A 57,671-nucleotide genomic window follows, 5' to 3' on the forward strand; every position below is an offset into this window, starting at 1 on the left:
CGGGCGGACGCCGGCAGGGACGGGCCGCACCGGCGGGAGCGGGCGGACGCCGGCAGGGACGGGCCGCACCAGCGGGAGCGGGCGGACGCCGGCAGGGACGGGCCGCACCAGCGGGAGCGGGCGGACGCCGGCAGGGGGCGGGCGGACGCCGGCAGGGGGCGGGCGGACGCCGGCAGGGGGCGGGCGGACGCCGGCAGGGGCGGTGCCCGCGCGGAGCGCTACCGGGCCCGGGACCGGCAACCGGCCCGGGGGCCGGCCGCACGGCGGGACGGGAGAAGAAACCGCACCCAGAGCCGGGACGAGCCCGGGCCGCCGACCAGTACCCCTCAGGAACCGGCCGGCCCTGCCCGGGCCCGCACACGGCCACGGCCCCGCCCCCGACGCTCTCGCGGGGGGCGGGGAGAGCGTCGGGGGCGGGGCGGGACGGCACCGGCCACAAGGCAGCAGGCCCGGGCGGGGGCCCTGCGCGGACGGTGCGAGGCCGGGACCGTCCCCCGCCCCGGGGCCGGGGACGGGGGCCCGGGACCGGGCCGGGGACGGGGCCGGGGACGGTCGCGTGGCGCCGCGGAGACCAGGCCCCCGGCGGACCGGGCCCGGGGGGGACGGGACCCGTCCGCGCAGGGCCCGCCCCGCAGGGGGTGTCCAGGGGCCCTGCCCCGCAGCGCCGGGCAGGCGGCCTGCCCGGGGCCGGCCGGGGCTGCGGGGGGTCAGGTGATCGAGGCGCCCGAGTCGATGCTGATGACCTGACCGGTCATGCAGTCCTGGTCCAGGAACAGGTGGATCGCCCGCGCGACCTCCTGCGGAGTCACGAACCGCGGGATCGGCGCCTTGTCCCGCATCGCCTCGATCACCTTCTGCGGCAGCGTGTCCGTCATCCCCGTGATCATGAACCCGGGCGACAGCGCGTTGACCGTCACCCCCCGCCGCCCGCACTCCGCCGCCAGCGTCCGCGTCATCCCGACCAGCCCCGCCTTCGACGCCGAATACGCCGTCTGCCCGGCGGTCGCGATCAGCGCCGACGGCGACACGATGTTCACCACCCGCCCCCACCGCGCCCGCAGCATCCCCGGCACACACACCCGCGCCGTGTGGAACGAACCGACCAGATTCGTGTCGACCACCCGGCGCCAGTCCGCCGGCGACTGCATCGCCATCAGCGCGTCCCTGCGGATCCCGCCGTTGTTGACCAGCACGTCCACCGGACCCAGCACCGCCTCGATCTCCGCGGCCATCGCCAGCACCGCGCCGTGATCGGCCACGTCCCCGCCCACCACCACATGATCGTTCACCAGCTTGCCCGCCACCTCCTCGGCCGCCTGGCGCGAGGAGTTGAAATGCACCGCGACCCGGCACCCCGCCGCATCCAGCTCCAGCGCCAGCTCCCGCCCCAACCCGCCCGAGGCACCCGTCACCAGCGCCACCGGCGACACCGGCCGCCGGCCCACACCACCCCGGCCACCCGCATCCCGGCCCGCCTCATCCCGGGCACCCGCATCCCGGGCACTCACGTCCCGGCCGCCCGTGTCCCGGGTGCCCGTCTCCCGGGCACTCACGTCCCGGCCCGTGTCCCGGGCTCCCGTGTCCTGGCCGCTCACGCCGCACCTCCCCAGGTCAGCAGCATCGAACCCCACGTCATCCCCGCACCGAACCCGGCCAGCAACACCGTGTCACCATCCTTGATCCGCCCCGCGTCCAGCGCCTCCGCCAGCGCGATCGGCACCGAACCCGACGCCGTGTTGCCATACCGGTCCAGATTCGCCACCAGCCGGTCCGCGGGAATCCCCGTGTGATTCAGCACCGAATTGATGATCCGGATGTTCGCCTGATGCGGCACCACATGATCCACATCCAGCGCACTCACCTTCGCCTGCTCCAGCGTCTCGCGGATCGTGCGCACCGTGTACCGCACCGCGTTCAGATAGATCTCATTACCGTTGATCTGCGCATAATGCAGACCGGCACGCACCGTCTCCTCACTGACCGGCATCCGCGAACCACCCGCCAGGACCTTCAACGAGTCCTTGCACGAGCCGTCCGCACCCAGATTCCACGCCCGCACCCGGTCCACCGGCCCCGGCACCAGCACCACCGCCCCCGCACCATCCCCCACCAGGATCGACAGATCCCGGTCCGCCGGATTGGCCGTCAGCGTGTGCGTGTCCGAACCCACCACCAGCACCGGCCGCGGATCCATCCGCATCAGACCCGCCGCCGTCACCAGCGCATACACAAACCCCGCACACTCCGCGTTCACGTCATGCGCACTGCCCGCGATCCCCAGCGCCTCGTGCACGAACGCCGACGTCGCCGGCGACGGCTGCTCCGGCGTCGCCGTCGCCACGATCAGATGCGCCACATCCGACCCCGACAACCCCGCCCGCTCCAGCGCCCGCCGGCCCGCCTCCACCGCCATCGACGCCGTCGTCTCACCCGCCGACACCGCCCGCCGCTCACGGATCCCGCACCTGGAGACGATCCAGTGCTCATCCACACCGAACCGCTCCGCCAGCTGCGCACTGGTCACCACCCGGCCGGGAACCCACATCCCCCACCCGGCGACATCGAAACCGCTCACCACCCGCCCCCTCTCCCCTGCCTCCCCGCCCCCCTCAGGAACCCGAACCCGCGCCGCCGGCCAGCGCCACGATCCGCCCGTGCACCACCCGCAACGTCGTCGTGTCATCGATGTCCGCGAACAACGACTCATCCGCCCCGATATGCGGATACGCGTTCTGGAACCCGTACAGCCACTCCATCAGATCCAGCGAATCCACATCCGCGATGTGCTGCAACGCCGCATCCGCATCGATCTCCCGCGCACCCGACACCGCCTGCAACTGCGCCGCCAGATCCTCAACCGAAGGAATCCCCGACATCACACAACCATCCCTTCCACACACACGCGCCCCCCGACACACCACGCGCCGGAACAAAGGACGCCGAACCACAGCCCCTGACAGGGCCGCCCACACAGCACAGGCCCGAACCAGACCGAACACGGCCAGACCAGACCAGACCAGGCCGGGCCAGACCGAACCGGACCAGACCCGACCGGGCCAGACCGGGCCGGGCGGGCCAGGCCGGGCCGGGCGGCCGCGCCGCAGACGCGGACCACCGGCCACACCCACCCCCAGCCCCCCCGGGGAAGAAATCCCCCCGGGGAAGACAGAGCCGGGCACAACGGTGCCGGGCCGCCGGACCGGCCAACCAGCCGGTCCCGCCAGGCCGTTCACACGAACACGACCCGGACCCGACCGGACCGGCCGCCCACGCTGGAAACGCGGACCACCGGCCACACCCACCCCAACCAGCCCCCCAGGAAAACCCCCCGGGACGACGGAGCCGGGCAGACGCCGCAACCGTGTCGCTTTCGACAACCGCATGGAACCCGCCCCCACGCAAAAACCCCGCAACCACCCCCCACAACCACCCCTGTTGCGCACCACTTGCGAGGACCACGCTTACCTGACCCACGACCGCACCACCCAACACCCCCCACCCCCGCACACCCACCCACCCGCCAACAAACCGGCACCACACACCAGGCACCAAACACCAGGCAGCTGGCAGCCGGCACCGGGCACCAAGCACCGGGCACCAAACAGCCGGCACCGGGCACCGGGCACCGGGCACACCAGGAACAGCGCCACCCGCACCGAAGAACCACCACCCGACCCACCACCGGGCAACGGTGCCGAACGGCCAGGCGCCACCCGCCCCCAGGCCCCACCGCACCACCAGGCACCACAAGCACCACCGCCCGCCACCGCGCGGGCACCGCCCCACCGCCGACCCACCGGCGCCAGGCCCTGAACAGCCAAGCGCCACAACGTCCGAAGCACCACCAGCGACCAGCCTCGCACCACCAGGGCACCACCGCCCGGGCAAAGGACCCCGCACCACCGCCCAACGCCCCAACGCCCCACCGGGCAACCGGGCAACCGGGCAACCGTCAGAACGCGCTGAACGGCCACCGCACCACCAGGCACCATCGCTCGACCGGTTACCAGCACCACACGGAACACCGCCACCGGCCGGCACCCCGCACCCACGCCTCACACCCGGAGCAAAACCGGGCAACCGGCAACCACCCTCAACAGCCGGACACCACCCGCCCCCAGGCCCACCGCACCACCGGACGGGAACCGGCACCGGCCACCACCGGTACCGCACCACCAGGCACCACAAGCACCACCGCCCCACAGGCAAAGGACGAACCCCTCACCCCCGGCACGCCAACCGGGCCACGGGACCACCACCGATGCCGAACCACCGGGCACCACAAGCACCACCGCCCGCCCCGGCACCAGGCCGGCACCGCACCACCACCGAACAACGAACCCGCCCAACGCCCCACAGGCGACAGGCGACAGGCGACAGGCGACAGGCGACAGGCGACAGGCGACAGGCGACAGGCGACAGGCGACAGGCCTAACGTGCCGGACGCCCACCGCACCAGGCACCAACGCCGGGCCACCCGGCCAGCAACACCGCAGCGCCGGGCAGTACCCGCGCCAAGGAACCACCGGCCGGCCACCCGCACCACCGCCCCACGACCAGCGCACCGCCGGACAACGGGCAACCGGCAACCGGCAACCGGCAACCGGCACTGAACGGCCAGGCGCCACCCGGCTCCAGGCCTCACCGCACCACCGGACGGGAACCGGCACCAGCCATCACCGGGCCCGACCCGGAACCGGCCCGCCCGCCCGCCCGCCCGCCCCAGGAACCGAACAGAGCAATGTCACAAGTACCGAAGCGCCACCGGCCACCGGCGCCGGACCGCCGGGCACCACCGCCGCAAGGCCCACGCCTCACGACGCCCGCACCACCACGGCCACCGGCCCCCCAACGGCCGCACACCGCACGCCCGCCACAACACCGGGCCACCGGCACCCGCCACGGACAGACCGTCACCGCACGCCGGCCCCCACACCCACACCACGACCAGCGCACCGCCGACCAGCGCACCGCCGGACAACGGGCAACCGGCAACCGGCACTGAACGGCCAGGCGCCACCCGGCTCCAGGCCTCACCGCACCACCGGACGGGAACCGGCACCAGCCATCACCGGGCCCGACCCGGAACCGGCCCGCCCGCACCAGGAACCCAACAACCCGGCGTCACACGTACCGAAGCACCACCGACCACCGGCGCCGCACCACCCGGCACCACCGCACCCTGGTCCACGCACCGCCGCGGCCACCGGCCCCAACGGCCGCACACCGCACGCCTCACCCCGGAACAACACCCGGGCCACCGGCACCGGCCGCGGACAGACCGTCGCCGCACGCCGGCCCGGTCACCCGCACCACGACCAATGCACCGCCGGACAACGGCACCCGGCAACGGCACTCAACGGCCAGGCGCCACCCGGCTCCAGCCCTCACCGCACCACCGGACAAAAACCGGCACCAGCCACCACCGGGCCCGACCCGGAACCGGCCCGCCCGCACCAGGAACCGAACAACCCAGCGTCACAAGTACCGAAGCACCACCCGCGCCGGACCGCCAGGCACCACCGCACCCCGGTCCACGCACCACCGCGGCCACCGGCCCCCCACGGCCGCACACCGCACGCCCGGCACAACACCCGGGCCACCGGCACCCGCCACGGACAGACCGTCACCGCACGCCGGCCCCGACACCCCCACCACCGGGCCCCGACGACCGCCACCCGGCGGCCCCGGCCCGCAACCACACCACAACCCACCCCCGACAGAACAGGACACCCCCGATGACCACCATCGACGCCCGCTCCATCAACCCCGACGTCGAAGCCATCCGCCACCACTACGAAGTCGGCAACGACCTCTACCGCCTCATCCTGGGCCCCACCATGATGTACTCCGGCGGCTACTGGGAAGACGGCGAAGACCTCGTCGCCACCCTCGACGAAGCCCAGGAACGCAAGCTCGACGTCTTCACCGACCTCGCCCACGCCGCCCACACCGCCAAGGTCCTCGACATCGGCTGCGGCTGGGGCACCATGCTGAACCGCCTCACCACCGTCCACGGCGTCACCCGCGCCGTCGGCGTCACCCTCTCCCGCACCCAGGCCGACTTCATCACCGCCCTCGACAACCCCGCCATCGAAGCCCGCGTCGAATCCTGGGAAGACCACCAGCACGACGGCCAGCCCTACGACGCCGCGTTCTGCATCAACGCCCTCGAACACTTCGTCCTGTCCTCCCTCACCCCCAAAGAACGCACCCAGCGCTACCGCGTCTTCTTCAAGCAGGTCCACTCCCTCCTCAAGCCCGGCGCCCGCTTCGTCCTCCACACCATGACCGTCGAAAACCCGCCCCTGCGCCGCCAGCTCCTCGACGACCTCAAATTCCTCCAGCGCGAAGAATTCGAAGGCTGCCACATCCCCCGCCTGCCCGAACTCGCCACCGGCCTCGACGGACTCTTCGAAGTCACCGAAATCCGCAACGAACCCGAATCCTTCGCCCGCGCCTGCCGCGCCTGGCTCCACCACCTCGCCACCCACCGCACCGAAGCCCTCACCCACGCCGACGAAACCACCATCGCCCGCTTCGAACGCTACCTCGACATCTTCGCCTACACCCTCGAAGACCACATCTTCAACAACTTCCGCGTCACCCTCACCCGCCGCCCCTAAAACCCCCAACCCCCCAACCCCAACCACCGGCCCCGGCCCCGGCGTCCCCGGGGCGACCGCACCGGAACCCAGACACCACGCCGCCAGGCTCCCGCGGCACCCCGGCACCCCGGTACCGGGCCGCCGGAACAGCCCAAGTGCCATGGTGCCGGGCCGCCGCGGTACCCCGGTACCGGACTGCCGGGCCGCCAAGGTGCCGTGCTACCGGGCCGCCGGGCTGCCGGGCTGCCGGGCCGCCGGGCCGCCGGGCCGCCGCCGGAACATCCCAAGAGCCGTTCACCGGGGCCTCGTTGCGGCCGCACCGCACCCGCAGGACCGCAGCAGCCCACACCAACAACCCGAAACACACAGCCCGCCCGAGGAACACCTCAGGAACAGCACCAGCCGGCACGAGGCCCGCACGGGCACAACGCAACCGAGCCCGCCCACAACCGCCACACGACGGGCCGCACGACCCCACGGACAACACCGGCAACCACCCCACCAGAACCACCCCGGGAAACAGCACAGGAGCAACCCGTCGAGGCCGGCCCCGAGAACAACTCCACACGCCCAAGGAACAGATCAGGACCGGCCCAAGGAACGACCCACGGAACCGCTCCACACCGGCCCGAGGAACCACTCACGGACAACCCGAGGAACGACACCGGGAACAACCCGGACCGGCACGCAAACCCCCGCACGGAGCCCGCACAAACACAACAGAACCAAGCCGACACGGACACAACAGAACCGAGCCGGCGCGGACACAGCGGAACGGAGCCGGCGCGGACACAGCGGAACGGAGCCGGCCCAAAACGGCCACACGACACCACAGAAGGCCACCAGGGCACCGGCCCCAGGAACGACACCGGCAACCAGCCCACGAAACGGCCCCGGAACAACACAGGAGCCACCCCGGCAGCCGGCCCCGCCCCCGCCCCCCGAAGTCAACTCCCGCACCACACAACGCAACACCACCCGGAACCCGCCGCGACCCCGGCCCGCCACCAGGACCCACCACGAAAAAACAACACACCGAACACCCCGGCCCGCCACGGGAAACGGCCACCACAACACCCGGCAAAACACGCCACCACGCCCCCCGGGGTCGCACCCCGGGCCGCACCCCGGGAAACCCCGCCCCGCCCCGCCCCCACACCCAGAGCGCCACCGCCCGGCACCCGCCTCAACAAGCCCCAGCCACCACCCCCGCGGCCCGCACACCCACCCCCGGACAGCAGCCATAAGCCCGGGCCTCAGCCACAACCCCAGGAACACAAAGAAAGGAACACACCACCACCATGACCACCACCACCCCCCGCCCCACCACCACCAGCGACGACGGCCCGCCCCCCACCCCCACCCCCGCCCAGGCCACCACCGACCCCACCACCGACACCACCGCGGCCCCCGCCGCCGGCGCCGGCCCCGTCCTACGCCACCTCAAAGTCGCCGTCATCGGCACCGGCTTCTCCGGCCTCGGCACCGCCATCCGCCTCCTGCAGACCGGCACCGACGACTTCCTCGTCTTCGAACGCGCCGACGACCTCGGCGGCACCTGGCGCGACAACACCTACCCCGGCTGCGCCTGCGACGTCCAAGCCCACCTCTACTCCTTCTCCTTCGCCCGCAACCCCCACTGGAAATCCACCTTCGCCACCCAGACCGAAGTCCACGACTACCTCCGCGACTGCGCCCACAAACACGGCGTCCTGCCCTACCTGCGCTACAACCACGAACTCCTCACCGCCCACTGGAACGACACCCACCACCACTGGGACCTCAACACCACCGGCGGCCGCTACACCACCCAATTCCTCATCACCGGCACCGGCTACCTCTCCACCCCCGCCATCCCCGACATCCCCGGCATCCACACCTTCACCGGCACCCTCTTCCACTCCGCCCAATGGAACCACCACCACAACCTCACCGGCCGCACCATCGCCGTCATCGGCACCGGCGCCTCCGCCATCCAATTCCTCCCCCACATCCAACCCCAAGCCGCACGCCTCGACCTCTACCAGCGCACCCCACCCTGGATCGCCGCCAAACCCGACAAACCCAACACCCCCCGCCACACCTGGATGCTCCAACACCTCCCCGGCTACCAGCAATTCCGCCGCAACTTCAACAAACACGGCCGCGAAATCATCGCCTTCTTCATGTCCCGCCCCACCCGCACCACCGCCATGAAAAACATGGCCACCACCCACCTCAAAAAATCCGTCCCCGACCCCCACCTCCGAACCCTCCTCACCCCCGACTACACCATCGGCTGCAAACGCCTCCTCTTCTCCAACACCTGGTACCCCGCCATCCAACAACCCAACGTCAACATCATCACCACCCCCATCAAAAACATCGGCCCCACCCACATCACCACCACCGACGGCACCACCCGCCACATCGACACCATCATCCTCGCCACCGGCTTCACCCCCACCAACCAACCCATCACCCACCGCATCCACAACGCCAACGGCACCACCCTCAACCAAACCTGGACACAACACGGCATCCAAGCCCACCGCGGCACCACCATCCACGGCTACCCCAACCTCTTCATGCTCCTCGGCCCCAACACCACCCTCGGCCACTCCTCCCAAACCGTCATCATCGAAGCCCAAATCACCTACATCATCCAAGCCCTCAAAACCACCACCACCCACAACATCACCAGCCTCCACCCCCGCCACCAAGCCCAAACCCACTACAACACCAAACTCCAACACAAACTCAAAAACACCGTCTGGAACACCGGCAACTGCCACAGCTGGTACCACGACACCCACGGCAACAACCCCACCATCTGGCCCACCTACACCCACACCTACCGCAAACAAACCAACCACTTCGACCACACCAACTACCAAACCACCACCACCCAAAACACCACCCACAACACCCACAACACCCACAACTAACCAACACACAAAACCGAAGAGCACACCCACAAACCATCACCGGAATGAGACCACCGACATGCACACACCCGGCCTGTCCCGACGGACGCTGATCGCCGGCGCGGCCTCCGCCGTCATCGGTTGGAACACCGCCACGCGCGCCTGGGCCACCACATCGACGGACGCGGTCGCCGACGTCGTCCCCGTCCCGGCGCTCGACGGCACGCTCACCACCGATGCCACCACGCTTGCCGCCTTCTCGGACGACTTCGGGCGTCTGACGCACAACACCCCCCGCGCCGTGCTGCGGCCCCGCTCCACCCGCGACATCGCGGCCATCATCGACTACGCCAACAAGACCGGCCTCACCGTCGCCATGAACGGGCAGGGCGGCACCGACGGCGAGTACGAGTCCCACTCCAACTACGGCCAGGCGGCCGTCCCCGGCGGCATCGCGATCGACGCCCGCTCACTGGACACCATCCACGCGATCACCCCCACCCACGCCGTCGTCGACCCCGGCGTCACCTGGGCCCAGCTCACCAACGCCGCCCTCGCGCAGGGCCTCACCCCGCCGTGCCTCACCGACTACCTCCACCTCTCCATCGGCGGCACGATCAGCGTCGGCGGCATCGGCAACGCCGTCCAGAAGCACGGCCTGCAGGCCGACACGGTCAGCGAGATCGAGATCGTCACGGGCACCGGCCGCACCCTCACCGCCTCGGCCACCCGCAACCGCGGTCTGTTCGAGGCCGCCCTCGCCGGTGCCGGCCAGGTCGGCATCATCACCCGGGCCACCGTCGCCCTCACCAAGGCGCCGGAGAACGCGCGCGTGTTCCTGCTCTTCTACGACGACATCGCCGCCTACTGCGCCGACCAGGAGCGCATCATGGCCGACGGGCGTTTCGACGGCCAGGTCGGCGAGATCCTCCTGCCCCGATCCCCCGCCAACCCCACGCCCAACGCCCGTTACAAGATCGAGGCCGTCGCCCACTACAACGGCACCACACCCCCCGACGCCGCACCCCTGCTCGCCGGCCTCACACCCGTGCCCGGCGACACCCAGATCAGCGATACCACCTACCGCGATTACACGTTCCGCGTCGACGCCTTCGCCGCCAACCTCAAGAGCCTCGGCTACTGGAGCGCCCCCAAGCCCTGGCTGAGCATGTTCCTCCCCGCCGGCCGGGCCCAGGAGTTCGCCCGCTACGCCCTCACCAAGGTGACCCCCACCGACCTCGGCGCCGGGCTCCTCCTCTTCTACCCCTTCCCCACCGGCAAGATCACCCGGCCCCTCGCCATGACCCCCGATCACCCCACCACGTATCTCTTCGACTTCCTCACCTTCCCCGCCCCCGGCACCAACCCCACCGCCGCGCTCCGGCGCAACCGCGACCTCTACGACGCCGCCGTACGCCTGGGCGCCAAGCGCTACCTCGTCGGCGCCATCCCCAACATGACCACCACCGACTGGCAGCGCCACTATGGCGCCCGCTGGACCACCCTCACCACCGCCAAGCAGCGCCACGACCCCCGCCACACCCTCACCCCCGGCCAGCACATCCTCTGACCACACCGGAACGGCCAACCCCCGGAAGGCCGATGCCCGTACCCACCATCGACACCGGGCGAGGCACCGGGCGAGGCACCGGGCGAGGCACCGGGTGAGACACCCACCGAGACATCCACCGAGGCACCCACCGAGACACCGCCAAGGGCAAGGGGACGAAGGCATGATCACCACTGACCGCACCATCACCACCGACGACGGCGCCCGGCTCGCCGTCACGCTCCACCGGCCCGAAATCCCCGTCCCGGACAGCCCGTTGGTGGTGCTGGTGCACGGGTGGGCCGCCTCCCGGACGGTCTGGCACGCCGTCGCCCGGCAGCTCGCCGCCGCCGGGCACACCGTGGCCTCGTACGACCAGCGGGGGCACGCGGCGTCCACCGCCGGGGAGCAGCCGCTGAGCATCGCCCGGCTCGGGCAGGACCTCGCGACGGTCGTCGACACGCTGTCCCCCGACCGGCCCGTCGTCGTGGCCGGCCACTCCGGCGGCGGTTACGCGGCCCTCGCCTACGCGGCGCACCTCCATGCCACGACGCCGGACGCGGCTCCGCGGCGGCTGGCGGCCCTGCTCCTCGCGTCGACGGCCTCGCACGACCAGGTGACCCCGGCCGGGGAGATCCGGATGATGGGCAGTCAGCTGTTCACGCGGGCGCTGCGAGTGCCGTGGCTCGGGCGGCAGTTGCTCGGCAAGACGCTCGCGCCGACCGCGACCCTCGCGACGCGCGAGCAGAACCGGCAGCTGTTCGCGAACACCCCGCCCGCCGTCCGGGCCGCCTACTTCGGTGCCACGCACGACATGGACCTGCGGCCGCAGCTGGCCGCCATCACCGCGCCCACCACGGTCCTCACCGGCACCCAGGACAAGATCGTCAACCCGAACCACAGCCATCACCTCGCCCGCGCGCTGCCGGACACGCAGCTGGACACGATCCCGGGCAGCGGCCACAACCTGCCGCTGGAGAGCCCGGAGCGGCTCACTCACCACATCTCCGCCCTCATCGCCCGTGTCGGCGGGTACCCTCGGTCATAACGCAGTGGCCCGAGCGGGGAGACGTCATCGATGAGCAGAGCCGCCGGTAACGCGTCCCGTGTGCCGCTCGACGACCTCGTCCGGCTCCGCAGGGCCCGGGACATGATGGACCGCGACTACGCGCAGCCGCTGGACGTCACGGCGCTTGCGCGCACCGCCCTCATGTCTGCGGGCCACTTCTCGCGCAGCTTCCGCACCGCGTACGGGGAGACGCCGTACAGCTACCTCATGACCCGGCGGATCGAGCGGGCGAAGGCCCTGCTGCGGCGTGGCGACCTCACGGTGACGGAGGTCTGCATGGAGGTGGGCTGTACGTCGCTGGGGTCGTTCAGTTCGCGGTTCACCGAGCTGGTCGGCGAGACCCCGAGCGCGTACCGGGCGCGCGAGCACGAGGACGGTGCCGCGCTGCCGGCCTGCATCTCGAAGATCCACACGCGGCCGGTCAAGGGCGGCGGGGCGAAGCCGGCCGGCAACGGGTAGCCCTCGATGGCGGTCGAGCTCGTCTACGAGACCCACTCCACGACCACGGACAACGAGGCCGGGATCGCCACCGGCCACCTCCCGGGCCGCCTGTCGGAAGCAGGCCGGCGGCAGGCGGCGGAGCTGGGCGCGCGGCGGCGCGACGGCGGGTTCGCGGCCGTGTTCACCTCCGACCTGCACCGGGCCGTCGAGACCGGCCGGATCGCGTTCCCGGACGGCGTGCCGCCGCTGCACCAGGACGTGCGGCTCCGCGAGTGCGACTACGGCGAGCTCAACGGCGCGCCGGCCTCCCTCGTCGCCGTCCGGCGGCTCCGGCACGTCGACGAGCCGTTTCCCGGCGGGCAGAGCTACCGGCAGGTCGTCGCGGCCACCGACGCCCTGCTCCACGACCTCGCCGCCCGCTGGGACGGCCGCCGGGTGCTGCTCATCGCGCACTCGGCGAACCGGTGGGCCCTGGACCACCTCCTGACCGGAGTGCCGCTGGTGGAGGTCCTCGCCAACCCGCCCGCCTGGCGGGCGGGTTGGCACTACTCACTGCCGGCGACCTGGCCCGCACCGGCCCACTGATCGCGCCCCGCCCGCAGGTCAGAACCAGTGCAGGCAGTGCGGCTGGCGCTCGGCGCGGAAGAGGGCGTCGGCGAGGGCGGCCGCGCCCGGGTGGTGGGCCCGGACGTGTCCGGCGCGCACGAGCGTGCTCGGGGCGGTGCCGCCGAGGTAGACGGCGCCCAGGTCGCGGATGTCCAGGGACAGGTCGGGTTCGCGGTCCGTCGGGACGCAGTCGGCCTTGCCGTCGCGGACGGTGAGCAGGTGGCGGGCGCGCTCGCCGAGGAACGGGTCGTCGACGTCGAGGACGAGCTCGCCGTCGGCGAACCAGCCGCGCGAGGTGAGCGCGCGCGGGACGTCGAGCAGCCGCACCCACAGCCACTCGGAGTGGTTGGCCACCTGGCCGGCGTTGAAGTCCGCGAGCTGCCAGCGCAGCGGGTGGTCCGGCGGGACGTGCTTGAACACGACCTGGCTGACGAGGTCGTGGCCGAGCAGGTAGCGGGCGAGGGCGGTGAAGGCCGCGTCGTCGGTGGCGATGATCTCGTCGACCGTGAGGATGTCGGGGTCGCCCATCGAGTAGCTGGCGTACCCGTCCGGCACGCCGTCGGCGCCGCGGTGGACGGCGACGTAGCGCGGCGTCCGGGCGGTCGGCGCGTGACCGGCGCCCCGGGCCCACCAGTGGGGCGGCCGGGACACGGCGCCGGGCTGGGCGCGGCGGTACCGGTCGTAGACGTCCTCCATGATGGCGCCGCACTCGGCGCGCCGCAGGAGTTCGACCGAACCGGCCTCGGCAGCACCACCCGCCCGGGGCGCGGCGAACGCGCCCCGGTGGCGCGGCACCGTCAGGCGGCCCGTGTACGTCGCCGGGCCGTAGCCGAACCGGCCGTAGATCCCCGCCTCGGAGGCGAGCAGGACGGAGAGGAACTCGCCCCGGGCCCGGAAGTCGTCGAGTTGGTGCCGCATCATCGCGGTGAGCACGCCCTGGCGGCGGTGCGAGGGCAGGACGCCGACGCCCGACACCCCGGGGGCCGGGACGACGATCCCACCGGGCAGGGTGAGTTCGAAGGAGTACGCGATGGCGGTGCCGACGGGACGGCCGTCCGACGTCTCGGCGAGCACGCCGCGGTCCAGTTCCAGGGCCGACCACCAGACCCCGCTGCCGTCCTCGGCCGGGGTCTCCGGGAAGCGTCCGAACGCGGCGAAGAGCGTGTCGAGGAAGACGCCGTGGTCTTCCTTGCTCGTGGAACGGATCTCCATCGGTGCTGCTGCCTCCCCTGGGTGCCGGACTCACGACGCGTGATGTCCCGTGCCACAGTGGATCGTTCCCGCACCACGAGGTCAACCGAATTACCGACGGAGGCTCGATCGTGCGGCCGGGGGCGGCTCACCCCCGCAGGCGGGCGTTGAGCCGCGCCGCCTGCCGCGTCAGGTAGTCGCGCTCCGCCAGGTTGGGCGCCTTGTGCGCGGCCTCGGCGTACAGCCGGGCCGCCGTCGCCAGGTCGCCGTCGCGCTCGTGGAGGTACGCGGACGCCGCCGTGTGCCGGGGCAGGGAGTCGTCCAGCGCCGCGAGGGCCGCCAGCCCGGCGCGGGCGCCGTCGGCCTCGCCCACGGCGACCGCGCGGTTGAGGCGGACGACCGGGCTGTCGGTCAGGTGCGCCAACTCGTCGTACCACTCGACGATCTGCACCCAGTCGGTCTCCTCGACGGTCCGCGCGTCCGCGTGGAGCGCCGCGATGGCGGCCTGGGCCTGGAACTCCCCCAGCCGGTCGCGGGCGAGCGCCGCCTGGAGGATCCCGACGCCCTCGGCGATCAGGCCGGTGTCCCACCGGGTGCGGTCCTGCTCGGCGAGCGGTACGAGGCCGCCGTCGGGCGCCGTCCGGGAGGCGCGGCGGGCGTGGTGGAGCAGCATGAGGGCGAGCAGTCCGGCCACCTCGGGGTGGTCGATCACGGCGGCGAGCTGCCGGGTGAGCCGGACGGCCTCGGCGGCGAGGTCGACGTCGCCGGAGTAGCCCTCGTTGAAGACCAGGTAGAGGACGCGCAGCACGGTGGCGACGTCGCCGGGCCGGTCGAGGCGCACGCCGGAGACGGTGCGCTTGGCGCGGCTGATCCGCTGGGCCATGGTCGCCTCGGGGACGAGGTAGGCCTGGGCGATCTGGCGGGTGGTGAGGCCGCCGACGGCGCGCAGGGTGAGGGCGGCCGCGGAGGCGGGCGTCAACGACGGGTGGGCGCACAGGAAGTAGAGCTGGAGCGTGTCGTCCGCCGCGGGCGCGGGCCCGGGCGGCGGCTCCTCGTCGACGCGGTCCTCGCGGCGGCGGCGGGCGGAGTCCGCCCGGGTCGCGTCGAGGAACTTGCGCCAGGCGGCGGTGACCAGCCAGCCCTTCGGGTCGCGCGGGGGGTCGGCCGGCCAGACCCGGAGGGCCTCGACGAGGGCGTCCTGGACGGCGTCCTCGGCCGCCGCGAAGTCGGCTCCGCGGCGGACGAGGGCGCCGAGCACGCCCGGGGTGAGGCTCCTGAGCAGTGCTTCGTCCATGGGGGTGGTCACGTCCCGGCAGGCTACTCGGTGATGGTGGGCGGCGCGGCCATGACCTCGCGGACCTCCAGCCACTCGTGGATCGGCCTGCCGCCGGCGCCGGGGGCGGCGGACAGCTCGCCGGCGAGTTCGACGGCGCGCTCGCGGCTGTCGACGTCGATGATCATCCAGCCGGCGATGAGGTCCTTGGTCTCGGGGAACGGGCCGTCGGTGACCGCCGGGCGCCCCTCTCCGTCGTAGCGGACCCACATGCCCTCGGGGGCGAGGCCCTGGGCGTCGACGAACTCGCCGGTCTTCTCCAGCCGGGCGGCGAAGTCGTGCATGAAGCGGATGTGGTCCGAGATCTCCTCCGGCGTCCACTGGTCCATCGGGACGCAGTTGACCGGAGCCGGGGCGCCTCGGTAGTGCTTCAGCAGCAGGTACTTGGCCATGGTGTCTCTCCTCGGTGCGGTGCGACCCATTGTGGTCGCTTCCACCCCGGGGACGGAGCCGGGCGCGCGTTCTCGACATCCCTCGCCAGGAATTTTCGAGGACGCGCGAAGATCTCTTTCGGCGATCGTACGGTCACCAGGAGTGACGACGCCGTCAGCCGGCCAGGACGACCGTCTCGGCGGGGCCGGAGAAGCCCGGCGTGGGGTTCGGGGTGCTCGTGGAGGCGAGGCGCCGGTGTTCCTGGGGGCTGACGCCGCGCACGCGCTTGAAGGCCGCGGAGAGGGCGAAGGCGTTGCTGTAGCCGACCTTGCGGGCCGCGAAGGCGACGGTGCACTCGGGCTCGCGCAGGAGGTCGGCGGCGACGGCGAGGCGCCAGCCGGCCAGGTAGGCCATCGGGGGCTCGCCGACCAGGGCGGTGAAGCGGCGGGCGAGGCCGGCCCGGGAGACGCCGACCTGCTGGGCGAGGTCGGCGACGGTCCAGGGGGTGGCCGGGTCGTCGTGCATGAGGCGCAGCACGGGCCCGACGACGGGGTCGTGCTGGGCGCGGTACCAGGCGGGGGCGCCGGAGTCGGGCGCGGCGAGCCAGGCGCGCAGGACGGAGACGACGAGGAGGTCGAGGATGCGGTCCAGGACGAGTTCCTGGCCGGGCTCGTTGCGCCCTATCTCGGCGGCGAGGAGGTGGATCAGCGTGTCGTCGGCGGCGGTGCCGGCCGGGCGGACGAGCAGGGCGGGCAGGCAGGCGAGGAGGCGCTGGCCGATCTCGTGCTCGGCCTGGTAGGTGCCGGAGAGGACGACGGAGGACGCGTCGTCGCGCTCGTTGCCGTGGCCCCAGGTGCGGACGCCGAGGGCCATGGTCTCCGAGACGTCGACGCCGCCGCGCGAGCACTGCTGGCCGGGGCCGACGATCACGTCGACGGGCGTGTCGGGGTCGTCGGCGACGGTGTAGGGCTCGGGGCCGCGCACGATGGCGACGTCGCCGGGGTGCAGGAGCAGCGGGGTGCCGCGTTCGGGCAGGATCCACGCGTCGCCGCGGACCATGGTGACCACGGAGAGCGGCGCGCGGTCCTCGATGCGCAGCGACCACGGCGGGGTGAGGATCGAGCGCAGCAGGAACGCCCCGCGCGCCTTGGGGCCGTCCAGGAGTCCGGTCAGCGTGTCCATGGCCGCCAAGTGTAGATGCGGGAGCATGATTTGACGGATTGTCATTTGAGGGCGTCTTGAGCGGCCGGGGTGGCCCCGGCACCCGTTCGTGCCCGATGATCGACGCGCACGGGGACGGACCGAGTCAGCGGGGACCGAGGGATCGGGACGCCGGGACTCCGAGACACACAGTGAGGGGCCCTTCGAGATGGAACTGTCGCGCACACTCGTGCTCGTGGCGGCGACGATCACCTGCGGGCTGACCGCGGGCCTGTTCTACGCCTACGCGTGCTCCGTGATGCCCGCGCTGCGGCGGGTCGACGACCGCACGTTCATCGACGTGATGCAGAAGGTCAACGTCGCGATCCTGAACGGCTGGTTCGTGCTCGGCTACGTCGGCGCGCTGCTGTTCGGCGCGGCCGCCGTCGCGCTGCACCTGCCCGAGGAGGGGCACGACGCGCTGCCCGCCACGATCGCGGCGCTGGTGCTGTACGTGGGGAACATCGGCGTGACCCGGGCGGTGAACATCCCTCTCAACGACCAGCTGGAGAAGGCCGGTTTGCCGGCACGGATCGCGGACCCGGCGGCCGTGCGACGCGTGTTCGAGGAGCGCTGGGCCCGGTTCAACGTGCTGCGGGCGGTGCTGTGCACGGCGTCGCTGGGCTGCCTGGCGTGGGCGCTCGTGCTGGACGGGAACGCGTAAGTCCGCTCACTGGAGCGGATGTTCGGAGCTCCGGCCCGCAACCGGGTGGTGCACCGGTACCGTCTGGCGTGACGTGACGGTGGGCGGGGGCGGCGAGGGGAGCGACGGCGTGGAGGCACTGGGGCCCGGGGATCCGCGGCAGGTGGGCGAGTACCGGCTGTTGCGCCGCCTGGGTGCGGGTGGGATGGGCCTGGTCTACCTGGGCCGGACGGCCGGCGGGCGGACGGTGGCCGTCAAGACGGTGCACGCGCAGTTCGCGGCGGACCCGGAGTTCCGGGTGCGGTTCCGGCAGGAGGTGGCCGCGGCCCGCCTGGTGGGCGGGAGCTGGACGGCGCCGGTGCTGGACGCGGACACCGAGGGCGAGCGGCCGTGGGTGGCCACCGGGTACGTGGCCGGGCCCGCGCTGAGCGCGGCGGTGCGGGACTTCGGGCCGCTGCCCGCCCCGGCCGTCCGCTCGCTCGGGGCCGGGCTGGCCGAGGCGCTGGCGGCCGTGCACGGGCGCGGGCTCGTGCACCGGGACGTCAAGCCGTCGAACGTGCTGCTGGCGCTGGACGGGCCGCGGCTGATCGACTTCGGGATCGCCCGGGCCCTGGACGCGACGGCGCTCACGCAGTCCGGGTTCGTCGTCGGCTCCCCCGGCTTCCTCTCGCCCGAGCAGGCCGGGGGCGCCAAGGCCGGGCCCGCGTCGGACGTGTTCTCGCTCGGCGCGGTGCTCGCGTACGCGGCCACGGGCGAGGCGCCGTTCGGCTCGGGGGTGAGCGCGCACGTCATGATCTACCGGGTGCTGCACGAGGACCCCGACCTCGGGCCGCTGGACGCGGTGGACCCGCAGCTGTGCGCGATCGTGGCGGCCTGCCTCGCGAAGGACCCCGCGGACCGGCCGTCCCCGGAGCGGCTGGGGGCGTGGCTGGCCGCCGACGACCCCGGGGCGGCCGAGCGCCTGAAGCGGAGAGCGTGGCTGCCGCCGGCGGTCGCCGGGTCGCTCGCGGGGCTGGCGGTCGAGCTGCTGGACCTGGACGGAGCCGCCGCGGCCCCCGCTCCGCCGCCCCCGACCGTGGCGCCCGCCCCGCCGGCCTTCGCACCCCTGACCGGGCAGTTCGGCCCGCCTCTGCCCCAGGCCCCGCCCCTGACCCTGGCCGCCACCCCTCCCTCGCCCTACCCGCCGCCGTACCGGCAACCCGCCGGCCGGGGCCTCGGGCGCATCGGCGTGGCCGTCGCCGCCGTCCTGACGACCGCGCTGCTGGGCACCGGCGTGTACCTCTGGAACCGACCCGACGGCACCACGGCGAGCGGCAGCAGCACCTCCTCGGCCGGTCAGGCCACGACGGCCGCCACGGCGACCACCACAGCCCCGGCACCGAGCCCGACGCCGACACCGGCCCCGACGCCTGCGGGCGCGATACCCGCGGACTTCCTGGGCACCTGGGCGGGCCGGCTCGGCAGCCCCGCGATCCGCGCGGAGGCGGACTTCAAGATCACCATCCGGCAGGGCCAGAAGGGCGAGCCCGTCGCCGAGATCACCAACAACACCGGCGCCGGCACACCGTCCTGCGACGCCACCGCGAGCCTCACGTCGGCCGCCGCCGACCGCGTCGTCCTGCGCACAGCGCCGATAAGCCCGGGCAGCGGGTGCGTCGCCTGGCCCTACGACCAGGTGTACACCCGCAACGCGGACGGCAGCCTGCACCTGGTCGTCGCGGGCTTCTCCGGCGACCTGCGGAGGCAGTGAGGGCCGACACCGGTTACCGTGAGTACATGATCAACGGTGCCCACCTGATCATCCACAGCCGTGACGCGGAGGCCGACCGCGTCTTCCTGCGCGACGTGCTGGGCTGGCCGCACGTCGACGCGGGCGGCGGGTGGCTGGTCTTCAAGCTGCCCCCGGCCGAGATCGCCGTCCACCCGGGCGGCTCGCCCTGGCACGAGCTGTTCCTGATGTGCGACGACGTCGACGCCACCGTCCGCGAACTCACCGCCCGCGGGGTGGAGTTCACCGAGCCCGTCACCTCCGTCGGCTGGGGGCTGAAGACCGCCCTGCGCCTGCCCGGCGGCGGGGAGGTCGGCCTCTACCAGCCCCGCCACCCGGTGGCCCACTCGCTCTGACCCCGGCCGGTCGGGCGCCGAAGGTCAGGGCGCCGAAGGTCAGGGCGCGGTCGCCCGTCGGCCCGCGTTGGTGGCGACCAGCCGGTAGTCGGTGAACACCACGGGCCCCTCGGAGAGTTCCGGCGCGTAGGCCGCCTGGAACCGGCGCACCGCCTCCGATTCGCCGTGCGCCCGGTGGGCGGCCTCGTCGGCGAAGGTGAAGAGGTGGACGAAGCGCGTCGGGTCGTCCTTCTGCTGCCAGGCCGTGTACATCCACGTGTCGGGCTCGTGCGCCGCGACGTAGCCGACGAACTCCTCGATCGCCGCCAGGACCCGGTCGACGGCCTCGGCGTTCACTCGGTAGCGCGCGGTCTGGTAGATCGGCATGGCTCTCCGCCTGTCGCTCCTCGGGGACGGTCTTCCTGCCTCCACCTTGCGGGCGCCCACCGGGAGGGCAAAAGCCGTGACCACCGAACGAGTGCCTCCACGCGGAGCGGCGCGGCCCCGTCGGCCCCGGGCGAGGCCGGCCTCGCAGCCGTCGGGGACGGCCCGGAGCCCGAGGCCGAAGCCGCCGTCGGGGCACAGGCACGGCCCGCGGCGAAGGGGGCGCTCCGGAGGGCCCGGCGGAGCCCAGGAGTACTTCGGCCCGGGCTGGGAAGGTAACGGCCCGCCACCACGCGCCACCCCACCCGACAGGAGTCCGCATGACGATCGCCCACCGCGCCCTCGGCACCGGCGAGCACAAGGTCCTGGTCCTGCACGACTGGTTCGGCACCAGCGCCGCCTGGGGCCCGTTCCTCGACTACCTCGACCCGGAGGCGTTCGGCTACGCCTTCCTCGACTACCGGGGCTACGGCGAACGACTGGATGTGGAGGGCGAGTTCACGCTCGCCGAGATCGCCTCGGACGCACTCGCGCTGGCCGACCGGCTCGGCTGGGACACCTTCTCCGTCGTCGGCCACTCGATGGGCGGCAAGGCCGCGCAGCGCATCCTCGCCGAGGCGCCCGGCCGGGTGCGCAAGCTGGTCGGCGTGACGCCCGTGCCCGCGAGCGCCTACCCGCTGGAGGGCGACGCGTACGACCTCTTCCACGGCGCCGCGCAGAACCCGGCCAACCGGCGGGCGATCCTCGACCTCGTCACCGGGCAGCGGGCCAACCCCCGCTGGCTCGACGCGATGACGGCCCGCTCGGTGGCCGGCTCCCGGCCGGAGGCCTTCGCCGCCTACCTCGCCGACTGGACCACCCAGGACTTCGCGGCCAAGGTCGCGGGCAGCCCGCTGCCGGTCAAGGTGTTCGTCGGCGAGCACGACCTCGCCCTCACCGCCGAGGCGATGCGCGGCACCTGGCTCACCCACTACCCGCAGGCCGAGCTGGAGGTCCTGCCCAACTCCGGCCACTACCCGATGTACGAGATCCCGGTGGCCTTCGCGAGCGCTCTGGAGGCGTTCCTGCGCGCCTGAGCGCCGCGCACGGCATCATCGGAGGGATCGAACGGACCGGGAGCGACAACCACCGAGCGGGGAGCGAGCGATGGCGGACGGGCACTTCGAGGTACGGGCGATCGGCCGGGTGGAATCACCGCTGCTGGACCGCTCCGGCGCGCCCCGGCAGGGCGACGAGGGTGGGCCGGAGGCCTGGCTGGCGTTCGACCCCGCGGTGGAACGCGCCCTCGCCGACCTGGCGGTCGGGCAGGAGGTCCTGCTGCTCACCTGGCTCGACCGGGCGGACCGCGAGGTGCTCGCCGTCCGCCCGCGCGGGGAGCGCTCCCGGCCGGAGACCGGCGTCTTCGCCACCCGCTCCCCCGACCGGCCCAACCCGATCGGCCTCCACCGCGTCACCATCCTCGCCGTCGACGGCCTGCGGATCCGCGTGAGCGGTCTCGAAGCCGTCGACGGCACGCCGGTCCTGGACGTCAAGCCCGTCCTGGCCCGGCGGGACGAACGCTAAGTAGGGCTTGGTCAGAGCGGCACCACGAGTCCGACGCCCTCGGCCGCGACGGCGACGGCGTAGTCGAAGAACGCGGCCTCGTCCCGGACGCTGTCGTGGGTGCGGCTGAACACCTGGAACACCAGCAGGCCGATCAGGCCGCTCCACAGGACGATGCCGCGCTCGACGACGTCGGAGAACGGCTCCCCCGGCGCGCCGCCGAAGAGCTCCAGCGCCTCCGGGCGCAGCAGCGGCGGGCCGGGGACCTTCCGTGCGGGCGGGGTCAGTTCGCCGGCCTCCAGGGCCTCGCGCACGATCGCCGCCAGTACGGCGGGGGTGCGCGACGCGGCCGGGACGGTCTCCTGCGGGGCGTGGTAGCCGGGGACGGGCGAGCCGTAGACGAGGGTGAACTCCTCGGGGTGGGCGAAGGACCAGCCGCGCAGTGCGCGCGTCACGGCGAGGAGCCTCGCGCCCGCGGATTCCCCGGCGTCCCGGGCGGCGCGGTCGGCGTCCTCCATCACGGCGCCGGAGGCGTTGTAGGCGTCGAGGATCAGCGCGGTGAGCAGGTCGTCCCGGTGCGGGTACACCGCCTGGACGTCCGCGAGGGCCGGCCCGGCTGCGGCGACAGCCTCCAGGGTCAGCCCTGCGGCGCCGAGTTCCCCGAGGAGGCGGCGCGCGACGGCCTTGGCAGTGACGGCGTGTGATGCGGAATCAACCATGGCCGCACCCTACCCGGCGGTCATCCGGGGAACGGCGGTCGGGTCACGGACGGGGCGAGGACTCCGGGAGGAGCGCCCTCCAGTCACTAACCGGCCTGCCGGGCCTGCTTGCGGTAGTGGTCGAGGATGTCCTGGCGTAGCAGGTGGCCGAAGCCCGCGCCTTCGAGGCGCAGGGCGAGTTGGGGTGTGGTGAGGCCCAGGGCGGCGGCGGTGTTCGCGAGGTGCCAGTCGTGGGCGGCCAGGCGGGTCAGGAGGTGGCCCCGGCGGACCTGGGCCTCGGAGAGGCGGAAGGTCTTGAGGTAGGCGAGGCGGCCGGTGTCGTCGGTGACGGCCTCGCCGATGTGGTTCTCCTGCTTGGGGCGGAAGTCGGGGAGGAAGCGGGAGAGGGTGAAGCGGGACATCCGGTAGACGGTCTGCGCCCGGTAGTCGGCGTCCAGGAGGCCGTCGGCCATGGTCGTGGTGTGGAAGCGGGACCAGGCGCGCTCCTGCTCGTCGACGGCGGTGCGCAGGTCGGCGAGGGAGCGGACGGAGGTCGTGCTCAGGTCGGCCCGGAAGTCCGGGACGGGAGCGGCGTAGGTGGCGTAGTGGTGGACGAGTTCGCCGTACAGGTCGAGGAGGAGGCTGCGGTGCAGGGCGCGGTAGTCGTCCGGGTGCGGCAGCACGAACGCGGCGGCGAGGGCGTCGGCGACGTACACGGCGACGCCGCACTGGCCGGGGTGGATCTCGAACACCCGCAGGGCGTCGGCGAGTCCGCGCACCTGGTCGCCGCTGTAGGCCTCCTCGGCGCGCGGTGACAGGCCGCGCCGCAGGGCCTGCTGGGACCACTGCTCCCACGCGATGGTGGGCCCGCCGAAGTGCAGGGCCAGGTAGCCCTCCAGGGCGAGGTGCAGGGGCAGGAAGCGCAGCCGGGTGCGGCTCTCGCGCTTGGCCATGCGGCGGGGCGGCTGCAGCCGGAGGCGTTCGGGGGCGGTGTCGCCGCCGGGGCCGGTGAGCTGGGTGCCGTACGCGGCCGCGGGCGTGCCGTCGCGGGTCCAGTCGGCGACGAAGCCGTGGGGGATGTAGGAGGTGTAGGCGGTGCGCCGGCCGACGGCGATGGAGGCGTACTCGCGGTCGTACAGCTCCTGGTGCAGGCGCAGGTCGGCGATCGGCTCGTCGCGCACGAGCGGGACGAGCCGCACGCCGCCCCACACCTGGGCGGGCCGGGTGTCGAGGCCGGCCGGGTCGATCCGGAAGGCGGTGGTCGTCATCGGGCCTCCCCGGCCGCGAGGAAGCGGGCGGTGCACGCCGCGAGGTGGGCGGTGAGTTCGGCGAGGTCGGTGCGGCCCTCCGCGAAGCGCGCGAACTCGACGAGGGCGGGCAGGTCCTCGGCATCGCGCAGTCCGGCGGTGGGGACGGTCGGGGCGAGGCGGCGCACGTCGAAGCCGTCGGCGTCGAAGACGGGGTTGAGGTGGACGATGCCGGTGCGCCGCTCGGGGTCGAGGCGGGTGCGCCAGACGCGCAGGACCTCGGCGGCCAGGCCGGGCGGGGCGTTGTCCCAGCCGTCGGAGACGATCACGAGGCGCTGCGGGGGTTCGGGGGCGGCGTCGAGGGCGTCGAGGATGCGGCGGCCGAGCGGGGTGGGTCCGTGCGGGTGGGCGAGGAGGGCGTCGGTGCGGCCGCTGGTCCAGTGGGCGGTGTAGTCGGCGGCGAGGGCGTCCAGGAGGAAGTGGCAGGCGAGGGCGACGGCCAGCGGGCGGCGGCGCTTGACGCCCGAGCCGTACGCCGAGAAGGAGTCGTCCAGGACGGCCGCGACCCGCCCCCACCTGCCGGCCTGCGCTCCGGCGGCGCGGCGGGCCGCGGTCCGCAGGGCGGCGGTGAGTTCGGCGCGGCGGGCGGTGCGGTCCTCGGCCGGCAGGGCGAGGACGTACGTCGCGAGACGGGTGAGCGGCATGCGGGCGAGGTCGGTGCCGACGGTGGCGCCGCGGCCGCGGGCGGACTCCTGGAGGCGCAGCCGTTCGAGGGCGGTCATGCGGGGGGCGATGCGGTCGAGGAACGCGCCGCGCGGGATGCCGTGGCGGTGGGCGAAGCCCTCGGCGACGGTGTAGGGCAGTTCGTAGAGGGCGCCCTGCTCGTAGTGGGCGCGGCGCCAGGCGTCGAGGAGCGGCGTGCGGTAGGGGGCCCGGGCGGTGGCGGGGGCGAAGAGGAAGGCGCCGACCTCGTCGTGGCCGGGGCGCAGGTGGGTGTGGCGCAGGGCGCGCTTGAGGCCGGCGCGGTACTTGACGGCGTCGAGGGCCTGGTCGGGGCGGGCGGCGAGCCAGTCGCGGAGGATGGCGCGGGTGCGGCGGTTGTTGACCTTGCGGCGGCGCAGTTCGGCGATGAGCCGGTAGACGCGCTGCGGGGGCAGGAGGGCGAGGCGGCGGGCGATGAGCCGGCCTTCGGCGCGGCGCTGCTCGGGGGTGGCGTCGCGGGTGGTCTCCAGCAGGTGGCGGATGATGAGCGCGGCGTTGTGGTCGTTGATGTCGAGGGCGAGCGCGGCGGCGTAGGGCTCGCGGTAGTTGACGCGCACGTACTCGTGGAGGAAGCCGAGCGAGAGCTGCTGCTGGTCGGCGGTGGCGTGGAACTCGCGCTGGCCGGTGGCGGTGATGGCGGCGTTGACGAACAGCAGCACGTCGTCTGCGGCGATCAGGTCGGCGTACGCGTCCATGGCCTTCCGGGCCTTCCGGCGGTGGGGGCGGGGAGGTGCCGGCCGGGGAATGGGGGCGCGAACTGCGAATCATTGCGGTAGAGGCACGTTCCGGAAGTCGCACCGGAGTCCCGCGGCCGGCCCGTCGACGCTACCAGGGCGCGCCGGGGGCCCCGGTGCCGGGGCGGGTCCCCCGGCGGGGACGGCGGGCAGGGATAATCGGGCCCGAAACGCGCGTATGTGGAGGAACAGCGGTGAACGGTGTGCCTGTCGGGGAGAGCCTGGACTATCGGGGGCTGCTGGAGGCGGCGGAGATCGCCGCGCGGGCGACGACGGGTCAGGGGCAGGTCGCGGACTACATCCCGGCGCTGGCGGCGGCCGATCCGGAGGCGTTCGGGATGGCCGTCGCGACGGTGGACGGGGAGCTGTTCGGCGTCGGGGACTGGGAGAGCCCGTTCTCGATCCAGAGCGTCTCGAAGCTGTTCAGCCTGCTGCTGGCCCTGTCGTACGGCGGGGACGGGCTGTGGCGCGGGGTGGGGCGCGAGCCGTCCGGCAACCCGTTCAACTCGCTGGTGCAGCTGGAGACGGAGCACGGGATCCCGCGCAACCCGTTCATCAACGCGGGCGCGCTCGTGGTCACCGACCGGCTGCAGAGCCTGACCGGCGACGCGTCCGGGGCGGTGCGGGAGTTCCTGCGCCGCGAGGCGGGCAACCCGCTGCTGGACACCGACCCGGTGGTGGCGGAGTCGGAGGCCGAGCACGGCCACCGCAACGCCGCGCTGGCGCACTTCATCGCGAGCCACGGCAACCTGGAGAACCCGGTCGAGGACGTCCTGCGCCACTATTACGCGCACTGCGCGATCGCGGCCAGCTGCCGGGACCTCGTGCTCGCGGGGTCCGTCCTGGCCCGGTACGGCGTGCGGGCGGACGGCTCGCGGATGATGTCGCGCAGCGAGGCGAAGCGCGTCAACGCGGTGCTGGTGACGTGCGGGACGTACGACGCGGCGGGCGAGTTCGCGTTCCGGGTCGGCCTGCCGGGCAAGAGCGGCGTGGGCGGGGGCATCCTGGCGATACTGCCGGGGCGGGCGGCGGTCTGCGCGTGGGGCCCCCGGCTGGACCAGGCGGGCAACTCGGTGGCGGCGGTGGCCGCGCTGGACGCGATGACGACGCTGTCGGGCTGCTCGATCTTCTGACGGTTCTTCGGACAGCGCGCCGACGGCCGTCGTAAGGTCGGCCCATGGTCCTTGACGCTTACCCTGCCTCCCTCGCCACCGGTCAGCGCTCCCTGGGCGATCCGGCGGTCGGCTACCCGCTGCTGCCGCCGCTCACGGAGGGCTGTCCGGAGACGAGCACGCCGGAGGTCTCGTACCCGGCCGAGGTCGACTACGCCTACGACAAGGTGGACGTCGAGGCGCTGTTCGGCCCCTCGGCGCGGTACGGGGGGCCGGCCGGGCGGGCGGGGCTGGACCGCTGGGCGCCGCTGCTGCCGCCGCTGCTCGCACCGGGCCTCGGCGAGGGCGGCACGCCGCTGGTGGAGCTGGAGCCGGGGGTGTACGTCAAGGACGAGTCGCGCAACCCCACCTGGAGCCACAAGGACCGGCTGAACCGCTGCACGACGAGCGCCGCGGTGGCCGCCGGAGCGCCCGGGATCGTCGTCGCGTCCTCCGGCAACCACGGCGCCTCCGCGGCCGCGTACGCCGCGCGGGCGGGGCTGCCGTGCGTGGTGTTCACGGGCCCGAGCCTGCCGCCCGCGGTCGACTCGTTCCTCAACGCGTACGGCGCGGTGGTGCTGCCGGTGCCGTGGGAGGCGCGGTGGCCGCTGATGCGGCGGGTCGTCGAGCGGCTGGGCCTGCACCCCGTCAGCAACCTCACCACGACGCACACCGGGCACGCGTACGGGCCCGAGGGGTACAAGACCATCGCGTACGAGATCCACCGGGACCTCGGCGTGCCGGGCGCGGTCTTCGTGCCGACGGGGTACGCCGAGCTGCTGTACGGCGTGTGGAAGGGCTTCGTCGAGCTGGAGCGGCTCGGTGTGACGGACCGGGTGCCGCGGATCTTCGCCTGCGAGCCGGCCGCCGCCGCGCCGCTCGCGCAGGCCGTGCGTGAGGGCCTGCCGGTGGCGCACGCCGACCGGAGGCCGACGGACGCGTACTCGATCGTCAGCACGGTCAGCGGCTACCGCGGGGTGCTCGCGGTGCGCGGCAGCGGCGGGCGGGCACTCGCCCTGGAGGACGCCCGACTGGCCGCCGCCCAGCGGGAGCTGGCCCGCGCCGGGCTGTGGACGGAACTGTCCTCCGCCGCCGGTCTGGCCGGGCTGCGCGCCGTGGGGGACGTCGAGGGCCCGGTGGTCTGCGTGTCGACGTCCAGCGGCTTCAAGGACCTCGGCGTCGGATCCCGGCCGACCGCGCTCGTCGCGCCCGAGTGGGGCGAGGTGGAGCGCAGGCTCGCGGCGGCCGGGATCCGCGGCTGACCGGCGTTACGAGGTCGCGGACGGCAGGCGGGCCGCCTCGGGGAAGGTGGCCTGCCGGTAGTGGGCGTGCTCCCGGCGGAACGTGTGGCCGAGGTGGTACTGCAGCCGCAGGTGGCGGAACTGGTAGACGGCGCCGCTCTGGCGCAGCACGCCGCGCCGGTAGGCGTCGTCCAGGAAGGCCGCGACGTTCCACGGCAGGCGTCCGGTCAGCGGGAGCCAGACGCGGGTCAGGATGATCCACTGCCCCCAGGCGGTGAAGCCGAGCGCGTAGGCGAGGGTGCCGCCGATGCCGCCGATCGCCCCGATGTAGAGCCCGTCCGCGAGCGGCCAGTTCAGCACGCCGAGCGGGCCGCTCAGCGCGACCACGATCACCCGCCCGCCGAGCGCGATCGCGAGCGTGAACGCCGGGACGAGGACCAGCACCTGCCGGCTGACGGTGGTCCGGTTCGAGGACAGCAGGGCGACCGGGGTGGCCGCCGAGGCGGTGTCCAGCGGCGCTTCGAGCATGCTCGTGAGCCCGAAGACCGTGCCGGCCGCCGAGCCGAAGATCAGCCCGTAGACCAGCATGTTGATGAGCATGCCCACGAACACGTCGTGGTCGATCAGCGGGGCGCCGAAGTACAGCGTGCGCTGGAGCATCTGGGCGGGCGCGACGCCGAGGCCGAGCACCGTGCCGCCGAACATGATGGCCGCGAACCGGCCGGTGAACACCCGGACCGTGCGCGGCCCGCCGCCGTGGTGGCGGGCGAACAGCCGCAGCCGGACGTACGTCGGTTCCAGGGCGAGGCCGCCGAAGACCGTCATGATCGCGTAGACCGCCCCCACGGCGAGGCCGGCGATCGGCCCGACGAGGGTGCCCTCCAGGAGGAACCGCTCCCACCTGACCTGCGGGTTGCTCCGGTAGAACACGACGACGACCACGCCGACCAGCCACTCCGCCACGGTGACGGACAGCGCGGCGGCCAGGGCGGTCGCCAGGATCCGGAGCGGGCGGCGCACCGAGCCGCCGATCTGCCACCACGCCAGGTCGGGCCGGTCGTGGCGAACGAGGTGGTCGGCGAGGTAGCCGAGCCAGCGCTCGGCGCGCTGCACGTCCCACGTGCGCGGCGGGCGCCCGGCGACGGGTTCGCGTTCGGGGGCCCGGCGGCGGTACAGGGCGGGGACGAAGCCGGCGAGGAGGTGCTCCTCCAGGGCGTGCTCGGTGGGGAAGCGCTCGCCGTCGAGGAGTTCGGCGGGTCTGCGGTCGGGGGCGTCGCTGTACATCGTCCGGGCCAGGATGACCATCAGCGGGGTGCTCAGGACGCGGGCGAGGCGCACGCCGCCGTCCGTGCGGCCGGTGCGCAGCTCCGCGAGGACGGCGTCCCAGAGGGGCTCGGGCCCGCCGGGGCCCGCGGTCACCGGGCGGGCCGTGCGGGGCAGGTAGTCGGTGAGGTCCGCGGGGGTGAGGTCGGTGAGCTCGATCCCGGCGGCCCACACGAGGGGCGTGCTCGCCGCCTCGACCGCCTCCGCGAACTCGGCGCGGCGGCTGGTGAGGACGAGCGGCTGGGAGGTGTCGTTGAGCGCGTCGAGGGCGTCGCGGCGCAGGCCCTCGGCGATCTCGTCGAAGCCGTCGAGGACGGGCAGGACGAGGTCGGCGTCGATCAGCGCCGCGGCGAGCGTGCCGCCGCCGGGGCCCCGGCCGACGAGGTGCGGGTGGTCGCGCAGGAGCAGGTCGATCTGCCAGTCGCGCAGCGTGGTGGTGGTCGGGTCCCAGGAGCCGAGGCTGAAGACCACCGGCACGCGGGACGGGACGGCCCGGTCCCGCAGCCGGTCCAGGACGAAGCGGATCGTCAGGATCGACTTGCCGGAGCCGGCCCGGCCGAGGACCACGAGCCGGCCCGAGGGGATCTGCCCGTAGACCTCGGCCACCGAGCGGAGGTCGCCGTCGAGGTCCAGGCGGGCCGCCCGCTCGCCGGGCGCGAGGCGCTGGACGTTCTCCGGGCTGTCCATCAGGTCCTCGGGCGCGGGCCGCCAGCGCACCGGCAACGGGAACGGGTCGTGGACACGGCGCTGCTCCTCCTCGCGGCGCCAGCGGCGGCGGACCTCGCGGGCGAGCTCGTCGACGGCGTCGGCGAGGGCGGCGGGGACCGGGCGCGCGGGGGGCGCCGGGGGCGCCGGGGGTGCGGGCGGTGGCGGGGCTTCCGGCGGTGTCTCGGGGCCGGGACCGGGACCGGGGCCGGGGCCGGGACCGGGGCCGGGGCCGGGACCGGGGCCGGGGCCCTCGGTGATGATCGCCGCCAGCCGCTGCCGGTCCTCGGGCGAGGCGTCCAGCGCGTCCGCGATCAGGAGGACCGTCCCGAGCCGGTGGTCGGTGGAGCCGCCGCGCTCCAGCCGGCGGATCGTTCGTACGCTCACCTCGGCCTTCTCCGCGAGCTGCTCCTGCGTCAGCCCCGCCTCCTTCCGCAGTCGCCGCAACAGCGTGCCGAGTTCGTCCGTCACTCCGGCAAACCCCCATGGTCTTGCATGCTCATGTCCATCCGTGAGCCTACCGTGACGGCCGGTCACATATGGCCGGTGCCTTGTCCTGTCCCCCGACCTGCGCGGACGCCACGCTCGAAGGGTCCGCGCACAGAACGGCGACGGACGACGACCACGGCGAACGACACCTCGGAGGAAACGACATGGCGTACCGCTACTGGTGCGGCGAGTGCGGCTACCGCACGCCCTGGCTCCCGGAGTCACGGGCCGAGGAGCTGCAGATCGACCACTACGCGAGACGGCACCCGGGCGTGCCGCCCGGCGGCACCGTGGAGGCCGACCGCAAGAACCCGCAGGGCGCGTCGGGCTGCGCGGCCGCCCTCGGCGTCCTGGTCCTGCTCCTCGTGCTGGCCGCGTCGTGCCGCCGCTGAGCGCGGGCCGCGCCGAGGTGTCGGTCTCGGATCCGGGCGAGCTGCGCCCGTTGCGCAAGCACCTGCGCAGGGTCCCGGGGCTGGAGGTCGAGGAGACCGGCACGGCCGGGGAGACCGGCGCCGGCGCGGACCGGCCCGCCGACGCGCTCCGGGTGCTGGCCGTCGGCCGCGGCGCCCTCGGACGGGCGGTGCGGACGCTGCCCGCCTTCCTCCGCACCCGCCGCGGCGCCGTCACCGTCACCGTCCGGGCCCGGGACTGGACGGTCACCCTGCACCCCGACGACCCCACCGCCGACGACCCCACCACCGCCGGGCCCACCACCGCCGGGCCCACCGTCACGGAACTGGCCGCCGCCCTGCGCGCCCTGAGGGACGCGCGGGCGTGAACGCGGCAGTACCCGCCCGGTACGTGCGACCCGGGCGGGCAGTGACGTCAGGCGGTGACGTCAGACGGTGGGGAGCCGGTGGGGGCCGCTCAGCGGGAGCCGCGCCCGTGGAGGACGAGCGCCCGGGTGAGGGCGGCCAGGCCCGCCGTGCACAGCAGGGTGCGGAGCATGTTCGTGGCCACCCAGGTGCCCTCGAACTTCTCCCGCACGCCGTGGAAGTCGGTGATCGCGGACGGGTCGCCGGCGGCCGCCAGCTGGTTGTTGAGCGGGATGTTGACACCCATCGTGACCATCAGCGCGGCCACGTACAGGACGGTCGCGGCGGCCGCCCAGAACGCGGCGCTGCGCCGGCCGGCCCGGTGCTGGAGGTAGGCGGCGACGCCCGTCGCCACGAAGGCCCCGACGAAGACCAGGCCGAACAGCCCGTTCTCGATCGCCTTGTTGATGTTCTGCATCGCCGTCACGTAGGTGCGGTCGTCGCCCTTCGCGAGGCCCGGCATCACCGAGACGTCGAAGGCGAAGAACAGGCCCGCCATCAGGCCCATCGCGATGGTCGCCGCCACCAGCACGGGCCCGGCGGCCTTGCCCCGGGCGGCGACGGGGGCGGCGGGGGCGCCGTAGGCGGCGTGGAAGGTGGAGGGTGGTGCGGTCTGGTCGGAGCGCATCAGGGGCTTCCTTCGGGTTCACCCGGTCCCCGCGGGCGCGGGGACTCTCACGGGCGGTGCTACGGAAAGCAGTTCGAGGGGCGGCGGGAGGAGCGGCGGGCCGCCGGCACTCCGGTACGCGGGCTCGGGGCTCCCATTCAGACCTCCCACACGCCGGCCGCCGCCGCCTCGCGGGCGAAGTCGGCGAAGTCCCTCGGCTCCCGGCCCAGCGCCCGGCGCACCCCGTCCGCGGTGTGGGCGTTGCGGCCGTCCAGGATCATCGAGAACAGCTCCGCGAAGTCCCCCGGCAGGCCCTCCCGCGCCAGGACCGCCCGGTACTCCTCGACCGACACCGGCACGAACCGCACCTCCCGGCCCGTCGCCCGCGACAACTCCGCCGCCACGTCCGCGTACGAGAGCAGCCGGGGGCCCGTCAGCTCGTACACCTCGCCGTCGTGCCCGTCCTCGGTGAGCGCCGCGACCACCACGTCCGCGATGTCGTCCGCGTCCACGAACGGCTCGACCGCGTCGCCCACCGGCAGCGCCAGCTCACCGGCGCGCACCGGGTCGAGGAAGAAGCTCTCGCTGAAGTTCTGGTCGAACCACGCGCAGCGCACCACCGTCCAACGGGCGCCGGCCTCCATCACGGCCTTCTCCCCTGCCTCGGCCGCCTCCTCGCCGCGGCCCGACAGGAGCACCAGCTTCGCCACGCCCCGGCGGGCCGCAAGCCGGGCGAAGGCGCCCACCGACTCGACCGCGCCCGGGAAGGCGAGGTCCGGGTAGTAGGTGAGGTAGGCCGCGCCGACGCCCTCCAGCGCCGCTTCCCACGTCGTCTCGTCGTTCCAGTCGAACGGCACGTCGGCGGCGCGCGAGCCGATCCGGACGGTCCGGCCGCGGGCGGCCAGCCGGTCCGCGACGCGCCGGCCGGTCTTCCCGGTGCCGCCGACCACCAGGACCGTCGAGCGGTCGTCCTGGGCGGCCCGGGCGGTCTGCGCGCCCTCGGCGGTCTGGATGCTGTTGCGGTTGCCTGCGTTCTGCGAGTTCGTCGTCATGGCACCCAGTCAAATCCACTCCGGGACGACGAACCATGGCCACCAGGCTCAGGTGCATGTCCACGCGTCTAGACCCGTCTCCGGGGCCCGCACTCCGGGCTCCCGGGGCCCGTACCCGATCAGAACACGGTGCGTAGCGGCGCGACTACTACTCTCCACCCGGCTTCGAGCGGGCCTTGAGCGGCCGTCGAGGCGCGCGGTGACAGGACGGCAGGACGGGAGGACGGGAGGACGGCAGGACGGGAGGACGGCAGGACGGGAGGGCACGCGAACGGCGGGGCGCGGCCGGCGCTGCCCGGCTGCGCCCCGCCGTTGACGGGGGGTGCTCCTGCGGTGCCGCTACTTCACGAAGCTCTCCACGACCTTCGGCGGCCAGACACCGACCTTGAGGGCGCCCATCGAGTAGGCGCGCGAGACGAGCGCCGCGCGGTTCGGCACGCGCAACTTCCGCAGCAGGCAGGTGACGTGGTACTCGACGCCCTGGCGGCTGAGGTAGAGCCGGGCGGCGAGCGGGACGGTGGAGACGCCGGCCGCGATGCCCTCCAGGATCCGGGCGTCGATCTCGCTGAGCAGCTTCTTGCGGCCGGCGACGACCTCGGACTCGGCCGCCTCGCCGTCGCGGTTGGGCATCATCACCATGATCGACGACTCGTCGGGCAGGCCGCCGCGGACCATGACGGCGGTGAGCGGGACGGTGAACGTCTCCTCGTCCGGGCCTATCGCTATGACGTCGGTGGCGAAGCGGTCCCGGCGGCCCTCGATGAGTCCGGAGAACTGGCGCAGCAGCGGCTGCTGGACGCTCGGGTGGACGAGCTCGCTGAACGTCCGGCCGCAGAGCTCGGACGAGGAGCGTCCGAACTGCCAGAAGAAGGCCTCGTTGGCCTGCCGGATGGTGAGGGTGCGGTCGAGCTGGGCCATGTTGAGGCCGGCCTGATCGGTGACGGTGCGGGTTTGCGGCGCCGCGTCGTGACCTGGCTCTCGATCGCACACGATGGTCCGAGCGGTATCGGCCAGGGCGGAAGAGGAGATGACCACGGCAGTCGGATCCCTTCGGGGCGCGTGTGCGGTGCTGATTTCCGCGGGAAATCCCGGCCATTTCTTTCGGGCCGGGTCGGCTCGAACGGCCTGATTCGCGGTGAACTCTGCTTCGACTCTAGGGACCGCCGATCCGGCAGGTCAACGGCGCCCGGGCTGGTCCGGTCCAATTCTGTGGGCGTACGGCCGGTGGTTCGGTGTGGGGTCGGGGGGTTCGGCCGGTCGTTCGGTACGGTGCACATCCTTGCAGGTCAGGGCAGGTTCGGTAGGGTTCGGTCACGGTTCGGCGAGCATGAGTTCGATTCCGTGGCGGCAGGTCGGACGGGTTTTCCGGCGCGGTCGCCGGGATCAAACACGAACAACGGGTTCGGCCTCGCACAGAACCGTCACAAGTTCCCGGCGGCCGGAAATACCGAGCTTGCGATAGGAATTCGTCAAATGTTTCTCCACGGCCCGCGCGCTCACCCGCAATTCGGCCGCGATCTCCTGGTTCGTCAGACCGTGCCCGACGAGGTCCGCGACCCGGCGCTCGGACGGCGTCAGCACGACGTCCACCGGCACCCCGGCCTCCCGGCCCGGCGCGGTTCCGGCCCACTCCTCGGACCAGCCGGCGCCGCACGCGGCGGCCAGCCGGGCGGCCTCCCTGCGCACCGCCGCCGCCTCGGCCCCGCCGCCGAGCCGCCGGCCCAGATCGCGCAGCGCGCGGGCGCGTTCGAGCTCGTCGGCCGAGCGCCGCAGCACCTCGACCGACTCCCGCAACAGGTCGACGGCCCGCGCGCCGCCGGCCAGGGCGGCCTGGAGCCGCAGCGCGCGGCCCAGCGCCGCCGGGGCTCCCCACGCCTCCGCGCGGGCCAGCTCCTCGGTGATCAGCGCGCGGGCGGCGAAGGCGTCGCCGAGCTGGCGGGCCAGGCCGACCGCCCACGGGCGCCACGGGAAGAGCACCGGGTTGCGCCAGCCGGCGGACTCCAGTTCGCGGCCGCAGGCGAGGACGGTGTCCAGGGCGGCGGAAGGGTCGCCGCGGTGCGCCTGCTGACGGGCGCGCAGCAGTCCGAGCATCGCCGCGGGGGCCGCGCCCGTGGGCCAGCGCCGGTCCGCGTCGGCCAGGACCTTGGCGCCGAGCGGCAGGTCACGGGCTGCGAGCGCGACCGCGGCGAGGGCCGCCGTGGCGAGGCCGTCGCCCTCGGGCCCGCCGGCCTCGGCGCGCAGGCGGGCGCGTTCGGCCTGCTCCCGCGCAAGACCGAGCCGGCCGCGGGCCAGGTGGACGAGGGCCTGCTCGGCGTGGCCCGGCGCGGAGTCATCGGCCGGGCCGCCCGGGTGCCGCCCCCGTTCGCCCGCCGAGAGCCAGGACTCCAGCGCCCCCGGGGCGTCCGCGCCGACCAGCGTGGTCACCAGCAGCGGCACGACGGAGTGCGGGCTGCGGACGGTGGCCGGCTCCCGTTCGAGGATCCGCTCGGCCAGCCCGGCCAGTTCGGCGGCCGGGCGGCCAGCGCCGAGCGTGGCCGCGTGCAGCAGGACGGCCAGCAGCTCGCGCTCGCCGCGCGAGCACACCGCCGGTTCCATGACGCCGAGCCGGCCGATGGAGTCGGCGAGCCGGGCGGGGTCGCGGCAGTCCGCGTGGCGCAGCCGGGCCTCCAGGCGCAGCGCGGCCTCGCGGGCGGCGCCGTCGAGGGTGTCCGGGTCGCCGAGTTCGCACGCGACCCGGCGCAGCAGGGCGGCGGAGGTCGGGCTCGCGGCGCGCAGGAAGTTGGCCGGCAGTTGGAGCGCGGCGGCGGCACGCTCGCGGGCGGTGGCGAGCAGCGGGATCGCCTGGGCGATGTGCCGCTCGCACGCCGCCCGGTCGAACGACCGCTCGGCGACGGCCAGTTCGACCAGCAGGCGGGCGCGCTCGGGATCGCCGTCGGGGACGTCCAGCAGGGCGCGGCGCAGGTAGCGGGCGGCCGGCGCGGGTTCGCCGCGGCGCAGCGCGGTGTCGGCGGCGCCGCGCAGGACGGCGCCCGACCACGGGTGCCGGGAGGCCGCGACGGCCATCAGCTGGGCCGCGACCTCCTCGGCCGGGCGCCCCGCGTCGTACAGCACGGCGGCGGCGCCCTCGTGGCGGCGCTGGCGCTCGCCGGCACTCATCGAGGCCTCGACGGCGTCCCGGACGACGGGGTGGACGAAGGCGGCACGGTGCGGGTCGGGCAGCAGGCCGAGGTGGTGCAGGGCGTGCAGGGCGGCGGCGCAGCCGACGGGGTCCAGGCCGGCGAGGCGCCCGGCGGGCGCGGTGTCGCCCGGCTCGCCGAGGGTGGCGATCGCGGCGGCGAGGTCGCGCACGGGCGCGCTCTGGGTGCGCAGGCACGTCACGATCCGGTCGCGCAGGCGCCCGGGGCGCAGGGTGCGGGCGGTCTCGGCATGGGCGGCGGTCGGGCGGGCCGCGGTGGCGGCGATGACGTCGAGCAGGGAGACCAGGAAGAGCGGGTTGCCGACGGCGGCCCGGTGGCAGGCGTCGGCGAACTCGGCGTCGATGCCGGAGGATTCCGATCTGCCGGGGTCCGCGGTCTCCGGATCGGCGGTCTGCGGACGCGCGGCCTGCGGGTGGCCCGGGTCGGTGAAGCGGTCGCGGATCAGGGACCGGGTGGCGGTGGGCGACAGCGCCGTCAGTCGCAGCTCGCGGGCGGTGTCGGCGACCTCGCGGACCAGCGGGTGCCACGAGCCCTGGTCGCCGTCGCGCAGTGTGCACACCACGACCACGCGCAGGCCGTCGAGGCGGGCGGTGAGGTGGGCGAGCCAGCGCAGCGACGGGCCGTCGGCCCACTGGAGGTCGTCGACGAGCAGCAACAGGGGTGCGTCGGCGCTCAGTTCGGCGAGCAGGCGGCGCAGGTCGGCGAGGACGGCGCCGGTCGGCTCGGCGTCGGCGGGATCCGTCGCGGTGTCCGTCGCGTCCGGGGTGTCCGGGGTGGCCGGGGTGGCCGGCATGTCCGAGATGTCCAGGATGTCCGGGACGAAGTCGCCGAGGACGGCACGCGCCGCTCCGGCGCGCGCGAGCCACCGCTCCCGGGTGTCGGCGGGCAGGACGGTGAGGAGGCTGTCGAACAACTGGCGCACGACACCGAACGCGAAGTCCTGCTCCATCGGGGCGGCGTCGGCCCGCAGGACCCGCACGCGCAGACCGTCGGCCAGCCCGGGCAGGGCGCGCAGTAAGGCCGAGCGTCCGATGCCGAACGGACCGGTGAGCAGCAGGTGCGACGAGCGGCCCCCGTCGGCGTCGCACAGGGCCCGGCGTACCGCGGCGAGTTCGGTGTCCCGGTCGTGGAGCATCGTTCAGTGTCCTTCCATGGCACGGACCAGCGCCCGCAGTTCGGGGCGGCCGTGGATGCCGAGCTTGAGGTAGGCCCGTTTGAGCCGGAGTTCGACGGCGCGGCTGGAGACGGCCAGCAGCGCGGCGATGTCCCGGTTGCTGCGGCCCCGGCCCGCCAGTTCGGCGGTGTGCCGCTCGGTGGGCGTGAGGCTCTCCCAGCGCGGGTCCGCGGGGTGGACGACGCGGTGGTCCAGGGTCCCGGCCAGGTCGCGGGCGCGAGCGGCCATCGGGCCGGCCGGATGCCGGGCCGTCAGCACGCACAGCTCGGCGAGGGAGCGCTCGGCGGCGTGCCGGTCGCCGCCCTCGGCGAGCTCGACGGCGGCGAGTTCGGCGAGCGCCCGCACGTAGCCGGGGCCGGCCGGGCCGCTGCGCAGCGCGTCCGTGGCGGCCGAGCGGATCCCGGCGAGCCGGCCGGGCCGGTCCGCCACCCGGTGGGCGCTGAGCTCGGCCCAGCCGATCGCGATCGGCGCGCCCCAGCGGCGGGCGAGCCGCAGCTCCTGCTCGCTCAGGCGGACGGCCTCGTCCGGATCGCCCAGGGCGTGGTGGGCCAGCGCCGCGACCGAACGCCACGGGAGTAGCGCCGGGTTGAGCCGGTGCCGGCTGAGCAGACGCCGGCCGCACTCCCGCAGGAGCTCGGCCGCCTCCGCCGGGCGGCCCGAACCGAGCGCGACGGTGGCCCGTGCGAACAGCAGGTGCGCCCAGTGCTCGCTCGCCTCGGCGCCCGCGGGCAGCGGGGCCACGGCCCGTTCGCGGGCACGCTCGCAACGGCCGCTCTCAAGGTCGACGAGGATCCCGACGGCACGCAGGTACGGCGCGACGGCGTCGGGCCGGCCGAGCAGGCGCAGCGCCCGCTCGCCCTCGGCGACGTCACGGTCCGCGGGCTCCAACCGGCCACGCCGCAGGTTGAGTTCGGCGCGCAGCGCGAGCACGTGCGGGGCGGCCAGCCGCAGCCGGTTCCCGGACAGGCCGCGCAGCAGACGGTCCAGACCCGCCTGCGCCTCGTCGTTGGCATCGGCGAGGCACAGCGTCCGGCAGGCGGCGAGCCACGGCTGGACGAGCGGACCGTCGAAGGCGTCGTCCCCCGGGGAGCCGGCCGCGGCGAGGGCCGTCCGGGCCAGCGCACCGGCCAGGTCGAGCCGACGGCCGCCGACGGCGAGCTGCCAGGCCCGGACCGCCGCCTGCGCGGGGACCGTCGGGCACGGCGGCAGCTGCGGCAACTCGGGCAGCGGCAGGGCGGACTCGCCGTCATCGGCCGGGTCGGCGCACCAGAAGAGCGCGAGCAGCTCGTCGTGGTACGGCTCCTCCGGCCGGGGCAGCGTCTCGGCGACGGCCCGCCGCACGACGGTGACCGCACCCCCGGTGAGCCCGAGGTCGGCGGCGCGGACGCGCAGGGCGGAGGCGGGGGCGGTCGGGGTGGTGAGCGCCGAATGCGGGTTCGCCTCGGCGGCAGCCGCGTACGAACCCGCGGCGGCATCGGCGGCAGCCGCGTACGAACCCGCGGCCGAGCCGGCGGTGGCGGGGCGGCGGAGGATCGCGTCGAGGGTGTGGTCGCCGGCTTCCGGTTCGGCGATCAGGTGGGTGGCGGCCAGTTCGAGGGTGAGGCGGGCGTGTTCGGCGGGTGCGGGGCGTTCGGCGAGGGCGCGGCCGAGCAGGGCGGCGGCGTGCCGCTGGTTCTGCCGCTGGGCGGCGGCCTCGGCGGCGGTCTGCAGGGCCCGGACGGCCCAGGGGCGGCCGGCGGGGGCCGCGCCGAGCAGCAGGGCGGCCACCGCGAGGTCGTCGGCGGCGGCCCGGTGGGCCAGTTCCGCGGCCCGGGTGTGCAGGTCGGCGCGCTCGGCCGCGGTGGCGGCGGCCAGGACGCGGGAGCGCAGCGCCGGGACGAGCAGCGGTTCGACGCCGGGGCCGGCGATGACGCCGGGCAGTTCGGCGAGGACGGCGCGCAGCCGGGCCTCGTTCAGGGTGTCGAGGCCCGCGAGGAGGCAGGTGAGCGGGAAGTCGAGCAGGTCACCGCACACGGCCAGCGCCCGCACCACGGCCACTACCTCGTCGCTGTGCCCGCGAAGCGCCCGCATCAGGTGGTCGCCGGTCACGGTGCCGCCGAGGGCGGCGAGTTCGGGCACGCGGGCGAGGACGGGACGGTGGCCGTCGCCGGCGAACCGCCGCAGGATGTCGTCGAGGACCTCGGGGTGTCCGGCGGAGATCCGGCCCGCCGCCGTGGCGAACCCCTCCTCCCCCGGGCCGCCGCAGGCCCGCAGCACGGCGCCCGCGACGTCGGTGCCGTCCAGGGGCCCGAGGGCGAGCCGGTGGACGGCGGCCGCGCCGGAGGTCCCGGCCAGCAGGTCGTACCAGTCGGGGTCGGGCGTTCCGAGGCGGCTGCCGCCGCACAGCAGCACGAGCGGGACGCCGGCCCAGCGCCGGGAGAGCGCACCCAGCCAGTGCAGGGACCGCGCGTCGAGCCACTGGGCGTCTTCCAGTGCGAGGACGGCCGGCCGGCTCCTGGCGGCGCGCAGTAACTCGGCGAGGCCGGAGAGGGGACGGTCGAGGCGGTGGTCGAGCGGCCCGTCGAGGGAGCCGAGCCACTGGGCGACGGCCCCGAGGGCCGGCCCCGACTCGGCATGGGCGGCGCGGGCCCGCAGGACCCGCAGCCCGGCCCGCTCGGCTCGGGTGGCGCCCCACCTGACCAGCGCGTTCTGTCCGTAGCCGAGCGCACCGGTGACGGCCACGACGACCGGGCGGGCGCCGGCAGTGGCGGGGGCGACGGCAGTGGCCGAGGCAGCGGCAGTGGCCGGGGCGAAGGCACCGTCGAGGACGGAGGCGAGTGTGGCACGCTCGCGCTGCCGCGCGCGTGGCGGGCTCGCGTCCGGCGGAACCATGGGCGCTGATCGGGCACCGGGGTGCGCCGGGTCGAGCGCGCGCTGCCCTCCCGGCGCCGGGAGAGCGGCCCCGGTTCTCGCCGACCCCTCGTCGACGTGCATGCCTTCAGTGGCATCGGTCTCGATCGGGGGCGCGCCGTGGGTGGGCGGCAGCCCGGGACCGGCCGGGGCCTCGGGCCCGGTCGGCCGGGCCGTCGACGGGGTCTCCGTGGGGTCGCGAGTCTCGCCCCACGGGCTCACAGGAACGTCGTTCATCCAGTTCACCCGGGTCTCGGGCTCCCTTGCCGTGTGAGGTGCGCCGGATCGGCGCGGGGTGGAGGTGGTGGTCGTCAGCCGGTCGGCCCGCCGGCCGGGGGCGGTTCCTCGGCGGCCCGGACGGCGCCGCGGCGGGCACCGTCGAGGGCGGGTGCGAGGCCGTCCCGGCGGGTGACGCCGAGTTTGCGGTAGACGCTGGTCAGGTGGGACTCGACGGTGCGCACGGTGACGAAGAGGGTGCGCGCGATCTGCCGGTTGCTCGCGCCGTCGACGGCGAGGCCGGCGACCCTGAGTTCGGCGCCGGTGAGCAGGTCGGCGGCGGAGGTGGCGACCTCGGGCATCCGGCCGCCGGCGGTGATCAGCAGGCGGCGGGCGGCCCTGGCGAGGGCGAGGGCGCCGCAGCCGCCGGCGAGGGCGGTGGCGGTCCGCAGGTGTTCGCGGGCGCCGGCCGGGTCGCCGGCGAGGAGGAGCGCGCGGCCGAGGCCGAACTCGGCGCGGGCGTGTTCGGCCCGGGCCGGTGAGGCGGCGAGCAGGTGGACGGCCTCGGCGAGGCGGTCGAGGCCGGCCCGGCCGGGGGTCACGGCGCCGGAGGCGAGGGCGGCGAGGCCGAGGGCGCGGGCGGTGCCCCAGCGGGCGGCCAGGTCGGCGCCGTACTCGGCGAGGACCCGGCCCTCGGTCGGGCGCCGGACGGCGGCGAGGACCAGGCAGGAGTCCGCCCACCAGGGGGCGAAGACGGGGTTCGCGACGCCCGCGTCGTACTGGACGCGGCCGCAGGCGCGCAGCAGGTGGAGGGCCGCGTCGGCGTCGCCGTGGGCCCAGCGGGCGCGGCCGCGGGCGAGCAGGAAGAGCTGTTCCTCCAGGCCGGTGCCGCCGGCTTCGGAGCGGTCGGCGTCGGCGAGGAGCGCTTCCGCGCGGTGGGCTTCGCCGCGGTCGACGAGGACGGCGGCGAGGACGGCCCGGGGGGCCGTCAGACAGGCGTCGGAGCCGGCCGCACCGAAGTCCTCGATGGCGGCGCGGACGGTCGCCTCGGCTTCGGCGACGGCGCCGGCGCGGTGCAGGACGAGGGCACGGCCGGTGCGGGCGAGGGTGCGGGACCACGGGCCGGCGCCGCGCACGGCGCGGTCGAGGGCGGTGGTCGCGGCGTCCGTCTCGTCGGCGAGGGCGAGGGCGGCCGCGGCGGTGATCAGCGGCCAGCCGGGGCAGGACGGACCGGCGGCGGCGACGGCGCGGCGGGCGGCCGCGACGGCGAGTTCGCGCGAGTGCCCGGCGAGGGCGGCGCGCAGGGCGGCGAGGGCCTGCTCCTGGACGTTGGCGGTGTCGTCGCGGGCCACGGTGAACGCGGTGGCGCGGGGCACGGGGACGGTGGCGACGGCCGACGCCCGGCCGCGGCCGGTGACGAGCAGGGCGGTGCGGACCTGCCAGCGCAGGCGGGGGCCCCAGTCGCCGTCCGGTCCGTCGAGGGCGCGTTCGAGGGCCTCGGCGAGTTCGGCGCGGTGGGTCGGCGCGAGCGGCACGGCGAGGCAGGCCATGGCGCACTCGACGGCGATCCGGGCCCGGTCGGCGGGGTCGGCGGCGAGGGCGAGGGCGGCGCGGAACATCGGGACGGCGGCGAGCGGGTCGGTCTGGGCGAGGGCGACGGCCAAGCGCAGGCGCAGCCGGTCGTCCTCGGGGGTGGTGTCCAGGGCGCGGTGCAGGTAGCCGGCGGCGAGGGCGAAGGCGCCGCGCTGCTCGGCGGCGGTGGCGGCGTCGCACAGGACGGCGGCCATCCACGGCTGCGGGATGCCGGGGACCTCCATCAGGTGCCGGGCGACCTGTTCGGCCGGGCGGCCCGCGTCGCTGAGCAACAGGGCGGCCCTGGCGTGCAGTTCGGCGGTCCGGCGGCCGTCGCCGGGGGCGAGGAGGGCGGTGCGCGCGGCCGGGTGGACGTCGCCGCCCGCGGTGAGCGCGCCGCATTCCCCGAGCATCGCGACGGTCTCGTCGGCGCGGGGGCCGGGGACGCCGGCGAGGGCGGCGACGAGGTCGGTGCGGGCGGTGCCGAGCACCGCGACGGCGGCCGCGGCGGCGCGGACGGTCGCGGGTGCGGCGTCGAGTGCGGCGCGCACGGCGCGGGCGAGGGTGCGGGCGCCGAGTTCGGCGACGCGGTCGGCGCCGGCGCCGTCCGGTCCGTGGCCGAGGGCGCCCAGTTCGTCGAGGACGTGGAGCGTGGTGCGCGGGTTGCCGCCGCACACCTCGGCGAGGCGGTCGACGAAGGCGGGTTCGACCGGGGCGGGCGACCACCGGCCGACGAGCCCGGCGACGGCGGCGCGGTCGAGCGGGGCGAGCGGCAGTGGGCTGACGAACGGGTCCGCGGTGAGGTCGAGCCAGGCCGCGGGGGCGGCCGGGCGGGCGCCGTCGCGGCGGGAGAGGGCGACGAGCAGCGGGAGTCCTGCCGAGCGCCGGAGCAGGAAGTCCAGCCAGCGCAGGGTGTGTTCGTCGCAGGCCTCGGCGTCGTCGAGGGCGAGGACGAGCGGACGGTCCGTCATGAGGCGGGCCGCGGCGCGGTAGAGGGCGTGGAAGACGGGGCAGGCCTCCGCGGGGTCGAAGGAGCGCGTGTGCCGCGGCCGGGGCAGGTGTGCGGCCAGTGCCGCGCCGCCCGATGCCTCGTCACCTGATGTCGCGTCCGGTGAGGTCGCGTCCGGTGTCACGCCGCTCTCGGCGAAGAGGGCGCGCAGGCCCGAGTAGCCCGTGCCGTCCGGCCGTTCGCCGTGCAGGACGAGCGCGCCGTGCCGGGTGGATTCCGCCCGCAGCTCCGCGAGCAGCCGGGTTTTCCCGATTCCGGCCGGGCCGGTGAGGACGACGCAGCCGGCGTTCCCGCGGCGGCCGGCCCCTGCGTGTCCGGAAAGCGTCGCCAGTTCACCTGCGCGACCGAGAATGTTCCCCTGGTCGGGAATTCCTGCCGTAGGCAGCACGGAACCTTCACCCCCCAAGCGCGGACGATTCCGCTATTCCGACACCACGCCCGGACCGCAGGACAATTGCGGTTGACAGGTGCAACAGTACCCCGGGTCATACGATCAAATATGTATGGGACCCGTCAAGAACAGCACGGGTGCCCGAACGATTTCCGGCCGTCGCGACCCCGCCGCGAGGCCGTCGCGCCGTCCGGGCCGGTGGCCGCCCTCCCCGTCGCGGCGCGCGGCCGGATCCCCCAAGGAATGTTGAACCTCCCGTTGGTTTGTCTTTACCGCCGGGCCGCGGTCCAAACCCGCGCACACCAGGACGATCGGCCCCGGCCCCGGGCCGGCCCCGTCCAGGACTAAGGAATTCCCGGCGCGGGGCGTGAGACCAAGGTGGGGTGCACCCCCAGCCGTCCCGCCCCGAGGGAGTCCGATGACCGCCCCGCAGCGTCCGATCCTGTTCGTCAGCCTGCCGGAGAGCGGACTGCTCAACCCGCTGCTGGTGCTGGCCGGTGAGCTGGCCCGCCGGGGCGTGCCGGACCTCTGGTTCGCCACCGACGAGCCCCGGCGCGCCGACGTGCTGGCCCTCGCCGACGGGTCGGCGGTGGAGTTCGCCTCGCTCGGCGAGGTCTTCTCCGAGCTGTCGGCCGTCAGCTGGAGCGACGAGGTCTACCGCGAGGTGACCCAGCCGGACCGCTTCCGCGCCCACCGGGCCGTCATCCACCAGTCCTACCGGCCCGATCTGCAGGCCGAGAAATACCGCCGGCTCGCGGCCGTGGTGGACAAGTGCAATCCGGCCCTGATGGTCATCGACTGCGTCAGCTCCTTCGCCGTCGACCTCGCCCTGACCCGGGGCATTCCGTTCGTGCTCAGCGTGCCGTTCCTGCCGAGCAATGTACTCACCTCGCACAGCCCATTCGGCAGCTCGTACACGCCCAAGGATTTCCCCGTCCCGCATTCCGGCCTGCCGTACCCGATGGGTTTCGGCCAGCGCCTGGCCAACCGGCTGTTCAAGCTGCGCACGCTCGCGCTCTTCTTCAACCCGGCCATGGGGAAGGTGCTTTCCGAGGACGCCCGGCTGCGCAAGGAACTCGGGCTTCCCAAGCCCAGCCCGATGACCCGGATCGACCGGGCCGAAATGGTGCTGTGCAATTCCGTGCGGGAGCTCGACTACCCGTTCGAGATGCCGGGGAAGGTCAAGCTGGTCGGGGCGATGGTGCCGCCGCTGCCGGAGTCCACGCGGGCCGCGGACGACACCGGAGTCATGGACTGGCTCGACGCGCAGTCCTCGGTGGTCTACATGGGCTTCGGCACCATCACCCGGCTGACCCGGCCCCAGGTGGCCGCGCTCGTCGAGGTGGCGCGCCGCCTGGACGGGCGCCACCAGGTGCTGTGGCGGCTGCCCGCCGAGCAGCAGCACCTGCTGCCGCCGAAGGAGCAACTCCCGGACAACCTGCGGATCGAGAGCTGGCTGCCGTCGCAGCTGGACGTGCTGGCCCACCCCAAGGTCGGGGTGTTCTTCACCCACGGCGGCGGCAACGGCTTCCACGAGGGCGTGTACTTCGGCAAGCCGCTGGTGGTGCGCCCGCTGTGGGTGGACTGCTACGACCAGGCCGTGCGCGGCCGGGACTTCGGGATCAGCCTGACCCTGGACCGGCCGCAGGACATCGACCCGGCCGACGTCGTCGACAAGCTCACCCGCGTCCTCGGCGACGGCTCCTTCCGCGAGCGCGCCGAGCGCATCGGCGCCCTGCAGCGCGCCGCCGGCGGCCGCACCACCGCGGCCGACCTGCTGCTCGCCCTGCCCGCCCTCGCCTGACCCTTCCCCCCCGGCGACACCCCCTTCGACCAACGCACCGAGCGAGGACCCTTTCATGCCCTTCACCATCCCCGTGTCCCGGCCCAGTCTGGACGGGCGCGAGCTGGAGTACGTCACGAGCACGATCGGCGACGGCTGGATCTCCTCCCAGGGCCCGTACGTCCGGCGCTTCGAGCGGGCCTTCGCCGACTACAACGGCTCCGCCCACGGCGTGGCCTGTTCCTCCGGCACCGCGGCGCTCACCCTGGCGCTGCGCGCCCTCGGCGTGGGCCCCGGCGACGAGGTGATCGTCCCCGAGTTCACGATGATCGCCACCGCCTGGGCCGTCACCTACACCGGCGCGACGCCGGTGTTCGTCGACTGCGCGGACGACCTGAACATCGACGTCGCGCGGATCGAGGAGAAGATCACCCCGCGCACCAAGGCGATCATGCCGGTGCACGTCTACGGCCGGCGCTGCGACATGGCGGCCGTCATGGACATCGCGCACCAGTACAACCTGCGCGTCGTCGAGGACTCGGCCGAGGCCCACGGCATCCGCCCCACCGGCGACATCGCGTGCTTCTCGCTGTTCGCCAACAAGATCATCACGGCCGGCGAGGGCGGCATCTGCCTCACCGACGACCCCCGCCTGGCCGCCCAGCTGGACCACCTGCGCGCCATGGCCTTCACCACCGACCACAGCTTCGTCCACAAGAAGCTCGCCTACAACTTCCGCATGACGGCCATGCAGGCCGCCGTCGCCCTCGCCCAGACCGAGCGCCTCGACGCGATCCTCGCCACCCGCCGCGAGATCGAGCAGCGCTACGACCAGGGCCTCAAGGACGTCCCCGGGATCACCCTCATGCCGCCCCGCGACGTGCTGTGGATGTACGACGTGCGGGCCGAACGCCGCGCCGAGCTGCGCGAGTTCCTCGCCGCCGAGGGGATCGAGACCCGGCTGTTCTTCCAGCCGATGAGCCGTCAGCCCGGCTACCTCGACCCGGCCTGGCCCGGCCTCAACGCGGCCCGCTTCGCCGCCGACGGCCTCTACCTGCCCACCTACACCGACCTGATCCCCGCCGACCAGGACCGCGTGATCGGCGCGGTCCGCGCGTTCTACGGCGCGTCCTGAACCGGCCCGCCGGAGGAGACCCGAACCCATGACGCCCGACACTGCGACACCCGGCACCGTGCCTCCCGACACCGTGCCCACCGACAACGTGACGTCCGGCGGCACGACGGGCGCCGAACCGCCGGTGGTCGACTTCCCGCTGCGCGTGCCCGGCGAGTCCTTCCCCCCGCCGCGCTACCAGGGCTACCGGGACCGCCAGGGCCTGGTGGTCTCCTACCTGCCGAACGGCCGCAAGGTCTGGCTGGTCACCCGGCACGAGGACGTGCGCTCCGTCCTCACCAACAAGAAGATCAGCTCCAACCCGGACCACCCCGGCTTCCCCAACGTCAGCGAGACGATGGGCGTGCCCCGCCAGGAGCAGATCCCGGGCTGGTTCGTCGGCCTCGACTCGCCCGAGCACGACCGCTTCCGCAAGGCGCTCATCCCGGAGTTCACCGTCCGGCGGGTACGGGAGCTGCGGCCGGCGGTCGAGCAGACCGTCGACCGGTGCATCGACGCGATGCTGGCGGCCGGCGGCGAGGCCGACCTGGTGGCCGACTTCGCGCTGCCCGTCCCCTCGCTCGTCATCTCCTCGCTGCTCGGCGTGCCGCCGGTGGACCGGGACTTCTTCGAGTCCCGCACCCGCACCCTGGTCGCGATCCAGGCCTCCACCGACCAGCAGCGCGACACCGCGTCGCGCGAACTGCTGCGCTACATCAACCGGTTGGTGGCGATCAAGCAGAAGTGGCCCGGCGACGACCTGATCAGCCGGCTGCTGGCCACCGGCGCGATCGAGCCCCACGAGATGTCCGGCGTGCTGATGCTCCTGCTCATCGCCGGGCACGAGACGACGGCCAACAACATCGCGCTCGGCGTGGTGACGCTCCTCCAGCATCCCGAGTGGATCGGCGACGACCGGGTGGTCGAGGAGACGCTGCGCTTCCACTCGGTGGCCGACCTGGTCTCGCTGCGGGTCGCGGTCGAGGACGTCGAGATCTCCGGGCAGCTGGTGCGGGCCGGCGAGGGAATCGTGCCGCTGGTGGCCGCCGCCAACCACGACGAGAAGGCCTTCTCCTGCCCGCACGCGTTCGACCCGGCCCGCACCGAGCGCCACCACGTCGCGTTCGGCTACGGCGTCCACCAGTGCCTGGGCCAGAACCTGGTCCGGATCGAGATGGAGATCGCCTACCGCCGGCTCTTCGAGCGCATCCCCGGCCTGCGCCTCGCGGTGCCCGTCGAGGACCTGCCGCTCAAGTACGACGGCGTGCTGTGCGGCCTGCACGCACTGCCCGTCCGCTGGTAGCACCCGTCCCGCCCGACCGTTTCAGGAGAAAACGTTCATGCGCATCACCGTCGACACCGACCGCTGCGTCGGCGCGGGCCAGTGCGTGCTCAACGCCCCGGCCGTGTTCGACCAGGACGACGACGGCGTGGTCGAGCTCCACGACCCCGCCGTGGCCCCCGAGGACCGCGACGCGGTCGACACCGCCGCCACGCTCTGCCCGTCCGGCGCCATCACCGTCCACCGGGGCTGATCCCCGCGAGGCCGGGCCCGTCCAGGGCCCGAAAAGAGAGGACCGACCCCCATGACCAGTCCCGGCACCGCGAGCACGCTGTGGCTGCGCCGCTTCCACCCGGGCGAGGGCCGCGCCGTGCGCCTGGTGTGCTTCCCGCACGCCGGCGGCTCCGCGAGCTTCTTCCACCCCGTCTCCGCGGCCCTGTCCGCCGAGGCCGAGGTGATCGCCCTGCAGTACCCCGGCCGGCAGGACCGCCGCCTGGAGCCCTGCATCGAGGACATCGCGACCCTCGCCGACCGGATCACCGAGGAACTGCTCACCCTGGACGACCGGCCCACCGTGTACTTCGGCCACAGCATGGGCGCCGTCCTCGCGTTCGAGACCGCGTGGCGCCTGGAGCACAAGGGCACCCACGCGCCCGGGGCGGTCATCGCCTCCGGCCGCCGCGCGCCGTCCACCACCCGCACCGAGACGGTGCACCGGCGGGACGACGACGGCGTCATCGCCGAGCTCAAACTGCTCAACGGCACCAACGCCCAACTGCTCGGGGACGAGGAGATCCTGCGGATGGCGATGCCGGCGATCCGCGCCGACTACCGCGCCATCGAGCGCTACACGTGCGGGACCGACCGCGTGCTCGGCTGCCCGGTCGTCGCCCTCACCGGCGACGCCGACCCGCGCACCACCATCGCCGAGGCCCGCGCCTGGCAGGCCCACACCGCCGGTGACTTCCGCCTCCAGGTCCTGCCCGGCGGCCACTTCTTCCTCGCCGACCAGCAGGCGGCGGTGCTCCGGGAGATCTCCGCCGAACTCGCCGCGCTCCGCTGACGGACCGCCGGCCCGGACAAGGACCCCTGATGCGCACACTCCTGGTCGACAACTACGACTCCTTCACCTACAACCTCTTCCACTACCTCGCCGAGGCCAACGGCCGCGATCCTGAGGTCATCAGCAACGACGACCCGGCGTTCCGGCCCGAACTGCTCGACGCGTTCGACAACGTCGTGCTCTCCCCGGGGCCCGGCACCCCGCACAACCCCGCGGACTTCGGCCACTGCGCCGGCATAGCCCGCGAGGGCCGGCTGCCCGTCCTCGGCGTCTGCCTCGGCCACCAGGGCCTCGCCCTCGCGCACGGCGCCACCGTGGGCCGGGCGCCCACGCCCCGGCACGGCCGTACGTCGGCCGTGCGGCACACCGGCACCGGGCTCTTCCACCACCTGCCGAACCCGCTGGAGGTCGTCCGCTACCACTCGCTCGCGGTCACCTCCCTGGCCCCCGCCCTCGAACCGATCGCGTGGGCCACCGACGACGGCGTGGTGATGGCGCTGCGCCACCGCGAACTCCCCATGTGGGGCGTGCAGTTCCACCCCGAGTCGATCGGCACAGAGGCGGGCAAGCGGCTGCTGTCCAACTTCCGTGACCTCACCGAGCAGCACGGACGCCGCCGCCGCACCGCCGCCGCACCGCGACCCTCCGCGTCACAAGCCTCCGCCACCGTGAGCGCCGCGCCCCGGCCGGCCGCGCGCCGGCTCGCGGTCCTGACCCGGCAGGTCGGGACCAGCTGGGACGCCGAGACCGTCTTCGACCGCGTGTTCCGCGGCGGCAGCCACCCGTTCTGGCTCGACAGCAGCCTGCCCGGCGGCCGCCTCGGGCACGTCTCCGCGATGGGCAACGCCGCCGGGCCGCTCGCCCGCGTCGCCACCGCCGACGTCCAGCGCGGCACCGTCACGGTCACCGCCGGCGAAACCGCGCAGGTGATCGAGGGCGAGTTCCTGGCCTGGCTCGACGACGACCTGCGCACCCTGGACGTCGACGTGCCCGAGCTGCCGTTCGACTTCGCGCTCGGCTGGGTCGGCTGCCTCGGCTACGAGCTCAAGGCCGAGTGCGGCGGCGACCGCGCCCACCGCTCGCCCGACCCGGACGCCGTCATGGTCTTCACCGACCGCGCCGTCGTCGTCGACCACCACACCGGCGCCGCCCACCTGCTCGCCCTCGCCGAGGACGGCCGGAACGACGCCGCCCTCGCCTGGCTGGACGAGACCGCCGCCCTGCTCACCGGGCCCGCCCCGCACACCGACCCGCCCGCGCACACCCCGCCCGGCGAGGACTCCCGGCTGCGGCTGCGCCACCCCCGCGACGCCTACCTCAAGCTCATCGACGCGTGCCAGGACGAGATCGCGGCCGGCGAGACCTACGAGGTCTGCCTCACCAACATGATCGACGCCCCCACCGACCTCGACCCCTGGCAGGCCTACCGCGCCCTGCGGCGGATCAGCCCGGCCCCGTTCGCCGCCTTCCTCTCCTTCGGCGACCTCGCCGTGCTCAGCTCCTCCCCCGAGCGCTTCCTGCGGATCGGCCCGGACGGCCTCATGGAGTCCAAGCCCATCAAGGGCACCCGGCCGCGCGGCGCCACCCGCGAGGAGGACGCCCTGCTCGTCGCCGACCTCGCCACCAGCGAGAAGGACCGGGCCGAGAACCTCATGGTCGTCGACCTCGTGCGGCACGACCTCGGGCGCTGCGCCCGGACCGGCTCCGTCGTCGCCGACCCGCTGTTCAACGTCGAGACGTACGCCACCGTGCACCAGCTCGTCAGCACCGTGCGGGCCCGGCTGCGCCCCGAGTGCAGCGCCGTCGACGGCGTCCGGTCGGCGTTCCCCGGCGGCTCGATGACGGGCACGCCCAAGCTGCGCACGATGCAGATCATCGACCGGCTGGAGAACGGGCCGCGCGGCATCTACTCGGGCGCGATCGGCTACTTCTCGCTCAGCGGCGCCGCCGACCTGAGCATCGTGATCCGCACCGCCGTGCTCAGCGGCGGGCGGCTGCGCTACGGGGTCGGCGGGGCGATCATCGCGCTGTCCGACGCCGAGGGCGAGTTCGACGAGACGGTGGTCAAGGCCCGGCCGCTGCTCGCGCTGCTGGACACCGCGCTCCCGCTGCAGAACCCGCCGGCCTCCGCCCGCCGGCGCCGGCCGTCCAGGGCCTTCCCGGCCGTCTCGGGCTGAGAGCCCCCTCCGCAATTCAGGCTGGGGACGGCCGCCGCAGCCGCCCAGCGACCCCGTCAGGAGCGAAGGTGTCCGTCCACAGCGATGACTACGCGATCGATCCGGCCGCCGGCTCCCCCGGGGCGCTGGGCGGCCACACCCTGCCCGCCGTGTTCGCGGCGGCGGTGCTCCGGGCGCCGGACGCCGTCGCCCTGGTCGACGGCGAGCGGGAGCTGACCTGGCGCCAGTGGGCCGACGAGGCCGCCGCGCTGGCCCGGGCGCTCCAGGAACTGGGCGTCGCGCCGGGCGACGTCGTCGCCGTCCAGCTGCCCAACTGCCGGGAGTACCAGACGGCGCACGTCGCCGTCGCCACCGCGGGCGCCGTCCTGCTGCCCGTGCACGCCGGGCACGGCGCCGCCGACGTGCGGGCGCTGCTGGCCCGGGTGGACCCGGTGGCCGTGCTGCTCCCGGCGGACGCGGCGGCTGCGGCGCCCGGCCTCCTGGCGGACGTACCCTCCCTGCGGGCGGTGCTGGTCGCGGGCGGCGAGGACCCGGCCGGGGGCGGCGAGGACCCGGCCGCGGCCGGCGTCCACGCGCTGGACCGGCTCACCGCCGCGTGGGCGGGCCACCCGCCGCACCCCGTGGAGGTGCGGCCCGAGGACCCGCTGGTCCTCATCCCGTCCTCCGGCACCACCTCGGCCCGGCCCAAGATCTGCGTGCACAGCCACGACGGACTGCTCTCCAACACCGCGTCCGTCGCCGAGGAGGGCGGCCCGGCCTTCGCCGAGGCGATCCTGACGGCCTGCCCGCTCACCCACCTCTTCGGCCTGCAGTCGCTGCACACCGCACTGTTCCGCGCCTGCCGGCAGGTGCTCCTGCGCGGCTGGGACCCGGAGCGCTTCCTCGCCCTCGCCCGCGCCACCGCGCCGAGCGCCGTCTTCGCCGTCCCCGCGCAACTCCACGACGTCGTCGCCTCCCTGGCCCGCAGCGGGCAGCCGGCCGGCTTCCGGCCGCACGAGGTGCGCACCGCCGGAGCGGCGATCCCCGCCGCGCTGGCCGCCGACGTCCGGGCGGTGCTCGGCGGCGAACTCGTCGTCGTCTGGGGCATGTCCGAACTCGGCACCGGCACCCGGACCTCCCCCACCGACCCGGTCGGCGCCGCCGTGCGCAGCGTCGGCCGGCCCACCAGCGGGGCGCGCGTACGGATCGTCGGCGAGGACGGGTGCGAACTGCCCCCGGGCGAGCCGGGCGACCTCCAGTACCGCAGTCCGAGCATGTTCCGCGGCTACTACCGCGAGCCCGAACTGACCGCCGCGGCCGTCACGCCGGACGGCTGGCTGCGCACGGGCGACCGGGCGAGCCTCGGGGCGGACGGACTGCTGCGCTTCCACGGGCGCGCGGCCGAGCTGATCAACGTCGGCGGGCGGAAGTTCGACGCGACCGAGGTCCAGGAGCTGCTGGCGGCGATGCCGGGCATCGGCCCGCTCGCCGTCGTCGGACGGGCGGACGCGCGGCTCGGCGAGATCCCGTGCCTGGTGCTCACCCGCGCGGCGGACCCGGCGATCGGGCTGCGGGCCGTGACCGGCTTCCTGCGGGAGCGCGAGGTCGCCGAGTACAAGATGCCGCTGGAACTGGTGACCGTCGACGACCTCCCGCGCACCCCGGCCGGGAAACTGCACCGGCGGTCACTGGAGGAGCTGGCGGCCGGGGAAACGGTCGTTCCACCACTGTCGATGGACTACCGCGACGCGCTGGACCTCGTGCGCTCGTGCGCGGCCGAGGTCATGGAGCGCGGCCCGGACGACGGACCGATCGGCGCCGACACGGCGTTCCGCGCCTACGGACTGGACTCGGTGCGCACCATCCGGCTGCGCAACCTGCTGGCGGAGGCGACCGGCCGTCCGCTGCCGGTGAGCCTCGGCTTCGACCACCCGACCCCGGCGGCCGTCGCCGCGTTGTTGTCGGGCGCGGTGCCGGACCGGTCGTCGGAGGAAGGTCCGGACGACGCCTCCTCCGATGAACCCATCGCCATCGTCGGCATGGCCTGCCGCCTGCCGGGCGGCGTCTCCTCCCCCGACGACCTCTGGGCGCTCGTCTCCGACGGCACCCACACCGACTCCCCGTTCCCCGCCGACCGCGGCTGGGACCTCGACGGCCTCTTCGACGACGACCCCGAGCACCCCGGGACGTCCTACGTCCGCCGGGGCGGGTTCCTGGACGGCGCAGGCCGGTTCGACGCCGCCTTCTTCGGCTTCTCCCCGCGCGAGGCCCTGGCCGCCGACCCGCAGCAGCGGCTGCTCCTGGAAACGGCCTGGGAGGCGCTGGAGCACGCCGGGATCGACCCGACCGGGCTGCGCGGCAGCCGCACCGGCGTCTTCACCGGGGCGATGTACCACGACTACGGTGCGGGCGCTCCGGCGGAGTTGGAGGGCCTGCTCGGGATCGGCACCGCCGGCAGCGCGCTGGCCGGGCGGATCTCGTACTGCTTCGGCCTGGAGGGCCCGGCACTCGCCGTCGACACCGCGTGCTCCTCCTCGCTCGTCGCCCTCCACCTCGCCTGCCGTTCGCTGCGGTCGGGCGAGTCCTCGCTCGCGCTGGCCGGCGGCGTGGCGGTGATGGCCACGCCGACGTCGTTCGTCGAGTTCTCGCGGTTGCGCGGCCTCGCCGCGGACGGCCGCTGCAAGTCCTTCTCCGACGACGCCGACGGCGCCGCGTGGGCCGAGGGCGCGGGCCTGCTGGTACTGGAGCGGCTGAGCGACGCGCGGCGCAACGGGCACCCGGTGCTCGCCGTCGTCCGCGGCTCGGCCGTCAACCAGGACGGCGCCTCGAACGGCATCACCGCGCCCAACGGGCCCGCCCAGCAGCGCGTGATCCGCCGCGCGCTCGCCGACGCGGGGCTCGCCCCCGGCGACATCGACGCCGTCGAGGCCCACGGCACCGGGACCTCGCTCGGCGACCCGATCGAGGCGCAGGCGCTGCTCGCCGTCCACGGGGGCGCGCGCCCGGCGGACCGGCCGCTGTGGCTCGGGTCCGTCAAGTCGAACATCGGGCACGCCCAGGCGGCGGCCGGGGTGGCCGGCGTGATCAAGACGGTGCAGGCGCTGCGGCACGGCCTGCTGCCGCGGACCCTGCACGTCACCGAGCCGACCACCCGTGTGGACTGGTCCTCCGGCGCCGTCCGGCTGCTGACCGAGGCGCAGCCGTGGCCCCGGAAGGACGGGCGGGCGCGGCGGGCGGGGGTGTCGTCGTTCGGGATCAGCGGAACGAACGCGCACGTGGTGCTGGAGGAGGCACCGGCCGCGGGCGCCGGAGACGGGCCGACGGGGTCCTCCGACCACGGGGAGGCGACCGCGCGGCGCACGGACGCCGGGCACACGGTGCTGCAAGACGCGCCCGCGGCGGGCTCCGGAGACGGGCCGACGCGGCCCACCGACCACGCGGACGCAGCCACGCGGCACACCGACGCCGGGCACACGGCCCTGCAAGACGCGCCCGCGGCGGGCTCCGGAGACGGGCCGACGCGGCCCACCGACCACGCGGACGCAGCCACGCGGCACACCGACGCCGGACGGGCCGAGGCCGGGACCGTGCTGCCCGGGGCTTCCGAGCGCGCCGACGACCGTCCGGTGCCGCTGGTGCTCTCCGCCCGCAGCGAGCCCGCCCTGCGGGCCCAGGCCGGGCGGCTGGCCGAGCACGTCGCCGCCCACCCCTCGTACGCTCTGCCGGACCTCGCCCACGCGCTGGCCACCACCCGGGCCGTCCACGGTCACCGGGCGCTGCTGGCCGCCGCCGACCGTACCGGACTCGTCGACGCGCTGCGGCGGTTCGCCTCCGGGGAGCCCTCGCCGGTCGCCCCGGCCACCGGTCGGCGCGACGGCGGCGGGCGGCTCGCCTTCGTCTTCGCCGGGCAGGGCAGCCAGCGACCCGGGATGGGGCGCGAACTCGCCGCCGCTTTCCCGGAGTTCGCGGCCGCCCTGGACGAGGTGTGCGGCGTCCTGGATCCGCTGCTGGAACGGCCGCTGCGCTCCGTCCTGTGGGACCGTTCCGACGGGCTCCTCGACCGGACGGAGTTCGCGCAGCCCGCACTGTTCGCCCACGAGGTCGCGCTCCACCGCCTGCTGGGGTCCTGGGGCGTGCGGCCCGACCTGCTGGCCGGGCACTCGGTCGGCGAGATCGCCGCCGCGCACGTCGCCGGGGTGCTGTCACTGGCGGACGCGTGCACGCTGGTCGCCGCCCGGGGGCGGCTCATGCAGGCCCTCCCGGCCGGTGGCACGATGCTCGCCGTCCGGGCGGCGGAGGACGAAGTAGTGCCGCTGCTGGGCGAGTTCGTCTCGCTCGCGGCCGTCAACGGGCCGTCGTCCGTCGTCGTCTCGGGCACCGAGGACGCGGTCGCGGCGATCGAGGCGCACTTCGCCGACCGGCGGACGACGCGGCTGCGCGTCTCGCACGCCTTCCACTCCCCGCTGCTGGAGCCGATGCTGGCCGAATTCCGCGGTGTGCTGGAGGGGTTGTCCTTCGCCGCACCCGCCGTGCCGCTCGTCTCCGGCGTGACCGGCCGCCCACTGACCGCCGACGAGGCCCGCGACCCCGGCCACTGGGTGCGGCAGGCCAGGGAGCCGGTCCGCTTCCGGGACGCCGTCGCCCGGCTGGGCGCGGAGCGCGTCGACGCCTACCTCGAACTCGGGCCCGCCGCCGCACTCGCCCCCATGCTCGGCGAGTGCCTCGCCGCCGCGGAGGCCGGAGCGTCGGCCGCCGTCATCGCCACCGGCTCGGCCGACCAGGGGGACGGGACGCGCGCCCTGCTCGACGCCGCCGGACGCCTCCACCTGCACGGCGTGCCGGTGGACTGGGACGCCGTCCTGCCCGGCGCCCGGCCGGTGCCGCTGCCGACGTACCCGTTCCAGCGGCAAACGTACTGGCTCGCGGCCGCCGCTCCGACGCCGCCGGGCGTAGCCGTCGCCGACGCACCGCTGCTCGACGCGCCGCTGTTCGACGCGCCGCTGTCCGACGACCGGCTCGCGACGGCGAGCCCCGAGGAGCGTGACGCCCTCCTCCTCAAGCTCGTCCTCGCCGAGACCGCCGCCGTGCTCGGGCGCGGCGCCGACGACCTCGACGCCACCCACGCGTTCTCCGACCTCGGCGTCAACTCCGTCAACGCGATCGAGCTGCGCGAACGCATCGCCGCCGCCACCGGCACCGCCCTCCCCGCGACCCTCGTCTTCGACCACCCCTCCCCGGCCGCCGTCGTCCGTGCCCTCGGCGCCCTCCGCGCCGCCCGCGCCCGGCCCGACCGGGGCGCCGAACCGGAGCCCAGCGCGGCCGACCTGGTCGACCGGCTCGCCGCGCTGTTCGCCGCCGGCACCACCCCCGACCCGGCCACCGCCACCCGCCTGCGCGACCTCGCCCGGCGCTGCGCCGTGCCCGCCGGGCCGACCCACCCCGGTCCCGGGCCCGACCTCGACGCGGCCACCGACGAGGAGCTCTTCCGCCTGATGGACGCCGTCGACTGACGTGCCCCGACTGACGAGCCCCGACCGCCCGTCCCACCACCGCCCAACGGAGAACCGGCCATGACTTCCCCGCCCACCCCGGCCGACGACGACCTCGTGATCGAGGCGGTCGACGTCGGCATGACCTTCGGTACCGTCCGCGCGCTCGACTCGGTCAGCCTCGCCGTCCCCCGCGGCAGCGTGCTCGCCCTGCTCGGCCACAACGGCGCCGGCAAGACCACCCTCGTCGGCGTCCTCACCACCGCCCTCGCACCCACCACCGGCCGGGCCAGCGTCGCCGGGTTCGACGTCTCCCGCCGCCCCGCCGAGGTCCGCCGCCGGATCGGCCTCACCGGCCAGTACGCGACCGTCGACGGGCGGCTCAGCGGGCGCGACAACCTCCTCCTGCTCGCCGGGCTGCTCGGCGCCGGACGCCGCGCCGGACGCGCCCGCGCCGACGAGCTCCTCGACCTGTTCGACCTCGGCCACGTCGCCGACCGGCCCGCCCGCGGCTACTCCGGCGGCCTGCGCCGGCGCCTCGACCTCGCCGCGAGCCTGGTCGGCCGGCCCGAGGTGGTGTTCCTCGACGAACCCACCACCGGGCTCGACCCGGTGAGCCGGCTCGGGCTCTGGGAGATCGTCGAAGGCCTCGTCGCCGAGGGCACCACCGTCCTGCTCACCACCCAGTACCTCGACGAGGCCGACAGGCTCGCCGACGCCATCACCGTGCTCTCCGGCGGGAGCGTCGTCGCCCACGGCACCCCGGCGGAACTCAAGGCCCGGGTCGGCCGGCGGACCGTCACCGTCGTCCTCGACGGGCCTGCCGGGGGCAACTCCGGAAACGACCCCGGGAGCGACGCCGGCCGCGACTTCGAGCGGGCCGCCGACGCGCTGCGCCGGGCCGGGCTCGCCCCGGTCACCGGGCGCGAGGGCGCCGCCCTCGTCGTCCCCATCGAAGCCACCCGCGACATCGCCGCCGTCGTCCGGGCGCTCGACGGGGTCGGGATCGAGGCCGCCGAGCTCACGTTCGGCGAACCCGGCCTCGACGACGTCTACCTCGCCCTGGCCCACCACCCCGACAGCCTCGACCGCCTCGACCGCCTCGACCGGCTCGTCAGCCCGGAAGGACCCAAGCGGTGACCACCACTCTCGACACCGGCCGACCGCCCCGCACCCCGACGGCCACCGCGCCCGCCTGGCGCGGCAGTTCGCGGCTCACCCAGGTCCGCATCCTCACCGGCCGGTCGCTGCGCGCGCTCGTGACCGACCCGGCGGTCCTGCTCTTCGGCCTGCTCCAGCCCGTCATCACGCTCGTGGTGCTCTCCCAGGTGTTCAGCCGCATGGGGCTCCCCCCGCACTTCCCGCCGGACGTCACCTACCTGGACTTCGTCCTGCCCGCCGTCCTCGTCGACAACGCGGTGCAGTCCGCCGTCCAGTCCGGGGTCGGCCTCGTCGAGGACCTCCAGAACGGCATCGTCGCCCGCCTGCGCTGCCTGCCCGTCGCCCCGAGCTCGCTGCTCGTCGCGCGCAGCCTCACCACGCTCGTGCGCGCCGCCGTCCAGGCC

At 74.6% G+C, this 57,671-nt stretch carries 42 protein-coding genes (1 of these 42 cut by a window edge); 24 read left to right on the forward strand and 18 right to left on the reverse strand.

All coding sequences use genetic code 11. From position 1 onward, the window contains the following. Nucleotides 1-707: 707 nt before the first annotated feature. The 3 genes from ACFVSN_RS29315 to ACFVSN_RS29325 all read right to left on the reverse strand — a co-directional run bounded on the left by ACFVSN_RS29315 (nt 708) and on the right by ACFVSN_RS29325 (nt 2,876). Nucleotides 708-1,445 (reverse strand): SDR family NAD(P)-dependent oxidoreductase, encoded by a 738-nt coding sequence (locus tag ACFVSN_RS29315; RefSeq protein ID WP_387603894.1) that lies wholly within the window; start codon nt 1,443-1,445, stop codon nt 708-710. A gap of 146 nt (nt 1,446-1,591) precedes the next feature. Next, entirely contained in the window at nt 1,592-2,575 is a 984-nt protein-coding gene (locus ACFVSN_RS29320) for a 3-oxoacyl-ACP synthase III family protein (RefSeq protein ID WP_380448694.1), read from the reverse strand. A gap of 34 nt (nt 2,576-2,609) precedes the next feature. Further along, nucleotides 2,610-2,876 (reverse strand): hypothetical protein, encoded by a 267-nt coding sequence (locus ACFVSN_RS29325; RefSeq protein WP_380448692.1) that lies wholly within the window; start codon nt 2,874-2,876, stop codon nt 2,610-2,612. A 2,862-nt stretch (nt 2,877-5,738) separates the two neighbouring features. On the opposite strand from ACFVSN_RS29325, the gene ACFVSN_RS29330 reads away from it, so the two are divergent. The 6 genes from ACFVSN_RS29330 (at nt 5,739) to ACFVSN_RS29355 (ending at nt 13,158) form a co-directional block, all read left to right on the forward strand. Beyond that, entirely contained in the window at nt 5,739-6,626 is an 888-nt protein-coding gene (locus ACFVSN_RS29330; RefSeq protein ID WP_380448689.1) for a class I SAM-dependent methyltransferase, read from the forward strand. 1,283 nt (nt 6,627-7,909) lie between these two features. Continuing rightward, nucleotides 7,910-9,535 carry a flavin-containing monooxygenase gene (locus ACFVSN_RS29335; protein ID WP_387956873.1) on the forward strand — a complete coding sequence of 542 codons (1,626 nt, stop codon included), beginning with the start codon at nt 7,910-7,912 and terminating at the stop codon, nt 9,533-9,535. Nucleotides 9,536-9,593: 58 nt separating this feature from the next. Beyond that, a complete protein-coding gene (locus ACFVSN_RS29340; RefSeq protein WP_387601585.1) occupies nt 9,594-11,084 on the forward strand; it encodes an FAD-binding protein in 1,491 nt (496 codons plus the stop codon). A gap of 163 nt (nt 11,085-11,247) precedes the next feature. Further along, the gene (locus tag ACFVSN_RS29345) at nt 11,248-12,111 is read left to right on the forward strand and encodes an alpha/beta fold hydrolase (RefSeq protein ID WP_387601587.1); all 864 of its coding nucleotides are present in this window, start codon (nt 11,248-11,250) and stop codon (nt 12,109-12,111) included. 30 nt (nt 12,112-12,141) lie between these two features. Then, entirely contained in the window at nt 12,142-12,591 is a 450-nt protein-coding gene (locus tag ACFVSN_RS29350) for a helix-turn-helix transcriptional regulator (protein WP_380447138.1), read from the forward strand. Nucleotides 12,592-12,597: 6 nt separating this feature from the next. Next, nucleotides 12,598-13,158 carry a histidine phosphatase family protein gene (locus ACFVSN_RS29355; protein ID WP_387601591.1) on the forward strand — a complete coding sequence of 187 codons (561 nt, stop codon included), beginning with the start codon at nt 12,598-12,600 and terminating at the stop codon, nt 13,156-13,158. Between the two features lie 18 nt (nt 13,159-13,176). On the opposite strand, the gene ACFVSN_RS29360 is transcribed toward ACFVSN_RS29355, so the two are convergent. The 4 genes from ACFVSN_RS29360 to ACFVSN_RS29375 all read right to left on the reverse strand — a co-directional run bounded on the left by ACFVSN_RS29360 (nt 13,177) and on the right by ACFVSN_RS29375 (nt 17,257). Further along, entirely contained in the window at nt 13,177-14,391 is a 1,215-nt protein-coding gene (locus ACFVSN_RS29360; RefSeq protein ID WP_387601594.1) for a GNAT family N-acetyltransferase, read from the reverse strand. Nucleotides 14,392-14,518: 127 nt separating this feature from the next. Next, nucleotides 14,519-15,664 (reverse strand): RNA polymerase sigma factor, encoded by a 1,146-nt coding sequence (locus tag ACFVSN_RS29365; RefSeq protein WP_387601643.1) that lies wholly within the window; start codon nt 15,662-15,664, stop codon nt 14,519-14,521. Nucleotides 15,665-15,687: 23 nt separating this feature from the next. After that, a complete protein-coding gene (locus ACFVSN_RS29370) occupies nt 15,688-16,095 on the reverse strand; it encodes a YciI family protein (protein WP_359974921.1) in 408 nt (135 codons plus the stop codon). Nucleotides 16,096-16,249: 154 nt separating this feature from the next. After that, nucleotides 16,250-17,257 carry an AraC family transcriptional regulator gene (locus tag ACFVSN_RS29375; protein WP_387601598.1) on the reverse strand — a complete coding sequence of 336 codons (1,008 nt, stop codon included), beginning with the start codon at nt 17,255-17,257 and terminating at the stop codon, nt 16,250-16,252. Nucleotides 17,258-17,444: 187 nt separating this feature from the next. Here ACFVSN_RS29375 and ACFVSN_RS29380 point away from each other — a divergent pair, with 187 nt between their 5' ends. The 3 genes from ACFVSN_RS29380 (at nt 17,445) to ACFVSN_RS29390 (ending at nt 20,042) form a co-directional block, all read left to right on the forward strand. Next, nucleotides 17,445-17,939, forward strand: coding sequence for a DUF1772 domain-containing protein (locus ACFVSN_RS29380; protein WP_387601601.1), 495 nt, complete (start codon nt 17,445-17,447; stop codon nt 17,937-17,939). Nucleotides 17,940-18,048: 109 nt separating this feature from the next. Next, a complete protein-coding gene (locus tag ACFVSN_RS29385) occupies nt 18,049-19,668 on the forward strand; it encodes a serine/threonine-protein kinase (RefSeq protein ID WP_387956875.1) in 1,620 nt (539 codons plus the stop codon). A gap of 26 nt (nt 19,669-19,694) precedes the next feature. Next, the gene (locus tag ACFVSN_RS29390) at nt 19,695-20,042 is read left to right on the forward strand and encodes a VOC family protein (RefSeq protein WP_387601605.1); all 348 of its coding nucleotides are present in this window, start codon (nt 19,695-19,697) and stop codon (nt 20,040-20,042) included. A gap of 39 nt (nt 20,043-20,081) precedes the next feature. On the opposite strand, the gene ACFVSN_RS29395 is transcribed toward ACFVSN_RS29390, so the two are convergent. Beyond that, entirely contained in the window at nt 20,082-20,408 is a 327-nt protein-coding gene (locus ACFVSN_RS29395; RefSeq protein ID WP_387601608.1) for a putative quinol monooxygenase, read from the reverse strand. Between the two features lie 317 nt (nt 20,409-20,725). Here ACFVSN_RS29395 and ACFVSN_RS29400 point away from each other — a divergent pair, with 317 nt between their 5' ends. Both ACFVSN_RS29400 and tsaA read left to right on the forward strand, forming a co-directional pair. After that, a complete protein-coding gene (locus ACFVSN_RS29400; RefSeq protein WP_387601611.1) occupies nt 20,726-21,481 on the forward strand; it encodes an alpha/beta fold hydrolase in 756 nt (251 codons plus the stop codon). 70 nt (nt 21,482-21,551) lie between these two features. Next, nucleotides 21,552-21,968 (forward strand): tRNA (N6-threonylcarbamoyladenosine(37)-N6)-methyltransferase TrmO, encoded by a 417-nt coding sequence (tsaA, locus tag ACFVSN_RS29405; protein WP_380447158.1) that lies wholly within the window; start codon nt 21,552-21,554, stop codon nt 21,966-21,968. Nucleotides 21,969-21,979: 11 nt separating this feature from the next. Here the strand turns inward: tsaA and ACFVSN_RS29410 are convergent, their stop codons facing one another. From ACFVSN_RS29410 to ACFVSN_RS29420, 3 genes are all read right to left on the reverse strand, one after another. After that, entirely contained in the window at nt 21,980-22,666 is a 687-nt protein-coding gene (locus tag ACFVSN_RS29410) for a TetR-like C-terminal domain-containing protein (RefSeq protein ID WP_387601614.1), read from the reverse strand. 86 nt (nt 22,667-22,752) lie between these two features. After that, the gene (locus tag ACFVSN_RS29415) at nt 22,753-23,913 is read right to left on the reverse strand and encodes a hypothetical protein (protein WP_380447162.1); all 1,161 of its coding nucleotides are present in this window, start codon (nt 23,911-23,913) and stop codon (nt 22,753-22,755) included. Continuing rightward, entirely contained in the window at nt 23,910-25,349 is a 1,440-nt protein-coding gene (locus ACFVSN_RS29420) for a hypothetical protein (protein ID WP_387601617.1), read from the reverse strand. Before ACFVSN_RS29420 ends, ACFVSN_RS29415 begins: the two co-directional genes overlap by 4 nt. Nucleotides 25,350-25,609: 260 nt before the next feature. Between ACFVSN_RS29420 and ACFVSN_RS29425 the strand changes: the two genes are divergently transcribed. Both ACFVSN_RS29425 and ACFVSN_RS29430 read left to right on the forward strand, forming a co-directional pair. Further along, the gene (locus ACFVSN_RS29425) at nt 25,610-26,521 is read left to right on the forward strand and encodes a glutaminase (protein WP_380491589.1); all 912 of its coding nucleotides are present in this window, start codon (nt 25,610-25,612) and stop codon (nt 26,519-26,521) included. 44 nt (nt 26,522-26,565) lie between these two features. Beyond that, nucleotides 26,566-27,801 carry a pyridoxal-phosphate dependent enzyme gene (locus ACFVSN_RS29430; protein ID WP_387601620.1) on the forward strand — a complete coding sequence of 412 codons (1,236 nt, stop codon included), beginning with the start codon at nt 26,566-26,568 and terminating at the stop codon, nt 27,799-27,801. A 6-nt stretch (nt 27,802-27,807) separates the two neighbouring features. Here ACFVSN_RS29430 and ACFVSN_RS29435 read toward each other — a convergent pair whose 3' ends face one another. After that, a complete protein-coding gene (locus ACFVSN_RS29435) occupies nt 27,808-30,279 on the reverse strand; it encodes a helix-turn-helix domain-containing protein (RefSeq protein ID WP_387601623.1) in 2,472 nt (823 codons plus the stop codon). 182 nt (nt 30,280-30,461) lie between these two features. Between ACFVSN_RS29435 and ACFVSN_RS29440 the strand changes: the two genes are divergently transcribed. Beyond that, on the forward strand, nt 30,462-30,689 hold the full coding sequence (locus ACFVSN_RS29440; protein WP_387601626.1) for a hypothetical protein: 228 nt from the start codon (nt 30,462-30,464) through the stop codon (nt 30,687-30,689). Beyond that, nucleotides 30,677-31,075: a hypothetical protein gene (locus ACFVSN_RS29445; protein WP_387601628.1), complete on the forward strand. Its 399-nt coding sequence runs from the start codon at nt 30,677-30,679 to the stop codon at nt 31,073-31,075. Before ACFVSN_RS29440 ends, ACFVSN_RS29445 begins: the two co-directional genes overlap by 13 nt. Nucleotides 31,076-31,164: 89 nt before the next feature. Here the strand turns inward: ACFVSN_RS29445 and ACFVSN_RS29450 are convergent, their stop codons facing one another. The 6 genes from ACFVSN_RS29450 to ACFVSN_RS29475 form a co-directional block, all read right to left on the reverse strand. Beyond that, on the reverse strand, nt 31,165-31,740 hold the full coding sequence (locus ACFVSN_RS29450) for a DUF1772 domain-containing protein (RefSeq protein WP_387601631.1): 576 nt from the start codon (nt 31,738-31,740) through the stop codon (nt 31,165-31,167). Between the two features lie 137 nt (nt 31,741-31,877). Next, on the reverse strand, nt 31,878-32,771 hold the full coding sequence (locus tag ACFVSN_RS29455; protein WP_380511396.1) for an NmrA family transcriptional regulator: 894 nt from the start codon (nt 32,769-32,771) through the stop codon (nt 31,878-31,880). Nucleotides 32,772-33,110: 339 nt separating this feature from the next. Further along, entirely contained in the window at nt 33,111-33,764 is a 654-nt protein-coding gene (locus tag ACFVSN_RS29460; RefSeq protein WP_380491591.1) for a LuxR C-terminal-related transcriptional regulator, read from the reverse strand. 390 nt (nt 33,765-34,154) lie between these two features. Beyond that, nucleotides 34,155-37,103: an ATP-binding protein gene (locus tag ACFVSN_RS29465; RefSeq protein ID WP_387601635.1), complete on the reverse strand. Its 2,949-nt coding sequence runs from the start codon at nt 37,101-37,103 to the stop codon at nt 34,155-34,157. Between the two features lie 3 nt (nt 37,104-37,106). Then, on the reverse strand, nt 37,107-40,013 hold the full coding sequence (locus ACFVSN_RS29470; protein WP_387601638.1) for a LuxR C-terminal-related transcriptional regulator: 2,907 nt from the start codon (nt 40,011-40,013) through the stop codon (nt 37,107-37,109). A gap of 329 nt (nt 40,014-40,342) precedes the next feature. Beyond that, on the reverse strand, nt 40,343-43,216 hold the full coding sequence (locus ACFVSN_RS29475; protein WP_387956876.1) for an AAA family ATPase: 2,874 nt from the start codon (nt 43,214-43,216) through the stop codon (nt 40,343-40,345). Between the two features lie 421 nt (nt 43,217-43,637). On the opposite strand from ACFVSN_RS29475, the gene ACFVSN_RS29480 reads away from it, so the two are divergent. The 9 genes from ACFVSN_RS29480 to ACFVSN_RS29520 all read left to right on the forward strand — a co-directional run. Then, nucleotides 43,638-45,023 (forward strand): glycosyltransferase, encoded by a 1,386-nt coding sequence (locus ACFVSN_RS29480; protein ID WP_380446394.1) that lies wholly within the window; start codon nt 43,638-43,640, stop codon nt 45,021-45,023. Between the two features lie 55 nt (nt 45,024-45,078). Further along, the gene (locus ACFVSN_RS29485; protein WP_387594081.1) at nt 45,079-46,137 is read left to right on the forward strand and encodes a DegT/DnrJ/EryC1/StrS family aminotransferase; all 1,059 of its coding nucleotides are present in this window, start codon (nt 45,079-45,081) and stop codon (nt 46,135-46,137) included. Nucleotides 46,138-46,165: 28 nt separating this feature from the next. Further along, entirely contained in the window at nt 46,166-47,419 is a 1,254-nt protein-coding gene (locus ACFVSN_RS29490; protein WP_387594079.1) for a cytochrome P450, read from the forward strand. A gap of 37 nt (nt 47,420-47,456) precedes the next feature. Then, the gene (locus tag ACFVSN_RS29495) at nt 47,457-47,651 is read left to right on the forward strand and encodes a ferredoxin (protein ID WP_380446397.1); all 195 of its coding nucleotides are present in this window, start codon (nt 47,457-47,459) and stop codon (nt 47,649-47,651) included. Nucleotides 47,652-47,702: 51 nt separating this feature from the next. After that, entirely contained in the window at nt 47,703-48,461 is a 759-nt protein-coding gene (locus ACFVSN_RS29500; RefSeq protein WP_387594077.1) for a thioesterase II family protein, read from the forward strand. A 29-nt stretch (nt 48,462-48,490) separates the two neighbouring features. Then, nucleotides 48,491-50,638, forward strand: coding sequence for an aminodeoxychorismate synthase component I (pabB, locus tag ACFVSN_RS29505; RefSeq protein ID WP_387594075.1), 2,148 nt, complete (start codon nt 48,491-48,493; stop codon nt 50,636-50,638). A 68-nt stretch (nt 50,639-50,706) separates the two neighbouring features. Further along, the gene (locus tag ACFVSN_RS29510; protein ID WP_387594073.1) at nt 50,707-56,127 is read left to right on the forward strand and encodes a beta-ketoacyl synthase N-terminal-like domain-containing protein; all 5,421 of its coding nucleotides are present in this window, start codon (nt 50,707-50,709) and stop codon (nt 56,125-56,127) included. A gap of 60 nt (nt 56,128-56,187) precedes the next feature. After that, on the forward strand, nt 56,188-57,246 hold the full coding sequence (locus ACFVSN_RS29515; RefSeq protein WP_387594071.1) for an ATP-binding cassette domain-containing protein: 1,059 nt from the start codon (nt 56,188-56,190) through the stop codon (nt 57,244-57,246). Beyond that, on the forward strand, nt 57,243-57,671 hold the 5' portion of the coding sequence (locus ACFVSN_RS29520; protein WP_387594069.1) for an ABC transporter permease. The gene runs 420 nt beyond the window's last position; the window shows 429 of its 849 coding nt (coding positions 1-429); its start codon is at nt 57,243-57,245; its stop codon lies off the right edge, out of view. Before ACFVSN_RS29515 ends, ACFVSN_RS29520 begins: the two co-directional genes overlap by 4 nt.

It is taken from the genome of Kitasatospora sp. NPDC057904 (assembly GCF_042887925.1).
Lineage (GTDB): Bacteria > Actinomycetota > Actinomycetes > Streptomycetales > Streptomycetaceae > Kitasatospora.

Excerpts from the sequence above, each read along its gene's own strand:
- ACFVSN_RS29335 (WP_387956873.1), top strand. The coding sequence starts at position 7,910 with ATGACCACCACCACCCCCCGCCCCACCACCACCAGCGACGACGGCCCG.
- ACFVSN_RS29415 (WP_380447162.1), bottom strand. The coding sequence starts at position 23,913 with ATGACGACCACCGCCTTCCGGATCGACCCGGCCGGCCTCGACACCCGG.
- ACFVSN_RS29485 (WP_387594081.1), top strand. The coding sequence starts at position 45,079 with ATGCCCTTCACCATCCCCGTGTCCCGGCCCAGTCTGGACGGGCGCGAG.
- ACFVSN_RS29360 (WP_387601594.1), bottom strand. The coding sequence starts at position 14,391 with ATGGAGATCCGTTCCACGAGCAAGGAAGACCACGGCGTCTTCCTCGAC.
- ACFVSN_RS29370 (WP_359974921.1), bottom strand. The coding sequence starts at position 16,095 with ATGGCCAAGTACCTGCTGCTGAAGCACTACCGAGGCGCCCCGGCTCCG.
- ACFVSN_RS29465 (WP_387601635.1), bottom strand. The coding sequence starts at position 37,103 with ATGCTCCACGACCGGGACACCGAACTCGCCGCGGTACGCCGGGCCCTG.
- ACFVSN_RS29410 (WP_387601614.1), bottom strand. The coding sequence starts at position 22,666 with ATGGTTGATTCCGCATCACACGCCGTCACTGCCAAGGCCGTCGCGCGC.
- ACFVSN_RS29500 (WP_387594077.1), top strand. The coding sequence starts at position 47,703 with ATGACCAGTCCCGGCACCGCGAGCACGCTGTGGCTGCGCCGCTTCCAC.
- ACFVSN_RS29380 (WP_387601601.1), top strand. The coding sequence starts at position 17,445 with ATGGAACTGTCGCGCACACTCGTGCTCGTGGCGGCGACGATCACCTGC.
- ACFVSN_RS29470 (WP_387601638.1), bottom strand. The coding sequence starts at position 40,013 with ATGGTTCCGCCGGACGCGAGCCCGCCACGCGCGCGGCAGCGCGAGCGT.
- ACFVSN_RS29350 (WP_380447138.1), top strand. The coding sequence starts at position 12,142 with ATGAGCAGAGCCGCCGGTAACGCGTCCCGTGTGCCGCTCGACGACCTC.
- ACFVSN_RS29330 (WP_380448689.1), top strand. The coding sequence starts at position 5,739 with ATGACCACCATCGACGCCCGCTCCATCAACCCCGACGTCGAAGCCATC.
- ACFVSN_RS29365 (WP_387601643.1), bottom strand. The coding sequence starts at position 15,664 with ATGGACGAAGCACTGCTCAGGAGCCTCACCCCGGGCGTGCTCGGCGCC.
- ACFVSN_RS29490 (WP_387594079.1), top strand. The coding sequence starts at position 46,166 with ATGACGCCCGACACTGCGACACCCGGCACCGTGCCTCCCGACACCGTG.
- ACFVSN_RS29430 (WP_387601620.1), top strand. The coding sequence starts at position 26,566 with ATGGTCCTTGACGCTTACCCTGCCTCCCTCGCCACCGGTCAGCGCTCC.
- ACFVSN_RS29455 (WP_380511396.1), bottom strand. The coding sequence starts at position 32,771 with ATGACGACGAACTCGCAGAACGCAGGCAACCGCAACAGCATCCAGACC.
- ACFVSN_RS29390 (WP_387601605.1), top strand. The coding sequence starts at position 19,695 with ATGATCAACGGTGCCCACCTGATCATCCACAGCCGTGACGCGGAGGCC.
- ACFVSN_RS29495 (WP_380446397.1), top strand. The coding sequence starts at position 47,457 with ATGCGCATCACCGTCGACACCGACCGCTGCGTCGGCGCGGGCCAGTGC.
- ACFVSN_RS29450 (WP_387601631.1), bottom strand. The coding sequence starts at position 31,740 with ATGCGCTCCGACCAGACCGCACCACCCTCCACCTTCCACGCCGCCTAC.
- tsaA (WP_380447158.1), top strand. The coding sequence starts at position 21,552 with ATGGCGGACGGGCACTTCGAGGTACGGGCGATCGGCCGGGTGGAATCA.
- ACFVSN_RS29355 (WP_387601591.1), top strand. The coding sequence starts at position 12,598 with ATGGCGGTCGAGCTCGTCTACGAGACCCACTCCACGACCACGGACAAC.
- ACFVSN_RS29515 (WP_387594071.1), top strand. The coding sequence starts at position 56,188 with ATGACTTCCCCGCCCACCCCGGCCGACGACGACCTCGTGATCGAGGCG.
- ACFVSN_RS29325 (WP_380448692.1), bottom strand. The coding sequence starts at position 2,876 with ATGTCGGGGATTCCTTCGGTTGAGGATCTGGCGGCGCAGTTGCAGGCG.
- ACFVSN_RS29420 (WP_387601617.1), bottom strand. The coding sequence starts at position 25,349 with ATGGACGCGTACGCCGACCTGATCGCCGCAGACGACGTGCTGCTGTTC.
- ACFVSN_RS29345 (WP_387601587.1), top strand. The coding sequence starts at position 11,248 with ATGATCACCACTGACCGCACCATCACCACCGACGACGGCGCCCGGCTC.
- ACFVSN_RS29375 (WP_387601598.1), bottom strand. The coding sequence starts at position 17,257 with ATGGACACGCTGACCGGACTCCTGGACGGCCCCAAGGCGCGCGGGGCG.
- ACFVSN_RS29480 (WP_380446394.1), top strand. The coding sequence starts at position 43,638 with ATGACCGCCCCGCAGCGTCCGATCCTGTTCGTCAGCCTGCCGGAGAGC.
- ACFVSN_RS29340 (WP_387601585.1), top strand. The coding sequence starts at position 9,594 with ATGCACACACCCGGCCTGTCCCGACGGACGCTGATCGCCGGCGCGGCC.
- pabB (WP_387594075.1), top strand. The coding sequence starts at position 48,491 with ATGCGCACACTCCTGGTCGACAACTACGACTCCTTCACCTACAACCTC.
- ACFVSN_RS29395 (WP_387601608.1), bottom strand. The coding sequence starts at position 20,408 with ATGCCGATCTACCAGACCGCGCGCTACCGAGTGAACGCCGAGGCCGTC.
- ACFVSN_RS29440 (WP_387601626.1), top strand. The coding sequence starts at position 30,462 with ATGGCGTACCGCTACTGGTGCGGCGAGTGCGGCTACCGCACGCCCTGG.
- ACFVSN_RS29400 (WP_387601611.1), top strand. The coding sequence starts at position 20,726 with ATGACGATCGCCCACCGCGCCCTCGGCACCGGCGAGCACAAGGTCCTG.